Annotated in this window: 58 protein-coding genes (2 of these 58 running past the window's edge); 32 read left to right on the forward strand and 26 right to left on the reverse strand. The window is 61.4% G+C overall.

The genetic code is table 11. The features are described 5' to 3' along the window. Positions 1 to 780: the 3' portion of an aminoglycoside phosphotransferase family protein gene (locus NE851_RS26670; protein ID WP_047611136.1), read on the forward strand. The gene continues 21 nt to the left of window position 1, outside the view; only the last 780 of its 801 coding nucleotides appear in the window; its start codon lies beyond the left edge, outside the window; the stop codon is at positions 778 to 780. Here the strand turns inward: NE851_RS26670 and NE851_RS26675 are convergent. Next, positions 777 to 1799 carry an NAD(P)H-binding protein gene (locus NE851_RS26675; RefSeq protein ID WP_127430187.1) on the reverse strand — a complete coding sequence of 341 codons (1023 nt, stop codon included), beginning with the start codon at positions 1797 to 1799 and terminating at the stop codon, positions 777 to 779. The genes NE851_RS26670 and NE851_RS26675 overlap by 4 nt on opposite strands. Before the next feature lie 93 nt (positions 1800 to 1892). Between NE851_RS26675 and NE851_RS26680 the strand changes: the two genes are divergently transcribed. Both NE851_RS26680 and NE851_RS26685 read left to right on the forward strand, forming a co-directional pair. Continuing rightward, entirely contained in the window at positions 1893 to 2792 is a 900-nt protein-coding gene (locus tag NE851_RS26680; RefSeq protein ID WP_063474547.1) for a LysR family transcriptional regulator, read from the forward strand. Positions 2793 to 2896: 104 nt separating this feature from the next. Next, complete coding sequence (locus NE851_RS26685) at positions 2897 to 3412, forward strand: GrpB family protein (RefSeq protein ID WP_028758404.1); 516 nt, start codon at positions 2897 to 2899, stop codon at positions 3410 to 3412. Positions 3413 to 3414: 2 nt separating this feature from the next. Here NE851_RS26685 and NE851_RS26690 read toward each other — a convergent pair whose 3' ends face one another. Next, a complete protein-coding gene (locus NE851_RS26690; protein WP_028758403.1) occupies positions 3415 to 3696 on the reverse strand; it encodes a DUF2188 domain-containing protein in 282 nt (93 codons plus the stop codon). 231 nt (positions 3697 to 3927) lie between these two features. Here NE851_RS26690 and NE851_RS26695 point away from each other — a divergent pair, with 231 nt between their 5' ends. Continuing rightward, positions 3928 to 5025, forward strand: a complete 1098-nt coding sequence (locus NE851_RS26695; protein WP_127430186.1) for a calcium:cation antiporter — start codon at positions 3928 to 3930, stop codon at positions 5023 to 5025. A gap of 60 nt (positions 5026 to 5085) precedes the next feature. On the opposite strand, the gene NE851_RS26700 is transcribed toward NE851_RS26695, so the two are convergent. The 3 genes from NE851_RS26700 to NE851_RS26710 all read right to left on the reverse strand — a co-directional run bounded on the left by NE851_RS26700 (position 5086) and on the right by NE851_RS26710 (position 8376). Next, a complete protein-coding gene (locus NE851_RS26700; RefSeq protein ID WP_127430185.1) occupies positions 5086 to 5952 on the reverse strand; it encodes a 3-deoxy-manno-octulosonate cytidylyltransferase in 867 nt (288 codons plus the stop codon). A 47-nt stretch (positions 5953 to 5999) separates the two neighbouring features. Next, entirely contained in the window at positions 6000 to 6905 is a 906-nt protein-coding gene (locus tag NE851_RS26705; RefSeq protein ID WP_127430184.1) for a glycosyltransferase family 8 protein, read from the reverse strand. 268 nt (positions 6906 to 7173) lie between these two features. Next, positions 7174 to 8376: a pyridoxal phosphate-dependent aminotransferase gene (locus tag NE851_RS26710; RefSeq protein ID WP_028758400.1), complete on the reverse strand. Its 1203-nt coding sequence runs from the start codon at positions 8374 to 8376 to the stop codon at positions 7174 to 7176. A gap of 384 nt (positions 8377 to 8760) precedes the next feature. On the opposite strand from NE851_RS26710, the gene NE851_RS26715 reads away from it, so the two are divergent. From NE851_RS26715 to NE851_RS26725, 3 genes are all read left to right on the forward strand, one after another. After that, a complete protein-coding gene (locus NE851_RS26715) occupies positions 8761 to 11148 on the forward strand; it encodes a marine proteobacterial sortase target protein (RefSeq protein ID WP_254958907.1) in 2388 nt (795 codons plus the stop codon). Then, positions 11138 to 11911 (forward strand): class GN sortase, encoded by a 774-nt coding sequence (locus NE851_RS26720; RefSeq protein ID WP_047611154.1) that lies wholly within the window; start codon positions 11138 to 11140, stop codon positions 11909 to 11911. The genes NE851_RS26715 and NE851_RS26720 overlap by 11 nt, the downstream gene beginning before the upstream one ends. Before the next feature lie 61 nt (positions 11912 to 11972). Next, positions 11973 to 13115, forward strand: a complete 1143-nt coding sequence (locus tag NE851_RS26725) for a PQQ-dependent sugar dehydrogenase (protein WP_063474543.1) — start codon at positions 11973 to 11975, stop codon at positions 13113 to 13115. A 4-nt stretch (positions 13116 to 13119) separates the two neighbouring features. Here the strand turns inward: NE851_RS26725 and NE851_RS26730 are convergent, their stop codons facing one another. Then, on the reverse strand, positions 13120 to 13587 hold the full coding sequence (locus tag NE851_RS26730) for a hypothetical protein (protein WP_047614475.1): 468 nt from the start codon (positions 13585 to 13587) through the stop codon (positions 13120 to 13122). Between the two features lie 101 nt (positions 13588 to 13688). On the opposite strand from NE851_RS26730, the gene NE851_RS26735 reads away from it, so the two are divergent. From NE851_RS26735 to NE851_RS26760, 6 genes are all read left to right on the forward strand, one after another. Further along, positions 13689 to 14579, forward strand: a complete 891-nt coding sequence (locus tag NE851_RS26735) for a DMT family transporter (RefSeq protein ID WP_254958911.1) — start codon at positions 13689 to 13691, stop codon at positions 14577 to 14579. A gap of 487 nt (positions 14580 to 15066) precedes the next feature. Then, a complete protein-coding gene (locus NE851_RS26740; protein ID WP_003561293.1) occupies positions 15067 to 15282 on the forward strand; it encodes a cold-shock protein in 216 nt (71 codons plus the stop codon). A gap of 139 nt (positions 15283 to 15421) precedes the next feature. After that, the gene (locus NE851_RS26745) at positions 15422 to 15871 is read left to right on the forward strand and encodes a BA14K family protein (RefSeq protein ID WP_174824439.1); all 450 of its coding nucleotides are present in this window, start codon (positions 15422 to 15424) and stop codon (positions 15869 to 15871) included. 244 nt (positions 15872 to 16115) lie between these two features. Continuing rightward, positions 16116 to 17084 (forward strand): aliphatic sulfonate ABC transporter substrate-binding protein, encoded by a 969-nt coding sequence (locus NE851_RS26750; RefSeq protein WP_097542095.1) that lies wholly within the window; start codon positions 16116 to 16118, stop codon positions 17082 to 17084. 19 nt (positions 17085 to 17103) lie between these two features. After that, positions 17104 to 17946 carry an ABC transporter permease gene (locus tag NE851_RS26755; protein ID WP_254959000.1) on the forward strand — a complete coding sequence of 281 codons (843 nt, stop codon included), beginning with the start codon at positions 17104 to 17106 and terminating at the stop codon, positions 17944 to 17946. 4 nt (positions 17947 to 17950) lie between these two features. Next, complete coding sequence (locus NE851_RS26760; RefSeq protein ID WP_183904854.1) at positions 17951 to 18688, forward strand: ABC transporter ATP-binding protein; 738 nt, start codon at positions 17951 to 17953, stop codon at positions 18686 to 18688. A 26-nt stretch (positions 18689 to 18714) separates the two neighbouring features. Here the strand turns inward: NE851_RS26760 and NE851_RS26765 are convergent, their stop codons facing one another. The 5 genes from NE851_RS26765 to NE851_RS26785 form a co-directional block, all read right to left on the reverse strand. Continuing rightward, the gene (locus NE851_RS26765) at positions 18715 to 20091 is read right to left on the reverse strand and encodes an ATP-binding protein (RefSeq protein ID WP_183904853.1); all 1377 of its coding nucleotides are present in this window, start codon (positions 20089 to 20091) and stop codon (positions 18715 to 18717) included. A 24-nt stretch (positions 20092 to 20115) separates the two neighbouring features. Beyond that, positions 20116 to 20817 (reverse strand): response regulator, encoded by a 702-nt coding sequence (locus tag NE851_RS26770; RefSeq protein WP_018073989.1) that lies wholly within the window; start codon positions 20815 to 20817, stop codon positions 20116 to 20118. Continuing rightward, positions 20818 to 21309 carry a MarR family winged helix-turn-helix transcriptional regulator gene (locus NE851_RS26775; RefSeq protein WP_047611199.1) on the reverse strand — a complete coding sequence of 164 codons (492 nt, stop codon included), beginning with the start codon at positions 21307 to 21309 and terminating at the stop codon, positions 20818 to 20820. Between the two features lie 612 nt (positions 21310 to 21921). After that, positions 21922 to 22191, reverse strand: coding sequence for a hypothetical protein (locus NE851_RS26780; RefSeq protein WP_047611201.1), 270 nt, complete (start codon positions 22189 to 22191; stop codon positions 21922 to 21924). A 184-nt stretch (positions 22192 to 22375) separates the two neighbouring features. Continuing rightward, positions 22376 to 22993, reverse strand: coding sequence for a DUF1236 domain-containing protein (locus NE851_RS26785; protein ID WP_047611204.1), 618 nt, complete (start codon positions 22991 to 22993; stop codon positions 22376 to 22378). 288 nt (positions 22994 to 23281) lie between these two features. Here NE851_RS26785 and NE851_RS26790 point away from each other — a divergent pair, with 288 nt between their 5' ends. Next, a complete protein-coding gene (locus NE851_RS26790) occupies positions 23282 to 23926 on the forward strand; it encodes an MBL fold metallo-hydrolase (RefSeq protein ID WP_047611207.1) in 645 nt (214 codons plus the stop codon). Between the two features lie 39 nt (positions 23927 to 23965). Here NE851_RS26790 and NE851_RS26795 read toward each other — a convergent pair whose 3' ends face one another. The 5 genes from NE851_RS26795 to NE851_RS26815 form a co-directional block, all read right to left on the reverse strand. Then, entirely contained in the window at positions 23966 to 24307 is a 342-nt protein-coding gene (locus tag NE851_RS26795; RefSeq protein ID WP_063474537.1) for a tRNA-binding protein, read from the reverse strand. 10 nt (positions 24308 to 24317) lie between these two features. Further along, positions 24318 to 25145, reverse strand: coding sequence for a pyrroline-5-carboxylate reductase (proC, locus tag NE851_RS26800; RefSeq protein ID WP_183904852.1), 828 nt, complete (start codon positions 25143 to 25145; stop codon positions 24318 to 24320). A gap of 1 nt (position 25146) precedes the next feature. After that, positions 25147 to 25647, reverse strand: a complete 501-nt coding sequence (locus tag NE851_RS26805; protein ID WP_003541709.1) for a type III secretion system chaperone family protein — start codon at positions 25645 to 25647, stop codon at positions 25147 to 25149. A 113-nt stretch (positions 25648 to 25760) separates the two neighbouring features. Next, complete coding sequence (locus NE851_RS26810) at positions 25761 to 26027, reverse strand: hypothetical protein (protein WP_183907430.1); 267 nt, start codon at positions 26025 to 26027, stop codon at positions 25761 to 25763. A gap of 9 nt (positions 26028 to 26036) precedes the next feature. Further along, positions 26037 to 26297: an accessory factor UbiK family protein gene (locus NE851_RS26815; protein WP_097542091.1), complete on the reverse strand. Its 261-nt coding sequence runs from the start codon at positions 26295 to 26297 to the stop codon at positions 26037 to 26039. 201 nt (positions 26298 to 26498) lie between these two features. Here NE851_RS26815 and lgt point away from each other — a divergent pair, with 201 nt between their 5' ends. From lgt to NE851_RS26845, 6 genes are all read left to right on the forward strand, one after another. Next, positions 26499 to 27347, forward strand: a complete 849-nt coding sequence (gene lgt, locus NE851_RS26820; protein WP_254959012.1) for a prolipoprotein diacylglyceryl transferase — start codon at positions 26499 to 26501, stop codon at positions 27345 to 27347. 19 nt (positions 27348 to 27366) lie between these two features. After that, the gene (locus NE851_RS26825) at positions 27367 to 28467 is read left to right on the forward strand and encodes a class I SAM-dependent methyltransferase (RefSeq protein WP_097542089.1); all 1101 of its coding nucleotides are present in this window, start codon (positions 27367 to 27369) and stop codon (positions 28465 to 28467) included. 111 nt (positions 28468 to 28578) lie between these two features. Continuing rightward, positions 28579 to 29373, forward strand: coding sequence for a peptidoglycan editing factor PgeF (pgeF, locus tag NE851_RS26830; protein WP_097542088.1), 795 nt, complete (start codon positions 28579 to 28581; stop codon positions 29371 to 29373). Positions 29374 to 29378: 5 nt separating this feature from the next. After that, complete coding sequence (locus tag NE851_RS26835) at positions 29379 to 30530, forward strand: M24 family metallopeptidase (protein WP_047611230.1); 1152 nt, start codon at positions 29379 to 29381, stop codon at positions 30528 to 30530. A gap of 91 nt (positions 30531 to 30621) precedes the next feature. Beyond that, positions 30622 to 31443, forward strand: a complete 822-nt coding sequence (locus NE851_RS26840) for a hypothetical protein (protein ID WP_254959017.1) — start codon at positions 30622 to 30624, stop codon at positions 31441 to 31443. A 105-nt stretch (positions 31444 to 31548) separates the two neighbouring features. Then, complete coding sequence (locus tag NE851_RS26845; RefSeq protein WP_047611235.1) at positions 31549 to 32481, forward strand: ribose-phosphate pyrophosphokinase; 933 nt, start codon at positions 31549 to 31551, stop codon at positions 32479 to 32481. Positions 32482 to 32756: 275 nt separating this feature from the next. On the opposite strand, the gene NE851_RS26850 is transcribed toward NE851_RS26845, so the two are convergent. Further along, complete coding sequence (locus NE851_RS26850; protein WP_047614279.1) at positions 32757 to 34307, reverse strand: hypothetical protein; 1551 nt, start codon at positions 34305 to 34307, stop codon at positions 32757 to 32759. A 348-nt stretch (positions 34308 to 34655) separates the two neighbouring features. Here NE851_RS26850 and NE851_RS26855 point away from each other — a divergent pair, with 348 nt between their 5' ends. The 5 genes from NE851_RS26855 (at position 34656) to NE851_RS26875 (ending at position 39829) form a co-directional block, all read left to right on the forward strand. Beyond that, entirely contained in the window at positions 34656 to 35264 is a 609-nt protein-coding gene (locus tag NE851_RS26855) for a 50S ribosomal protein L25/general stress protein Ctc (RefSeq protein ID WP_047611239.1), read from the forward strand. Positions 35265 to 35450: 186 nt separating this feature from the next. Next, positions 35451 to 37802 (forward strand): EAL domain-containing protein, encoded by a 2352-nt coding sequence (locus NE851_RS26860; RefSeq protein ID WP_047614282.1) that lies wholly within the window; start codon positions 35451 to 35453, stop codon positions 37800 to 37802. Positions 37803 to 37826: 24 nt separating this feature from the next. Continuing rightward, entirely contained in the window at positions 37827 to 38540 is a 714-nt protein-coding gene (locus tag NE851_RS26865; protein WP_047611786.1) for a substrate-binding periplasmic protein, read from the forward strand. 87 nt (positions 38541 to 38627) lie between these two features. Beyond that, entirely contained in the window at positions 38628 to 39359 is a 732-nt protein-coding gene (gene pth, locus NE851_RS26870; protein WP_047611245.1) for an aminoacyl-tRNA hydrolase, read from the forward strand. Further along, positions 39356 to 39829 carry a GNAT family N-acetyltransferase gene (locus NE851_RS26875; protein ID WP_047611249.1) on the forward strand — a complete coding sequence of 158 codons (474 nt, stop codon included), beginning with the start codon at positions 39356 to 39358 and terminating at the stop codon, positions 39827 to 39829. The genes pth and NE851_RS26875 overlap by 4 nt, the downstream gene beginning before the upstream one ends. 11 nt (positions 39830 to 39840) lie before the next feature. Here the strand turns inward: NE851_RS26875 and clpS are convergent, their stop codons facing one another. Then, the gene (gene clpS / locus NE851_RS26880; protein WP_047611252.1) at positions 39841 to 40152 is read right to left on the reverse strand and encodes an ATP-dependent Clp protease adapter ClpS; all 312 of its coding nucleotides are present in this window, start codon (positions 40150 to 40152) and stop codon (positions 39841 to 39843) included. A 342-nt stretch (positions 40153 to 40494) separates the two neighbouring features. Here clpS and ychF point away from each other — a divergent pair, with 342 nt between their 5' ends. Beyond that, a complete protein-coding gene (gene ychF, locus NE851_RS26885; protein WP_183904848.1) occupies positions 40495 to 41598 on the forward strand; it encodes a redox-regulated ATPase YchF in 1104 nt (367 codons plus the stop codon). Positions 41599 to 41616: 18 nt separating this feature from the next. Here ychF and NE851_RS26890 read toward each other — a convergent pair whose 3' ends face one another. After that, positions 41617 to 42690 carry a hypothetical protein gene (locus NE851_RS26890; RefSeq protein WP_183904847.1) on the reverse strand — a complete coding sequence of 358 codons (1074 nt, stop codon included), beginning with the start codon at positions 42688 to 42690 and terminating at the stop codon, positions 41617 to 41619. Positions 42691 to 42771: 81 nt separating this feature from the next. On the opposite strand from NE851_RS26890, the gene NE851_RS26895 reads away from it, so the two are divergent. Then, complete coding sequence (locus NE851_RS26895) at positions 42772 to 43242, forward strand: MaoC family dehydratase (protein ID WP_063474526.1); 471 nt, start codon at positions 42772 to 42774, stop codon at positions 43240 to 43242. Further along, on the forward strand, positions 43239 to 43706 hold the full coding sequence (locus NE851_RS26900) for a MaoC family dehydratase (protein WP_063474525.1): 468 nt from the start codon (positions 43239 to 43241) through the stop codon (positions 43704 to 43706). The genes NE851_RS26895 and NE851_RS26900 overlap by 4 nt, the downstream gene beginning before the upstream one ends. Before the next feature lie 24 nt (positions 43707 to 43730). On the opposite strand, the gene NE851_RS26905 is transcribed toward NE851_RS26900, so the two are convergent. The 4 genes from NE851_RS26905 to petA all read right to left on the reverse strand — a co-directional run bounded on the left by NE851_RS26905 (position 43731) and on the right by petA (position 47171). Continuing rightward, positions 43731 to 44273 carry an adenine phosphoribosyltransferase gene (locus tag NE851_RS26905; RefSeq protein WP_254959027.1) on the reverse strand — a complete coding sequence of 181 codons (543 nt, stop codon included), beginning with the start codon at positions 44271 to 44273 and terminating at the stop codon, positions 43731 to 43733. Positions 44274 to 44387: 114 nt separating this feature from the next. Beyond that, positions 44388 to 45272, reverse strand: coding sequence for a cytochrome c1 (locus NE851_RS26910; protein ID WP_047611264.1), 885 nt, complete (start codon positions 45270 to 45272; stop codon positions 44388 to 44390). A gap of 25 nt (positions 45273 to 45297) precedes the next feature. Further along, positions 45298 to 46578 carry a cytochrome b gene (locus tag NE851_RS26915; RefSeq protein WP_047611266.1) on the reverse strand — a complete coding sequence of 427 codons (1281 nt, stop codon included), beginning with the start codon at positions 46576 to 46578 and terminating at the stop codon, positions 45298 to 45300. 14 nt (positions 46579 to 46592) lie between these two features. Next, positions 46593 to 47171 carry a ubiquinol-cytochrome c reductase iron-sulfur subunit gene (gene petA, locus NE851_RS26920; RefSeq protein WP_063474524.1) on the reverse strand — a complete coding sequence of 193 codons (579 nt, stop codon included), beginning with the start codon at positions 47169 to 47171 and terminating at the stop codon, positions 46593 to 46595. A gap of 284 nt (positions 47172 to 47455) precedes the next feature. Here petA and NE851_RS26925 point away from each other — a divergent pair, with 284 nt between their 5' ends. Continuing rightward, positions 47456 to 48388 (forward strand): endonuclease/exonuclease/phosphatase family protein, encoded by a 933-nt coding sequence (locus NE851_RS26925; protein WP_254959031.1) that lies wholly within the window; start codon positions 47456 to 47458, stop codon positions 48386 to 48388. On the opposite strand, the gene NE851_RS26930 is transcribed toward NE851_RS26925, so the two are convergent. Then, positions 48344 to 50257 (reverse strand): ABC transporter ATP-binding protein, encoded by a 1914-nt coding sequence (locus NE851_RS26930; RefSeq protein ID WP_097542077.1) that lies wholly within the window; start codon positions 50255 to 50257, stop codon positions 48344 to 48346. The two genes, NE851_RS26925 and NE851_RS26930, sit on opposite strands and share 45 nt — an antisense overlap. A gap of 162 nt (positions 50258 to 50419) precedes the next feature. On the opposite strand from NE851_RS26930, the gene NE851_RS26935 reads away from it, so the two are divergent. Beyond that, positions 50420 to 50650 (forward strand): CopG family ribbon-helix-helix protein, encoded by a 231-nt coding sequence (locus tag NE851_RS26935; RefSeq protein ID WP_028757016.1) that lies wholly within the window; start codon positions 50420 to 50422, stop codon positions 50648 to 50650. Between the two features lie 87 nt (positions 50651 to 50737). Here NE851_RS26935 and NE851_RS26940 read toward each other — a convergent pair whose 3' ends face one another. Next, positions 50738 to 52594: an ABC transporter ATP-binding protein gene (locus NE851_RS26940; protein ID WP_097542370.1), complete on the reverse strand. Its 1857-nt coding sequence runs from the start codon at positions 52592 to 52594 to the stop codon at positions 50738 to 50740. A 385-nt stretch (positions 52595 to 52979) separates the two neighbouring features. On the opposite strand from NE851_RS26940, the gene NE851_RS26945 reads away from it, so the two are divergent. Together NE851_RS26945 and NE851_RS26950 are read left to right on the forward strand one after the other, a co-directional pair. Further along, positions 52980 to 53441, forward strand: a complete 462-nt coding sequence (locus NE851_RS26945; protein WP_028757014.1) for a tRNA (cytidine(34)-2'-O)-methyltransferase — start codon at positions 52980 to 52982, stop codon at positions 53439 to 53441. A gap of 215 nt (positions 53442 to 53656) precedes the next feature. Further along, a complete protein-coding gene (locus NE851_RS26950) occupies positions 53657 to 55303 on the forward strand; it encodes a Na/Pi cotransporter family protein (protein WP_028757013.1) in 1647 nt (548 codons plus the stop codon). 3 nt (positions 55304 to 55306) lie between these two features. On the opposite strand, the gene NE851_RS26955 is transcribed toward NE851_RS26950, so the two are convergent. Then, positions 55307 to 55511: the 3' portion of a hypothetical protein gene (locus tag NE851_RS26955; protein ID WP_017965345.1), read on the reverse strand. 56 nt of this gene lie beyond the right edge of the window; the window shows 205 of its 261 coding nt (coding positions 57-261); its start codon lies off the right edge, out of view; it ends in the stop codon at positions 55307 to 55309.

The following is a 55511-nucleotide window of genomic DNA, read 5'->3' on the forward strand; positions in this document are numbered from 1 at the left end:
CGCTGGTCGCTCATACAAGACGGCGAGCCGATCATCACCCATTCGAGCCTGTTGCTGCCGGTCCTCTGGCAGGATGGGCCCGCCATGTTGAAAGTGGCTGCCGATATCGACGAGCGATATGGCGCACTGCTGATGCAATGGTGGGATGGTGACGGCGCAGCCTATGTCTTCGCCCGTGAGGACGACGCCGTGCTGCTGGAAAGGGCGATGGGGAAACGCTCGCTGCTTGCCATGGCGATGAATGGTGAGGACGACGAGGCAAGCCGCATTCTCTGTCAGACAGCGGCACGGCTGCATGCGCCGCGCGAAAAACTGCTTCCCGATCCCGTGCCCCTCACCCGCTGGTTCCGCGATCTGGAGCCGGCAGCAGCCAAGCATGGCGGCACGCTTGCCGATTGTTCGGCGATCGCCAACGCCCTCCTTGCCGATCCGCGTGACGTCGCCATCCTTCACGGCGACATCCACCACGGCAATATCCTCGATTTCGAGTCGCGCGGCTGGCTGGCGATCGATCCGAAGCGGCTCCACGGCGAACGCGGCTTCGATTTCGCCAACATCTTCGCCAATGAGGAATTGCCAACGATCACCGATCCGGCTCGCTTCCGCCGCCAGCTCGCAGTCGTCTCAGCAGCGGCTGGGCTCGAGCCGAAACGGCTGCTGCAATGGATATCTGCCTATTCCGGCCTTTCCGCCGCCTGGTTCCTCGGCGATCCGAACATCGAGCAGGCAGAAAAAGCCCTGACGGTCGCCCGGATTGCGCTGGCCGAACTTCGGACCTAACGCATCTTTTCAGGCGAATGCCCGATAAAGGCGGTCGTCATGTCGCGATGCGGTTCAGGCAGGCAGCCAAGCGCCGCGAGCGAAGCCCTGACGGCCTCGTCGATCGGCGTCTGCGGCTCCCTTCCGAGCTCGGCCGTGAGCCTGGTGTTCCGCATCCGCGCCGGCACCTTCCAGAGATAACGCATCTCCTTGATCTCCCGCATCACAGGAACGAAGGGTGCTGCCAGCGGCACGATCCACCAGGGAAAGCCGGCGATCTTCGCCTTGCCGCCGGCGACGCGCTTGATCGCTTCGGCCATCTGCATGCCGTCCGCATCCCAGAAGCCCTCCATATGATAGACGGCGAAAGGCGGCAGCCGATCGGCCCGCTCGACGAGCTGGGCGATGGTTTCCGCCATGTCGGGCAGATAGGCCCATTGATGGCCGATGCCGCGCCGTGCGGGATTCCTGATCGTGCCGACCGGCTTACCGGGGGTTACGAGGCCAGACGAAAACCAGCTGTTACCAGTCGTGCCCGGACCGAAGAAATCCCCCGCCCTGACGATGATGACGCCGGCACCGGACTGCGAGGCGGCCTTCAGCCGCTTCTCCATGTCGACGCGGATCGCCCCTTTCTTCGTCACCGGATGCTGCGGGCTTTCCTCCGTCGGCGCCGGCAAGGCATCGGGGCCGAAATTATAGACGTTGCCCGGCAGCACAATGCGCGCGCCGACGGCGCGGGCGGCGGCGATTGTATTGTCGAGCATCGGCAGCACCAGCTTTTCCCAGTCGCGGTAGCCGGGCGGATTGACGGCGTGGACGATCAGGCCGACGCCTTCAGCCGCCCTCAGCACGTCACCGGCATTCATCGCATCGCCCTGCAGCCATTCGAAAGCCGGCTCGCGCCTCGACGCCTTGGCTGCATCACGGTTGAGCGCCCGGATGCGCCAGCCGCGCCCAAGCAGCTTGCGGGCAACCGCGCCGCCGATACCGCCGGTCGCGCCGAGGACGAGGGCCGTCATCTGCATTTCGCTGTTCATGACACTCATCTCCTTCGGTTGGATGAGAGGATCATGCCATCAGCAAGACATAAACAAAATTGACGAAATAGTGCATCTGCTATACAAAAATATATGAGCGTTGAACCAAGCTGGGATTTCTACCGCAGTTTCCTGACCGTGCTCCAGCAGGGATCGCTTTCAGCCGCCGCCCGAGAACTGGGGCTGACCCAGCCGACCATAGGCCGCCATGTCGATGCACTGGAACTGGCGATCGGCGCCGAACTCTTCACCCGCTCGCCGAATGGATTGCTGCCGACCGACGCCGCACTGGCGCTCAAGCCCTATGCCGAAACACTGGCGGCAACCGCTGCCGCCCTGTTGCGCACCGCATCCGGTGAGCGCGAACGCGTGGCTGGAACGGTCAGGGTCAGCGCCAGCGAAGTCATCGCGGTCGAGGTGCTGCCTGGGATTCTCGGACCGCTGCAGGAGACCTATCCCGACCTCCAGATCGAGCTCTCGGCTTCCGATATCATCGAGGACCTGGTGAACCGCGAGGCCGACATCGCCGTGCGCATGGCCGAGCCGCAGCAGGATGCGCTCCTCGTGCGCCGCATCGGCGATATCCCGCTCGGCTTTCACGCCCATCGCCGCTATCTCAGCCGATACGGCATTCCGCAAACCTTGGCTGACCTCGCAAACCACCGGCTGATCGGCTTCGACCGGCAGACGGCCTATGTACGCATGGTGATGAAACGCTATGCGGTGCCCGGCATCGAATTCTCCTACAGGACCGACAGCAACCTTGCCCAGCTTTCCGCAATCCGCGCCGGCGTCGGCATTGGCATCTGCCAGACCGGGCTTGCGCGGGAAAATCCTGACCTGGTGCACATCCTGCCCGATGCCTTCAAAATCCCGCTCGGTACGTGGGTGGCGATGCATGCGAGCCTGAAGACCTCGCCGCGCTGCCGCGCCACGTTCGACGCCCTGGTCAACGGTCTGCAGGACTATTACCGATATTCGACCAGCGCATAAGTGCGAAAATCGGAATCGATTTTCGGAAAGAATCATGCGCAAATTTCAAAGCAATAGGCTCCTTGGCACGTCCTGTCGGACGGGCGCTCCGGCGGGAAGGGAAAATGACGACGCACAACCCGGTTGAACTCGTGCCCCACGATCCGCAATGGCCCCAAGCCTTCCGGCGCATCCGCGACAGGTTGCTGGGCTTGCTGCCGCAGGCGCTCTCCATCGATCACATCGGCAGCACGTCCATACCCGGCATGACCGCCAAGCCGCTTATCGATATCGACATCATCCTTCCCGGCCTCGGGCATATCGAAGGCGCCACCCGCGTGCTTCTGGCAGAAGGCTACGAGCCGCGCGGCAACCGCTATGACGACGATGTCTGGGCGTTTTTGTCGAGAGGTTCAGTGCCGGCGGAGCGCGTCTATCTTTGCCCGCCCGGCAACAGCACCCATCGAAACAGGCTGGCTTTCCGGGATTATCTCATCGCGCATCCGCAAGCGGCGGCGGAGTATGCCGCGCTCAAACGCAGGCTGGCAGCCGAATTCAGGATGGACGGCGATCGCTATACCGCGCATAAGCGTGAATTCGTCGACGCGATCGTCGCGCGGGCATTGACGGGCAATCGGTAACTTCAAATGCCTGGCGAGGCCCCGGCCGCGTGACCTTTCCAGAGACCATCCACCACCTCGGTTTCCGGCCGGTCGCCGCCTTCGGCATATTCCTCATGCCACTTGCCGTTCTCGTCCTGCCAGCTGATCTCGGCGGAATCGCCGCCGACCTGCTGTTCGGCCGCGACGATGCGCGCAGCTTCGAGTGCCTCGGCATGGGTCGGAAATGCCTCGGAATAGACACCTCCCAGCCTGTAGGCCCAGCCGCCGTCATGCGGCACGACTTCGTAGACCACCTTGATCATGCATCCGTCTCCTCATCTTCTTGTTGCGCATTCGCACGCTTCCGGACAGGATCCGGATCATCGCGGCCGCTTGACGAGAATTCGAGGACGCCGCGATCTGCTTTCCGGCCCCGATGACGTTCAGTATTCCATTAAACGCCGAAGACTGCAAACGGGACTGGCCCCGGGCCTGCTTGATAGGCGAAATCAGTGACTTAGATAAAACGCATGAATCGGGACAGGAGCTCAGGCTTGGGGATCGCGTCACGCTTTAAAGAAGAAAAGTTTCTGGTCGTCGCACTTGTCGTTGCAGTGATCGCCTATCTCATGGAACACGCGGTGATCGAGATGGGGCGCGGCGTCGCGCTGATCGCAGCCGTCGCCCTGGTCGGCACCATTGTGCTCGCCTCTATCCGCGTCGCCCATCATGCCGAACTGCTCGCCGTCAAAGTCGGCGATCCCTACGGCACGATGATCCTGACCCTTTCGGCCGTCGCCGTCGAAGTCATCATCCTCGCCATCATGATGAGTGGCGAGAGTTCGCCGACGCTGGTGCGCGACACGATCTATTCCGCCCTAATGCTCGATATCAACGGCATTCTTGGCCTCGCCGCGCTGCTCGGCGGCCTCAAGCACGGCGAACAGCCCTATAACGATAACTCCGGCAAGACCTACGGCGTGATGATCCTCACCGCCATGGGCATCTCGATGATCGTGCCGGAATTCGTGCCCCGCGACAAATGGCACTATTATTCGGCCTTCACCATCGTCGCGATGATCGCGCTCTACGGCCTCTTCCTGCGCATGCAGGTCGGCCAGCACAGCTATTTCTTCAGCTATAGCTATCCGCGCTCCGAGCGGAAGAAAGAAAGTCCGGACGAGCACGCCCCCGACGAGTCGGCCGCGATCTCGATCGCCACCCTTCTCGTCGGCGTGGTCATCATCGGCCTGCTGGCGGAGTTCATGTCGGCCTTCATGGCCGAGGGGCTGCGCGACAGCGGCGCGCCGATCGCGGTGACCGCCGTCGTCGTCGCGGCGATTTCGGCCGCCCCCGAGATCCTGACGGCATTGAGGGCAGCCCTCAGGAACCGCATGCAGGCGACGGTCAACATCGCCATGGGCGCTTCACTGTCGACGGTGATCCTGACGGTACCCGTCATGGAGGCGATCGCGCTCTACACCGGCCAGCCCTTCATCATGGCCATGACCCCGGTGCAGACGGTAATGGTGACGATCACGCTGATTGCCGCGGCGATCAACCTCAACGACGGCGAGACCAACGCCATCGAGGGCATGACGCATTTCATCCTCTTTGCCACCTTCATCATGCTGACGGCGCTGGGACTTTGACGGTGGCGGCTGACATCGCCTTCTTGGCAGTTCACCCTTGTTGGCAGGTCCCTGCGGCAGTCATTCCTTCGACTTTTCGAGGAAACGCTGCTTGCGGGTTTTCGGCTTGAAGCGCCGGAAGAAACCCTCAATGGCGCGGATCGATTTGGTGACGGACATCAGCCGGTCGATCTGGCCGTTCGCATTGTGGAGCCGTTCCGACAGAACTTCGGCCGCCGTCATCGCAATCTCGATCGGCGGCACCTGCGGAAACCGTTTGGCCAGCGCCGAATAGGGGCTGGCATCGACGCCGCCCATCATCGAGATCGCGCCCATCCTGGCAAAGAGACGCAGGAAGATCTGCTCGAACGTCCAGTCGTGCACGTCGAAGACCTTCCACTTCTCGCTTCTCTTTGCCGAAAAACCGGCAAGCAGGATCTTGCCCGGCAGTTGCAGGTCGGCCAGCCAAAGCGCCATCGCAAAGCCGCTCGTCGCGATCTTGCCTGTCGGATAGAGATCGCCGAGCATTTGCGTCAGATCGAGATGGCGGGTTCTGGCGCCTTTGAAGCCGCTCTCCTCACTGAAGTTTTCCTCCGGGGAGGCGCGAATATTGACGACACCCAAAAAATCGTTGCCGGCAAAGAAACGCAGAACATCCGCCGCCTCGCGCCGGTGGACGATATTGGCGCCCATCACGCCGCTGCGGGCAATCAGCACCGCATGGCCGGTGAAGGCTTCGTCGAGCACCTTATAGACATTGTTGAAGAAGACGTAGAGCGTCGTCTCCGGCAATTCGCTTCGCAGCCGCTCGAAATCGACTGCTTCGCTGTTTGCCACCAGCACGACGTGGGAATAAGGTGACAACAGTGCCTTCCACGCCTCCGGCGTCAGGAAGTTGAAGCCGCCATCCGCGGCGGCCCTCTGCGTGTCACTGGGGATTGCTTCCATATCGGCTCACATGCACTTTCCAAGGACGATGCGCACTGCCCGCCTTACTAGCTGTTGCTGAAATAGGCGCGCGTCCGTGCCAGCCGCGTCAGCCCGCCGATACGCTTTCCCACATGCGAAATGAAACCCGCGACCCGGCCCATCATCGACGGCTGCCTGCAGAACGAGGCCCACGGCGTATTGCTGAGATCCTCGATATAACGCTTGGCCATCCGGCGGTGCACCCAGGGTACGGTGGCCTGCCACGGTTTTTTCCGGCCGGTAAAATGAATGATCGCCGGCCGGCCGACAAAGGGCAGAAGGCCGGTCTGCGTATTCCAGCGCGGATCGAGCACCAGCCAGTCGCCGTCGAAGGTGACGTTCAGCGCATCCTGATCGTTATTCTCGAAAAGATGCGACCGCTCCTCGAAGATCTCCCGTGTCCTGGCAAAAAGCTCCCTCTCCCGGCAGGCCACCCAGTCGAACAGCAGCACACCGGCATTGAAATAGCGGCCACCCTCATGCATGCCGATCTTCCGCTGCCGTGCGCCGGCCTTCTCGGGAAAGGCCATGACATAGTCGTCGACGGCGGCAAGCGCCTTGCCTTGAAAATCCCTGCTGAAGAGTTCGTCAACTGGCGCAACTGCCAGCACATCGGCGTCGAGGTAAAGCAGACGCTCGATATGAGCGGGTATGTGGAGATCCATGTAGAGCCGCGCCAGCGTCGCACCCGACCAGCGGCCCCGCGCCTGCTTTGCCGTATCCGGCGTATTGTAGGGCAGCACAGTGATCGCCATGCCGTGCATCCGCGCGAAATTTCCGACCTCGGCGCTTTCATTCGGCGTAAGGTCGATGCCGAGAAGCAGGAACTCCACGGCAGAACCGCCGAGATTGCGCTTGACGGAAAGCAGGGTGCAGCAGGCGGCCGGCAGCATGTTGACATCCGAACAGACGATCACCGCACTCTGCTGCAAAATCCCGGCCTCCCGAAGCGGCAACGTAAACTTGATGCCGGATATCTAGTTGGTTTGATGCCAACCCGCAACCGCCGATCACCCGCCGAGCCGTCACCCTGCGTCACGTTTTGAATCGGAATTCAACGACTTGCGAGGCAAAGTTGAATCAACTCTGCAGCATGTTGAATCGGAACGTGAACGACAATCACAGCGCCAGCCCAACCTCGCCACAAAGAAAAAGGCCCGCCGTCCCGGCGGGCCTTTGATCGATGCTATGCCGATCGGCTTACTTGCAGGCGCCGCAGAAGCGCTGGATACGGCGGCAGGCTTCCTCGAGCTGTGCTTCCGAAGTTGCATAGGAGATGCGGAAGTTCGGGCCGAGACCGAAGGCCGAACCGTGAACGACGGCAACGCCTTCCGATTCCAGCAATTCGGAAACGAAATCCTCGTCCGTCTCGATGACCTTGCCCGACGGAGCCGTCTTGCCGATCAGGCCCTTGCAGGAGGGATAGACGTAGAAGGCGCCTTCCGGCACCGGGCAGACAATGCCCTTGGCCTGGTTCAGCATGGACACGACGAGATCGCGACGGCCTTCGAAGATCTTCTTGTTTTCCGGGATAAAGTCCTGCGTGCCGTTCAACGCTTCGACAGCAGCCCACTGGGCGATCGATGTCGCACCCGAGGTCTGCTGGCCCTGGATCATGTCCATGGCCTTGATGAGCTGCAGCGGGCCTGCCGCGTAGCCGATACGCCAGCCGGTCATTGCATAGGCCTTGGAGACGCCGTTCATCGTCAGCGTCCGGTCGTAGAGCTTCGGCTCGACTTCGACAGGCGTGACGAACTTGAAGTCGCCATAGGTCAGGTGCTCGTACATGTCGTCGGTCAGCACCCAGACATGCGGATGTTTCATCAGCACATCCGTCAACGCCTTCAACTCGTCATGCGTATAGGCCGCACCCGTCGGGTTGGACGGCGAGTTGAAGATGAACCACTTTGTCTTCTCGGTGATCGCCTTTTCGAGATCGGCCGGCTGGAGCTTGAAATTATGCTCCTGGGTGGCCGAAACGAAAACCGGCGTGCCGCCGCACAGTGCCACCATCTCGGGATAGGAAACCCAGTAAGGCGCCGGGATGACGACTTCGTCGCCGGGGTTCATCGTTGCCATGAAAGCGTTGAAAAGGATCTGCTTGCCGCCGGTGCCGACGATCGTCTGCTCCGCTGTATAGTCCAGGCCGTTCTCGCGCTTGAACTTGGCGGCAATTGCCTTGCGCAGCTCTGGAATGCCGGAAACCGGCGTGTACTTCGTCTCGCCGCGGTTGATCGCGTCGATGGCGGCCTTCTTGATATTGTCGGGCGTATCGAAATCCGGTTCACCCGCACCGAGGCCAATGACGTCACGTCCTTTTGCTTTCAGCTCGCGCGCTTTCTGGGAGACGGCGATGGTGGCTGAAGGCTTCACACGGGAAAGAGCATCGGCAAGGAAGGCCATGATAACGGTCCTATTGGTTGAAACGGGCAGAAAGCCGGGACCGGAGTTCTGCGGTTAGCTCTATGTCCAATGTATGACGGCATTTCAAGCGGAAAGGCGTCATGGCGGCATGATTCTTATTGATCATTTCGCCGCGCCGCCCGCCCGGCCTGTCCACGCCTTCGGACAGGCCGGCGTCACGAGGTTGAATCGTGCTGCGCGGATCTTGAATCAAACTCTGAAGTCATCCGGATTTATACCCTGAAATCAGTGGCATCGCCGGATGCGCCCATCGCCACGAATAAGCCGCAACAAATGCCGCGCCACGCCGCAATTCGGTCGTGAGCGCGCCGAGATCGAAGCCGCATCATCCGGCATCCGAAATTGGTTATTGAGGGTATGCCAATGTTTCTGGAAGATGAGTTTGCCATAGGGCGCATTCGCGCCCGCCGAATTTCCGTTTCAGTCCTTGTTGCCGTCACCGCTCTTGCCGCCTGCATAGCGGCGATGCTGGGGCTTGCCTCCACAGTCCGCGCCGAGCAGGCGCCGCAGGCATCCAACCAACTGGCGGCGCTTGTCCGGCCGAATGACGTCAACAGCGGCTCGCTGCTCTTTCCGTCGAAGGAGCCGGGCTTTTATGTCGAAGCGCCGCGGCTGAAGACCGATGTCGCCATCGACGTCTCCGGCCCGATCGCCAGGGTGAAGGTGACGCAGCGCTTTCAGAATCCAAGCCAGGGTTGGGTAGAAGGCACCTACGTCTTCCCGCTGCCGGACAATTCCGCCGTTGACGCCCTGAAAATGCAGATCGGCGAACGCTTCATCGAAGGCCAGATCAAGCCTCGCCAGGAAGCCCGTGAAATCTACGAGCAGGCCAAGGCCGAGGGCAAGAAGACGGCGCTGCTCGAACAACAGCGGCCGAACATTTTCACCAACCAGGTCGCCAATATCGGTCCCGGCGAAACCGTCGTCGTCCAGATCGAATATCAGCAGACGGTCCACCAGTCGGGCGGCGAGTTCTCGCTGCGTTTTCCGATGGTCGTCGCCCCGCGCTACAATCCGGCGCCAATCGTCCAGACCGTCGAGTTCAATAACGGCGCCGGTTTCGCCACACCACGCGACCCGGTGGAAAACCGCGACAAGATCGAAGCCCCCGTACTTGATCCGCGCGAGAACGCCAGGATCAATCCGGTTTCGCTGACCGTCGACCTCAAGGCAGGCTTCCCGCTTGGCGACGTCAAATCGTCCTTCCACGCGGTCGATATCAGGCAGGATGGCGACCAGGCGAGGACGATCGGCCTGAAGGCGGACACCGTTCCCGCCGACAAGGATTTCGAGCTCACCTGGAAGGCCGCCCCCGGCAAGATGCCGAGTGCCGGCCTCTTCCGGGAAGTCATGAACGGCAAGACCTATCTGCTCGCCTTCGTCACCCCGCCCACGGCTCCGGATGCGGCAGCGCCGCCGGCAAAACGCGAGGTGGTCTTCGTCATCGACAATTCCGGTTCCATGTCCGGTCCGTCGATCGAGCAGGCAAGGCAGAGCCTGGCGCTTGCCATTTCCAAGCTGAACCCCGACGACCGTTTCAACGTCATCCGTTTCGACGATACGATGACGGATTACTTCAAGGGTCTCGTCGCTGCCACCCCGGACAATCGCGAAAAGGCCATTGCCTATGTCAGAGGCCTGACAGCCGACGGCGGCACGGAAATGCTGCCCGCCTTGGAGACTGCATTGCGCAACCAGGGACCGGTCGCAAGCGGAGCGTTGCGCCAGGTCGTGTTCCTGACGGATGGCGCGATCGGCAACGAGCAACAGCTCTTCCAGGAAATCACTGCAAACCGCGGCGATGCCCGCGTCTTCACCGTCGGTATCGGCTCGGCGCCGAATACCTATTTCATGACCAAGGCCGCCGAAGTCGGCCGTGGCACCTTCACGGCGATCGGCTCGACCGATCAGGTGGCAAGCCGCATGGCCGAGCTTTTCGCCAAGCTGCAGAACCCAGCCATGACCGATATCGCCGCGACCTTTGAAGGCATAAAAGCCGAGGATATCACGCCGAACCCGATGCCGGACCTCTACAGTGGCGAACCCGTCGTGCTGACCGCCGAACTGCCTGAGGACAAACCCGCCGGCAAGCTGCAGATCTTCGGCAAGACAGGCGAGCAGCCCTGGCGCGTCGACATGGATATCGCCAATGCCGCCGACGGCAAAGGCATTTCCAAGCTCTGGGCCCGCCGCAAGATCGACGATTTCGAAGCCCGTGCCTATGAGCGTCAGGATCGGGCCGCGCTCGACAAGGATATCGAGACTGTCGCTCTCGCCCACCATCTCGTCTCCCGCCTCACCAGCCTCGTTGCCGTCGACGTTACCCCGTCACGCCCGGCCGATCAGCCGCTCGGCTCAACCAAGCTGCCGCTCGATCTGCCTGAAGGTTGGGACTTCGATAAGGTCTTCGGCGAAAACCCTGTCCATCCTGCCGGCGGAGAACGCCATGGCTCGGCGACGCCGGCAGGAAACGCCGGACCGGAACAGGCGGCAGCCGAAACACAGGATCTCGCCGCATCGCCCGGGATCGCAAACATGATGGCAGCAGCCCCGACCGCCAAGGCCGCCACTATGATCGCGCAGAAGAGCTCGACCGTGAACCTGCCGCAGACGGCAACGCGCGCCGACGAGCAGATCATCCGCGGGCTTACCATGCTGCTCCTGGCGCTGACGGCGGCAAGCGGGCTGGCCATCTGGCGCCGGCGCATCAAACGGGTGATCGCGGTCGGGGCCAAGCGTTATGGTCTCTAGGCTCTCCGCAAGCCACAACGAGGAAGCGGCCGAATTCGAGCCGCTTCCGACCTATCTGGAACTCGCCATGGCGGCCGCCACGGCCTATGACAGGCCGAAGGCGCGCCCGAGCAAGGGCTTTTTCCTCTGGCGTCTTTCCTCGATCGAAAAGGCAATCGCCTTCGCCATTGCCGGTCTTGCCCTCTATGGCCTGGCGCTGATCGGCGACGGCTTCCTGCTGAAAGCGAAGGCGGAGCTCTCCCAGATCCTGCTGAAACGCGCTTTCGCCGCGGAGCTGCGGGGGAACGAGACAAAGCCCTGGCCCTGGGCGGATTTCACCACCGAGGCCAAGGTGCGCGCCCCGCGCCTCGGCAAGGAGGCGATCGTGCTTTCCGGCGCCTCCGGCGAGGCTCTCGCCTTCGGTCCGGCCTGGCTCGTCAACACCCCACAGCCGGGCGAGGAAGGCACCTCCGTGATCGCAGCCCATCGCGACACGCACTTCCGCTGGCTGCAATATATAAAGCCCGGCGATACGATCGAAGTCACGCGCCGCGACGGCAAACTATTGACCTTCAAGGCGGGCGAAGGCCGCATCGCTCCGTGGGATGCAAGCGGCATCGATCCCTCCTCCGACGGCCGCCGTCTCGTGCTGACCACCTGCTGGCCCTTCGACGCGACGGAGCGCGGGCCCTTGCGCTACATCCTCGAGGCGGAACTGGTCGACCCTCAGGCGACCGGCTCGGTTCAACCGCCAAACACAAAGCCGTTATATCAGGTCGAATGAGGGTTGAAGCTGTTTCCTGTCCGCTCCACGTTCAGCCTGGAGAGACGACAGGGAAAACACGATGAAGAGAATATCCGCCCTCCATTTGGCCGCAGCGCTGGTCCTGTTCGGGGCTATATCCGCGGATGCGGCTGATACCATCAAAGCGCAGGATCTTACAGTGCGAGTCGACAAGCTCGCCGACGGTCTCGAACATCCCTGGGCGGTCGAGGTGTTGCCCGACGGCGCCTATCTCGTCACCGAGCGGCCGGGCCGCATGCGCATCATCCGAGAGGGCAAGGTCTCCGACCCGATCGGCGGCGTGCCGAAAGTCAGCGCCCGTGGCCAGGGCGGCCTGATGGACGTGGCGCTCGCCCCGGACTTTGCGACGAGCCGAAAACTCTATTTCACCGCCGCCATCGCCAACAGGCAGGGCTCCGGCACCGAAGCCTTCAGCGCCACACTTTCGGCCGATGAAAAGACCCTGGACGCAGTAAAGCCGGTTTTCACCATGCGGCGCTTCACATCAGGCAATATCCAGTACGGCTCGCGTATCGCGATATCCGGCGACGGCTCGCTGTTCATCAGCGTCGGCGACCGCGGCGACCGCGACCGCTCGCAGGACTGGCAGGACGACGCCGGCTCGATCATCCATATCAATGCCGACGGCAGCATCCCCGCCGACAATCCGTTCAAGGACGGCGGCAAGGCGCTGCCGGAAATCTGGTCGAAAGGCCACCGCAACCCGCAGGGCATCACCTTCGACGCCAGGGATGGCAAGCTCTATACCGTCGAACACGGCGCCCGCGGCGGCGACGAGATCAACCAGCCCCAGGCCGGCAAGAATTACGGCTGGCCGATCATCACCTATGGACGCGACTATTCCGGCGCCGAGATCGGCGAAGGCACAGCCAAGGAAGGGCTGGAACAGCCGCTACATTATTGGGATCCTTCGATCGCACCCGGCGCGCTCGTCGTCTATCGCGGCGCCATGTTTCCGGAATGGGACGGCAATTTCATCGTCGCAGCGCTGAAGTTCCAGTTGCTGTCGCGCATGCAACGTGATGACAACGGCGCCTTCGTCGCCGAAGAGCGCCTGTTCGAGGGCGAATACGGCCGCATCCGCGACGTCGTCGTCGCACCCGACGGAGCGCTGCTGATGGTGACGGACGAGGACGACGGCGCGCTGCTCAGGGTCTCCAGGGCGCAAGCCCGCAACGGCTGAAAGATCACAACGGGCCGCGCAGTTCCTTGCGGATGACGAATTTCAGCCCGGACCAGATCTCGTCGACGGCGCAGACCTTGACGTCGACGAGGCCCGTCGGGAGCAGAACCTCCCGCAACACGTCCTCGGTGATGTCGGTCGGCACGCGTGAACTCTTCTTCGGCCAGGAGATCCAGACCATGCCGCTCGGCATCAGGACAGAAAAAAGCGTGGGCGCAACAGCCTCCAGCGCCGCCCGTTCTGTTGTAAACAAATGCACATAGTCGAAGGCGCGCTGAGGCGTCTCGGGAAGCGCGCGGACGACCGAAGCAAAACCGTCGAAACCATTGATCTCGCCGATCGTCTCGGGAACGCCGAGAAGAGCCGCGGCCTGCCCATCAGCCAGGCCGAGCTTCCGGGCAAGCGGCGTGCCGGAATAGCCTGCCGTCTTGGACACTGCGGTGTCGCCGGCTGGCCGTTCTTCACGTCGCATGCCTTCACCTCCGTTCACGCCGCCCAAAGTCTTCACCCTTGCCGGAAGTAAACGCAACTGCTAACCGCTTGACCACACCTCCCTTCCCCATCGAGGACGACATGACGCGCGTTCAGGCGAACCTCCTCCTGTTGCTTGCAGCCGCCATCTGGGGCGGCGGCTTCGTCGCGCAGTCGACGGCGATGAAGGCGATCGGTCCCTTCTGGTTCATCTGCCTGCGTTTTGCCGTCGCCACGCTGGCGGTGCTGCCTTTCGTCCTTTTTGAGGCGCGCAAGGCCAAAGAGAAGACCAGCACGCGCCATGCGAAGCTCTACATCCTGACCGGCCTTGCCCTTTTCGGCGGTGCAGCCACGCAGCAGGTCGGACTGCAGACGACGACGGTGACGAATTCCAGCTTCATCACCGGCCTCTATGTCGTCTTTGTGCCGCTGATTGCCGTGTGCTTCCTGCGCCGCGCCCCGCATTGGATCATCTGGCCCGGCGCGCTGCTGGCGATCACCGGCATCTACCTCCTGTCCGGTGGCCATCTTTCGGCGCTGACGCCGGGCGATCTGCTGACCGTCGTCTGCGCCGTCTTCTGGGCGATCCAGATCACCCTCGCCGGTACGACCGTTTCGGCGACCGGAAGGCCGCTCGCGCTCTCCGCCGTGCAATTCGCCGTAACCGCGACCTGTGCGCTGGCCGTTGCCGCAGCCGTCGAACCTGTCAGCCTTGCGGCGATTTGGGCGGCGGCGCCGGAGATCCTCTATGTCGGTATTTTCTCCTCTGGCCTGGCTTTCGTCCTGCAGGTAATAGCCCAGCGCTATACGACGCCCTCGCAGGCCGCGATCTTCCTTTCTTCCGAAGCGATCTTCGGCGCATCGCTCGGAGCCCTGCTGCTCGGCGAAACGATGCCGGCGACAGGTTATGCAGGTTGCGCACTCATGTTGATCGCTATGCTTGTAGTCGAACTCGTCCCCGGATTCGCCCGACGGCGGCTGCCAGCCACGTGAACACGCGTCCAAATATGGGTGAGTCCCACAGCGGAAAAAAAATTTACCGGGGGCGGAAAGACGCGTTCACGTTGCATTTTTGGGAAAATCTGCTCGGAACTTATATTGCAGACGATATAAAACGTTAATCATTCCCTATCAGCGAAGGAAATTTTGCGTTTTTGCGCAAATTGTTTATCGGCAGGGGTGTGCCAGGAACGACACGCTAAAAAACTTTTGCTTGCCAAAATCCTTTAAACGCAGCACTCTCAGCGCGTTCGGGCATTTTGCGAGCATGGGAAGTCCTTAAGTATTTGCGCGCCGGGAACGCTAATATTCCGGTCAGCCGGTTCCAAAAATGGCGGGCGAAAGTCCTGCCTGGAACAGGCCGAGGTAGAGGGGACCTTTTTCTCACATTTCAAGAATTGCCTGCCAACACCTCCCGCAAGGAGGCAATGCTATGATGCTGCCCGTGTGGATGGCGGGCAGAGAGAAAAGGACCTGACGCATGGCAGAGACTGGCACTGTAAAATTCTTCAATACCGACAAAGGCTTCGGCTTCATCAAGCCGGACCGGGGCGGCGCCGATATCTTCGTTCACATTTCTGCCGTTCAGGCCTCCGGGCTGGCCGGTCTGACGGAAAACCAGAAGGTAAGCTTCGACACGGAGCCGGATCGCCGCGGCAAGGGCCCGAAGGCCGTCAATCTGCAGATTGCGGGCTGAACCCTTAACGGCTGTCAAATTCGAGTTGAAGCCCGGCAGCAATGCCGGGTTTTGTCGTTCAGCCTTCGTTCAGCTACAAATCGATAGGACTGTCACCATCGAGAAAGGAACCGGCGTTCGGTTCCCTGGATTGGGATTTATGCTTATGAACAGGCTCGCCAAGACTCTTCTGCTGACGGCAACGGCTGCCGCGCTCACTCTCTCCGCCATTGGCGAAGCATCGGCACGCGACCGCCACTGGCGCCATCATGACGGCAACGACGCGCTCGTCGGCGGTGCCGTCGGCCTCGCAACCGGCCTGATCGTCGGTTCGGCCATCGCCAACGCCAATAACGGCCCGGTCTACGAAGAGCGCCGCTACATCGACCCGGCCTACGAGCCGGATTATTATGAGCCCGCTCCGGTCTATCGCGCCCCGCGCCGAGTCTATGCCGAGCAGCCGCAATATTACGAGCCGGTCCGCACGGCGGTGGAACCCTGGTCGCCGCAATGGGAGCGTTACTGCTCTTACCGCTACCGCTCTTTCGATCCGCGCAGCGGCACCTATATCGGCAATGACGGCCGCAGCCATTTCTGCACTGCCGGCTGATTTCGCCATCATCCCTGATGCCAAGCGCCGCTCTTCAGCGGCGCTTTCTTTTTGTCGATCCCTCAACTGGTCCTCTACCGCGTCCGCTTTCTCGACATTGCCCACCCCGCACCATATCCACGTGGCCGGGGAAAAATATTTCTACAAATTCCATAGAAATAGAAGCTATAGGTTTCTCGCCCGTCACCAGTGCTCGTAGGCTATCTCGACCTAACGATGGCAATGGTAAGGAGAGGAATAAGTTATGGGCGTGTTTCGTTCGGCGATGATCGGTGTCGCGGTTGCTTTGGGGCTGGGCCTGTCATCGGCTGGCGCGGCCGATCTTTCAGATATCAGGATCGACTGGGCGACCTATAATCCCGTCAGTGTTCTTCTGAAGAAGGAAGGCCTGCTGGAAAAGGAATTCGCCAAGGACAATATCAGCATTCGCTGGGTACAATCCGCCGGCTCGAACAAGGCGCTGGAATTCCTGAACGCCGGATCGATCGATTTCGGCTCGACAGCGGGTGCGGCAGCACTGATCGCGCGGGTCAACGGCAATCCGATCAAATCCATTTATGTTTATTCGCGCCCCGAATGGACGGCTCTGGTCACCCGCGCCGATAGTCCGATATCCACCGTCGAGGATCTGAAGGGCAAGACGATCGCGGTGACGCGCGGCACCGATCCGCATGTCTTTCTCGTCCGTGCCTTGGCGGATGCCGGCCTGAAACAATCGGACGTGAAGCTGGTGCTGCTACAGCATGCCGACGGCAAGCTTGCGCTTCTGCGTGGCGATGTCGATGCATGGGCAGGCCTCGATCCGCTGATGGCGGCCGCCGAAGTGGACGACAAGGCGAAGCTCTTCTATCGCAAGCCGGAAAACAACAGCTGGGGCGTGCTCAATACGACCGAGACATTTGCCGCCGAACATCCCGACATCATCAAGCGCGTCGTCGCCGTCTATGAGCAGGCACGGGCCGAGGCGCTGGCCGATCCTGCAGCGCTCAAGGCAGCGCTGGTGGAGGCGGCAAAACTGCCGGACAATGTCATCGCCAAGCAGCTGGAGCGGACGGACCTCTCGCAACCGACGATCGGCGACCTGCAGCGCGACACGATCTCGAAAGCGGGTATCGCCTTGCAAAGCGCCGGCGTCCTGCCCGCCGACGTCGACATTGCCAAAGTCACGAACGAACTGATCGACGACCGTTTTGCCGTCGGGAAAACCCAGTGACAGAGCATCGATCATCGCTATGACGGACTTGGCCGAAACCGGTATCAAGACGGAAACAAGGACGCCGCGCCCGGTCGCGGCTTCGATCGTTTATGGCGTGAGCAACCGGATGGCGGTGGCCGTTCTGCTGCCTGCGCTCGGCCTCTTGTTCTGGGAGATTGCGGTCGCGGCCGGCTGGTTCTCAGGCCGTCTCATGCCGCCACCATCCAGGGTCGCAGCGACGCTATGGGCGCTCTTGAGGTCCGGCGAATTGCTCGACCATATCGGCATTACCACCGTCCGGGTGTTCTTCGGATTTGCGATCGGCGCCGCCACGGCCACGATCGCCGGCGCCATAACGGGATATTTCGGTCTTGCTCGCCGACTGATCGATCCGTCGCTTCAGGCGCTCCGCTCCATCCCATCGATCGCCTGGGTGCCGCTCTTCATTCTCTGGTTCGGGATCTTCGAGACATCGAAAGTGGCGCTGATCGCCGTCGGGGTGTTTTTTCCGGTCTATCTCGGCATCTCCGGCGCGACCCTGTCGGTTGATCGCAAGATTGTCGAGGTCGGCCGCATCTTCCGGCTTTCCGGTTTCGCACTGGTGCGGCGGGTCATGCTGCCTGCGGTCTTTCCGGCCTATGTGACTGCCTTGCGATCCGGCCTCGGCCTCGGTTGGATGTTCGTCGTCGCAGCGGAATTCATGGGCGCTTCGGAGGGCCTCGGCTATCTCCTCGTTGATGGCCAGCAAATGGGCAAGCCGGACCAGATCATGGCTGCCATCATCACCTTCGCGGTCGTCGGCAAGTTGACGGACAGCCTGTTGCTTGCGGCGACGGCACCCTTCCTGACCTGGCAGGATAGTTACAGGCGGGAGGGATGAGCCGATGCTGACGCTGCGAAACTTGGAAAAAACCTATGCGAATGGGGTGCGCGCCCTGGAGGGATTCTCGCTCGGGCTGGCTCCGGGAGAAATCGTCGCCGTCATCGGCGGATCCGGCTGCGGCAAGAGCACGTTGCTGCGATTGATCAGCGGTCTCGACATTCCCACGCAGGGAACGGTCGAGCTGAATGGCGAACTGGTCACCAAGCCGCATCCGCTGATCAATCTCATCTTTCAGGAGCCGCGCCTCTTCCCTTGGCTCAGTGTTGCAAACAATGTCGGCTTCGGCCTCGCCGAGCTCGAAGGTGACGATCGCAGACAGCGAGTGGAGGCCGCATTGGAAAAGGTCGGCCTCGGGACATTGGGCGGGCGCTGGCCGAAGGAATTGTCTGGCGGCCAGGCCCAGAGGGTGGCAATCGCCCGCGCGCTGATCACCCGACCGGAAGTGCTGCTGCTGGATGAGCCTTTTTCCGCGCTCGATGCCTTCACGCGCGCCGATCTGCAGGATCACCTGCTCGACATATGGGCCGAAACGCGCCCAACGCTCGTGCTGGTGACGCATGATATCGACGAGGCGCTCGTCCTTGCCGACCGGATTATCGTGATGCGACCGTGGCCGGGGCGCATTCTCGAGGAGATCCGCATCGATCTGCCGAGGAAGCGCGATCGGGCATCGGCCTCGTTCGAAGCCGTAAAAAGACAGCTGCTCATGTCGCTCAACGTATCGCTGCAACCCAGTTGATATGCTGCCCACTTGGCACTGGTCTGTTAGGCCGGGATGCGGATCGTTGCCCTTAGTCCACCAAGCGGGCTGTCGCTCAGCGTGACGTTGCCACCATGGCTGCGGGCGATGTCGCGGGCAATCGCAAGACCGAGGCCGGTGCCCGATGCATCGAGGTTGCGCGCCGTATCCAGCCGGAAAAATGGCTTGAACACGTCCTCACGATTCTTTTCCGGAATGCCCGGCCCGTCATCGTCGAAGATGACGGTCAGCCATTTGGCATTGTGCTTGGCCTCGATGTCGAGGCGGTCGGCATAACGGCGCGCGTTCGAGGCAAGGTTGGTGACGAGACGCATGAAGGCGTTCGGCCGGACCGATATGTCGTCGTCGCCTTCGATCGAATAGCTGAATTTTTTGCCGTGCAGGGAGAAATCGGATTCCAGCTTCGCAAAGATCTCGCTGAGTTTCAGCTCGCCGACATCCTCTTCGACCTCGCCGCGGGCGAAAGCCATGTAGGCCTCCAGCATGGTCTGCATATCGTTGACGTCGTCATTCAGCCCGTGCAGGTCGGGATTGTCTCCGGCGAGGGCCAATTGAAGCTTGAAGCGGGTGAGGATGGTTCGCAGATCATGGCTGACGCCGGAGAGCATCGCGGTGCGCTGCTCGATCTGCCGCTCGATCCGCTCGCGCATCAGGATGAAGGCAAGGCCGGCGCGCCTGACCTCGTCCGCGCCGCGCGGATAGAAATTATCGGGTTTCTGCCCCTTGCCGAAGCTTTCGGCCGCTCGCGCCAGCATCAGGATCGGCCGGATCTGCCCGCGCAGGAAAAGGATCGAGATGCCGATCAGCACCAGCGACGTACCGACCATCCAGACGATGAAGATATGGGTGTTCGAGGCATAGGTCTGACTGCGCTTGGTCAGCACCCGCAGGATCCTGTTTTCCAGCTTGATGCGGATCTCGACGAGGTTCGAATTGCCGACCGTATCGATCCAGAAAGGCCGATGGATCTCGTCGGTGATCTCGTCGCTGAGGATGCCGTCGAGGATCGAGAAGAACGGCTTGACGCGCGGCGGCGGCAGGTCGCCATCCGGCTCGATCGAGATCTGCAGGCTGAGCTGGTCGCGGGCGATGCGGATGATCTCGCTATAGTCCGAATTCTGCGGGTAGGTCTCGATGATTTCGATGATCGCGGCAATGTCGCGGGTGACGGCAAGCGACAACCGCTCGGTCACCATCTGCCAGTGGCGCTCCATGAAGACGGCGGCGACGACGGATTGCAGGAGCACCATCGGAATGATGATGATCAGCAGCGAGCGCGCGTAAAGTCCGGTCGGCAGCCGGCGGCGCAGCCAGCGGACGATCCAGCGCCAACCCTGCGCAGGGGTGCGGTCTTCCCGCCGCAAGCTGTCGATCGTCACCATCAGCGCCGGTCCCGAACCTTGAGTTTAGTCGATGCTCAGCCTGTATCCGATGCCGCGCACCGTCTGCAGCCAGACCGGATTGGCGGGATCGTCCTCGATCTTGCGCCGCAGCCGGTTGATCTGCACATCGATCGTCCGCTCGCCGACTTCGGTGTCGTTGCCGATCAGTTCGTGGCGCGGGATCGTGTCGCCGGCGCGCCGTGCAAAGAGCAGCATGATCTCCTGCTCGCGGTCGGTGAGCCGGATCACCTCGCTGGCCTTCTTCAGCTCCTTGCGGGTCAGCGAGAAGGTGTAGGGGCCGAACATCACCTGTTCGATCTTCGGTCCCTCGCCGCCGGCATTTCGGCGCAAGATGTTGTTGATGCGCAGCACCAGTTCGCGCGGGTCGAAGGGCTTGGAAAGATAATCGTCGGCGCCGGCCTCGAGGCCTTCGATGCGATTGCCCGATTCCGCCAGCGCCGTCAGCATGATGATCGGTACGTTCTTGATGGCACGAAGCCCCCGGGTGACGTCGATGCCGGATTCGCCGGGCATCATCACATCCATGATGATCAGGTCGAAATCGAGACCGGTGAGCTTGCGCTGCGCCTCGGCGCCATCGGCAGCGACGGTGACGCGGAAGCCGTTCTCGGCGAGATAACGATTGAGCAGCGCCCGGATGCGGGAGTCGTCATCGACCACCAGCAAATGCGCCGCATCGTCTGAAATACCTGTCTTGACCGCCATTCACTCCGCCCTCTGTCTGTCCCGCATCCCTCTGAGGAAAGCTTTTACGCCCTCCCGCACCTCCGCAGAAGCCCCTTCGAATGCCCGCTCAATGCGGCGCGATTGCGGCTCGGCAAGGGCAAGCGCCAGCTCTCGTCCCGATTTCGTCGGATAGAGCTTGCGCTGTCGCCGGTCTTCGGGGCCTGCGACCTGGCGAATATAGCCTGAATCGATCAGCTGTTTCAGCACCCTTGCGAGGCTCTGCTTGGTGATCTTCAGCGTATCGAGAAGATCGGCGACCGTCATGCCGGGATTGCGGTTGACGAAATGCACGACGCGGTGATGCGCCCGGCCGAAACCGCTCTTTTCTAGGATGGCGTCGGGATCGGAAACGAAGTCGCGATAGGCGAAGAAGAACAACTCGATGATCTCGAAATCTATAATATCGGTATCTTCCATCGGCGTGGCCAGCGGCTCTGGTTTGCCTGCTTTCGGGCCGGTCTGTCGTGACACTCGGCATTTCCTTTCTGTTTCCGCGCATAGGGAAACCTTCGCGAGGATATGTCAGCTTTATTGACATAAATTTGAATCGCGGCCAGCTTCCCCGAACTCTGCGGGAGCCCCGCACGGCCTCTCATGTCCCTGGCATTTCTGGAAACCAAGGCCGTCCGGCACACCGACGCAATACGCGAGTTCCCCTTCCGTCTGTGGATAAAACGTAATGGGGACAACAATCAACAGGCATGGCGCCCGCGGCGACCGTCGAGCTCCCGAAGCGCCAGGGGTTTAGGCATGCCTCGGTCCAATTGCCTGGCGCGAGACAGCAAGATGATGAACGTTTCGGCGCAGGCCAATCGCATCAACCGGAAGTAACCTCGGTTTCGGAAATCGGTCCGTATCGCTTGCCGTCGATGATCTTCGAAGCGCTGACGAACGACTATGAGGTCTATCCGGCCGCAGTCGCCGCCGGATAAGAGCCTCACGCGATCGGTCCGGCCACTGCATAATTCCTCAAATGGGAACCGATTTAAGGATAAAATTACGCAGCCATTCAACGTGCTCCAGCAGCCTTTCCGCGTCCCAAAACAGGCGCGGCGCTGTCGGTAAACGTCTGCCGGGCCTTCTTTACCTGTGCGCCCGTGCCATGACCAGTCCGGCGAGCGTCGAGAGAATACCGCCGCCGATCAGGCCGCCGATGCCGTCGGCGAGCAGGCCGGTCATAGCCGCTTCCCCGCCGACCATGCTGAGCAGCATGCCGCCGCCGACGCCGCCGATCGCGCCTGCGATCGTACGAGCGACGACATTGATCGCGTGCTGCTTCAAAGCGGCGCTCGCGGCATTGCCGCCGATTGCACCGGCTATCAATTGTGTGATGAGCGGAAGTAGCGCTTCCATGATTTCCTCCTCTGGCGATCTCCCCGATCGCCGATCCATGCCGAACCTTCGGCATATTAGGATTTTATCATATTTCGGAAGACAGCGTTAAGAAAATCAACCGATGCGGGATTAAGGCAGGGAGAACTGCCCTGGAACGAGGCGGCCCGACGTTCCGCCTCGCCTCAGTTCTTGCCGATTCACGTCATTGATAGACGTAGACGATCCGGCGCGTACCGGGATCGACCAGCACCGGCCGGTCGTTGATCCTCGTATAGCGGTACTCATAGTCGGGGATCGTCTGGAAGGTGACATCGGCAGGCACTTCCGCGCCGACGACGACATCGCCGCCAAGTCGCACCGTCTCACCCGGATTGGTGTCGATATAGGTGCGAACCGTCTCCGGCGGAGTGATGGTCTCGACCGACCCGACGGGGCCGAGCAGTTCGTCGCCCGGCGCCGGCTGCGGCTCGGCCGGAACGACGCTTGCGGTCGACTCGTAGGTGACGGCGGGAACGCCGATCTCGGCACGATGCTCCTCGACGATAACGCGGCTGCCGCCATGATCGACCTGCAGATAATCGGCATAGACCCAGCCGCGCATGCCGTTGACGTCGACACGGCACCATCGGCTGCCTTCGATGCAGCCGTCGAGGACTGCGGTGGAGCCGCGGGTGGCAAGACCGACCGAGGGATATTGCGGGCCGGGGCCAGCGCGGACGTTGAGATCATCGACCGTCGTCGCCATCATCTCCGCCTGCGCAAGACCGGCGCTCGCTATCAGCACCGCGCCTGCCAGCAGAATGTTTCTCTTTAAGGTCATGTGAGCGTCTCCTTGGTTTCGATGGGCTGACAACGTGCGGGGTTCCACGATGTTCCCATGCGCTCAGCCCGGCGGAACATCGCCTCTATGAGAATTCCTGCAAGTGCCTTGAAAAATTGAATAAAACCCGATTTCTTCGCCTGATGACGATGACAAAAGCAGGTATAAACTCTTGTTGCAGTCTGTCTTTTTGCCGTGAGGCCGACCGTAAATGGGAGAAGATTCCGGCTGTCCTCGCCGTGGTTTCGGACTATACCCTGGATATCCGAGACACCAAGCGAGGCACCTATGGGCATGCTCCAGGCCGGCATTATTCCGGTGACACCCTTCCAGCAGAACTGCACGATCTTCTTCGATCCAGATACCAAGGAAGGCGTCGTCATCGATCCGGGCGGCGACGTGCCGCTCATCCTGCAGGCGATCGCGGAAAACGGGTTGACCATCAAGGAAATCTGGCTGACGCATGGCCATCTCGACCATGCGGGCGGCGCCAGCGAACTGAAGGAGGCCCTCGGGGTCGATGTGGTCGGCCCGCATCAGGACGATCTGCCGCTGCTGCAGCGGGTCGAGAGCCAGGCTGCGAAATACGGCATATCAGGATTGCGTAACGTCGTGCCCGACCGCTGGCTGAAGGATGGCGACAAGATCTCCTTCGGCGCCCACGAATTCGAGGTCTATCACACGCCCGGCCATGCCCCCGGCCACGTCATCTATTTCAACCGCGCGCAGAATTTCGCCCATCTCGGCGACGTGCTCTTCAACGGCTCGATCGGCCGCACCGACCTGCCGGGCGGCGATCATCAGCAGCTTCTTGATTCGATCCGCGACAAGGTGCTGCCGCTCGGCGACGACGTCGGCTTCATCTGCGGCCACGGTCCCGGCAGCCGCATCGGCGATGAGCGGCGAAGCAATCCGTTTTTGCGGGAAATCTGACCTAGTGGAGAATGGGCGGCGAAGCTGCGCTCCGCCCGCTCACATCATCTTCCGGCCGTTCGGCACCGGCTGCTCGACGGCCGCAAGCACGATCGCGCCGTTCTCGTCCTCGAATCCCAGCGTCAGCACTTCCGAGCGGAACGGCCCGATCTGGCGCGGCGGGAAATTGACGACGCCGAGCACCTGCCGGCCGATCAGGCTTTCCGGCATATAATGCACGGTGATCTGCGCTGAGGATTTCTTCGTGCCGATCTCAGGGCCGAAATCGATCACCAGCTTGATCGCCGGCTTGCGCGCTTCCGGAAAGGGGCTGGCCTCGATGATCGTGCCGACACGAATATCGACACGCTCGAAATCGGCATAGGTGATCTCTTCGGCCATGTCGTCTCCGTCAGCCGGCCAGTTCCTCGGCCCGCTTGCGCGCCGCCGCGAGTGCCGCGTCGAACAGAGGCTGCATGCCGTCCACTGCCATCAGCACGGCGAGCGCCGCCGCCGTCGTGCCGCCGGGAGAGGTCACATTCTCGCGCAGCCGCGAAGCGCCGTCGGGGGACTGGTGCAAAAGTTCACCAGCCCCCGCGACTGTTTCCCGCGCAAGACGCATGGCGAGGTCCGCCTGCAGACCGAGTTTACGGCCTGCCTCCGCCATACATTCGACGAGATAGAAGACGTAGGCCGGACCGCTGCCCGAAAGCGCCGTCACGGCATCGATATCGGCTTCCGCGGGCACCCATTCGACGGGCCCCGAGACACGCAGAAGGGAATGGACGCGCTCACGCTGCTGATCGCTGACCGCTGAATTGGCAACGGCGCCGGTGACGCCGCGCCCAACCATAGCAGGCGTGTTCGGCATGGCGCGCACCATGGCGGCTTTACCCAGATGCTTCTCGAGGAAACCGAGCGTCTTGCCGGCCGCGACCGAGACGACGACCGTGTCCGGCCCGATCGCACTCTTCACCGCCGGCAGCACCGTCTCCATCACCTGTGGCTTGACCGCGAGGAACAGCACGCTTGCCTTCAAATCCGCCGGGAGCGCGGTCACATGGGTGGCGCCAGCTTCGTTGATCGTCGCCAGCATCGCCGGCGACGGACCGGGATCGACGATAATGACGGCCGAGCCCGGGACGCCGCTTTTCAGCCAGCCGGAGAGCATCGCCCCGCCCATGTTTCCGGCGCCGATCAAAAGGACGGGATTTGTCGAGGAGAAACGCTTCGTCGGCATCTTATGCCTCGCCGACCGTTTCGAACAGCACGGCTTCCATCGCCTTCGTCGCTTCCATGCCGGACCAGACGACGAACTGGAATGCCTGGAAATAGGCTTCGCAGGTATCGAGCGCGCTGGAAAGCAGCACCTCCACCTGGCGGTTGGTGGGCTCTGCACCGCCGGCGAGCAGCAGCGACTGGCGGAAAATGACGACATCTTCCTGGCGCCAGAGATCGAAATGACCCATCAGCACCTGCCCGTTGATCGCCGAGAGCAGCTTGACCACCTCGTTGACCCTGATGTCGGGAACTTTGATATCGAAGGCGCAGCCAAGGTGCAGCGCCTCGAACTCCTCCATCCAGGAGAAGGAGACGTGATAGTCGGTCCAGCGACCCTCGACCGTCATCGCGATCTCGTCCTCGCCGGACCGCTCGAACGACCAGTCGTTGTTGGAGGCAACGTACTCGATCATATCGACCGGGTTCGACTGACGCTCGACTTCCAATTCCATCAGGTTCATGCAGCACCTTCTTGACCGGAACGAATGCGACTTAACTTGGTGTACGAACACAAGAAAGACACACGCAAATACCGGAAACCACCACTCGGATGATCGTTGAACCGCTGCCAGACTTAACGCAGATAACCTGCCCGGAGCTTACCAAGTCGCTTCGAATCATCATTTAAAATCAGTGTATAGCGCCCCTTGCCCCCTGCCAGCCCCCCGAACGGAAAATAGGACCGGCCACTGTGGAAAGGCTCTTCGAAATTCAATTCAGAAGGGAGAATAAGCGACTCTGCGAATTGGCTTTTTTGGCAGTGTCCACAGGTGGAAAACTCACCTGAATTTTTTGTGACAGATGCGGCATCTGCCAGGAAGACGTGCCGCACCTGCGTCATATCGGGACTTCAGTGCCCTTCGCCGGCAAGCTTCGCCTCGAGTGCCGCGATGCGGGCGGCGAGCCCCTCGTTCTCGTCGCGTGCCTTGATCGCCATCTCGCGCACGGCCTCGAACTCCTCGCGCTTGACGACGTCCATACTGTTCAGCCAACGCTCGGCCTGGGCGTTGAACGCGGTTTCGATCTCCTTGCGGACGCCCTGGGCGGCACCGGCCGCATCGGTCATCAGCTTGGCGAATTCGTCCATGATGCGGTTCGTTCCGGTCGTCATGGCGTTTTTCTCCCTTCGCATGAGGTGAATTCAGCCCTTCGGGGCCTCGAGGATTGAGGTAGGGCTTCACCATCGACGATGCAAGCGCTTTGCACGGGATAGGCCTCGGGAAGCGGCCGCAAACGGGCCATCACGAACAATGGACTTGACCGTCCGGGATCGCAGCGGCATGTTCCGCGCAACCAAACAGGTGGGAAAACCTTGCCGACAGCAGCCAATCTCCTTGCCATCATGCCTTTCCCGGATATCGATCCGATCGCCTTTTCGATCGGTCCGGTGGCGATTCACTGGTATGGTCTTGCCTATGTCGCCGGCATCCTGCTCGGCTGGGCCTATGCGCGCCGCATCGCCGCCAATGACAGTCTCTGGCCCGGCAACGTCTCGCCGATATCAAGGACGCAGCTCGACGATTTCATCGTCTGGGCAGCGCTTGGCGTCGTGCTTGGCGGTCGTCTCGGCTATATTTTCTTCTATGATCTCCCCGCCGTCATGCGCAGTCCCGTCCGTGCGCTCGAGATCTGGAACGGCGGCATGTCCTTCCATGGCGGCCTGACCGGCACGACGATTGCCATGATCCTCTTTGCCCGCCGCAACGCCATCCCTATCTGGAGCCTGTTCGACATCGTCGCTGCTGTCGTTCCCTTCGGCCTGTTTTTCGGCCGCATCGCCAATTTCATCAATGGCGAGCTCTGGGGTCGATTGACCGACGTGCCCTGGGCCGTGGTCTTCCCGACCGGCGGCCCGTTCGCCCGCCATCCGAGCCAGCTTTACGAAGCCGGCCTCGAAGGCATCGTTCTGCTGCTGGTGCTGGCCGCCCTCGTCTATATCGTGCGTGCGCTGAAAAGCCCCGGCTTCATCACAGGTGTCTTTGTCTGCGGTTATGCGCTGTCGCGCATCTTCGTCGAATTCTTCCGCGAGCCTGACGCCCAGCTCGGTTACCTCCTCGGCACGAACTGGCTGACCATGGGCATGGTGCTCTCATCCCCGATGATCCTGCTAGGCCTCTGGGCGATGCTGCGGGCCCGCCGCCAGGCTGCGCTGCAGCTCTGAAAACGGCAGGACGCGCGACATGACCACCGCTCTAGGCGAAAAGATCAAGGCGATCATCCAGGCGAACGGCCCGATCAGCGTCACCGATTATTTCTCGCTCTGCCTCGCCGATCCCGAACACGGTTATTACCGCACCCGCGAGCCCTTCGGCCGTTCCGGTGACTTCGTCACCGCGCCCGAGGTCAGCCAGATTTTCGGCGAGATGATCGGCGTCTTCATCGTCCATGCGTGGCAGCGTCACGGCACGCCGGCTGACGTCCGCCTCGTCGAGATCGGCCCTGGCCGTGGCACGATGATGGCAGACATGCTGCGTGTCATCTCCCGCATCGCTCCACCGCTTTTCCAAACCATGACCGTGCATCTCGTCGAAACCAGCGAGCGCCTGCGCGACGTCCAGAGTCAGACGCTCGAAGCCCACGGCGAGAAGATTGCCTGGCACGATGGCTTCGACGAAGTGCCATCAGGCTTTACCTTGATTGCCGCCAACGAACTCTTCGACGCCATCCCTATCCGCCAGTTCGTCCGCATGCCGACGGGTTTCCGCGAGCGCATGATCGGCATCGACGCCGATGGCGAGCTGACCTTCGCCGCCGGCGTCGCTGGCCTCGATCCCGCGCTTCTTCCCGAGCCGGTGCAGAACGTGCCGGTCGGCACGCTCTTCGAGATCTCGCCCGCCCGCCAGGCGGTGATGATGGCGATCTGCGAGCGGCTGCGCGCCTTCGGTGGCACGGCGCTCGCGATCGACTACGGTCATCTCGTCACCGGCTTCGGCGATACGCTGCAAGCCGTGCGCATGCATGAATTCGATCCGCCGCTCGCCCATCCCGGTGAAGCCGATCTGACGAGTCATGTCGACTTCCAGCAGCTCGCCGAAACGGCGCTTGCATCCGGCGTCCATTTGAACGGCGCCCTGCATCAGGGTGATTTTCTGACCGGCCTCGGCATCCTCGAGCGCGCGGCCGCCCTCGGCCGCGACCGCGAGCCGCAAACCCAGCAAGTCATCCAGACGGCGGTCGAAAGGCTCGCCGGCGCCGGTGAAGGCCGGATGGGCGAACTCTTCAAGGTGATGGCGGTCTCCCATCCCGCCGTCGATCTCATGCCCTTTCGTCCGGTGGATTGACAGGGCGCACGCGGCTGGTTCAACATCCCAGCGAAACAAGAACTTGAAGCGCGCCGCATATGCGATGCGCTTGGGATAATAACAAACCCCTTAAAAACCCCGGAATCACAGATGCAGGACGCGGCCTCTCCCGCACCGATCGAAAGCACGCTGCTGAACGAAGCGGCGGGCAGCACCATCCGCCACGGTTATTTCACTCGGGCCGGCGGCGTTTCCGAAGGGCTGTATCGCGGCCTCAATGTCGGCCTCAGCTCCAGCGACGAACGCGACAAGGTCCTGGAGAACCGCCGCCGTGTCGCCGCCTGGTTCGACCTGCCGGTCGAGCGGCTGGCAACCGTGCATCAGGTTCATTCCCCCGATGTCGTGACGATCCGCGCCGACTATGACGGCGCCCGTCCCGACGCCGATGCGATGGTGACGGCAGCCCCTGGCATTGCGCTTGGCGTCCTCGCTGCCGATTGCGGGCCGATCCTCTTCGCCGACCCCGACAACCGCGTCATCGGCGCCGCCCATGCCGGCTGGAAGGGCACGCTGACGGGCGTGCTCGAAAATACCATCGCCGCCATGGAGGCGCTGGGGGCGGACCGCGGCAGCATCGTCGCCTGCCTTGGCCCCTCGATCAGCCAGTCAAGTTATGAAGTCGGTCCCGAGTTCGTCGAGCGTTTCGTCGCCGAAAACCCGGACGACGAGCGCTTTTTCGTGCCTTCCGCAACATCAGGCCACGCCATGTTCGACCTGCCGGGGCTGACCGTCGATCGACTGACGAAAGCCGGCGTGCGCGCTGAAAGCCTTGGCCTGTGCACCTATCCGGACAGCGAGCGCTTCTTTTCCTATCGCAGAACGACACATCGCAAGGAGCCGGATTACGGCCGCCAGATTTCCGCGATATCAATCAGGGAGACTTGAGCAGAATGGCACTGCATTTCGAAAAGGCCGAATTCGCAAGCCGGCTTGCGCGCCTCACCGAGAAGATGAAGGAAGAAAAGCTCGACGCCCTGCTGCTCTTCGCCCAGGAAAGCATGTACTGGCTGACCGGCTACGACACCTTCGGCTACTGCTTCTTCCAGACGCTGGTCGTCAAGAGTGACGGCACCATGGCGCTGATCACCCGCTCGGCCGATCTTCGCCAGGCCAGGCACACCTCGATCCTCGAGGACATCCATATCTGGGTCGACCGGGTCAATGCCGATCCGACGCTCGACCTGAAGAACCTGCTGGTCGAGATGGATCTGCTCGGCACCCGCATCGGCGTCGAATATGATACGCACGGCATGACCGGCCGCGTCGCCCGCCTGCTTGACGCGCAACTGACCACCTTCGGCCAGATCGTCGACGCCTCCTACCTCGTCAGCCGCCTGCGCCTGATCAAGAGCCCGACCGAGGTCGCCTATGTCGAGCGCGCCGCCGTTCTGGCCGACGATGCGCTCGATGCCGCAATCCGGTTGACGAAGCCCGGCGCCGACGAGGCCGATATCCTCGCCGCCATGCAGGGCGCGATCTTTTCCGGCGGCGGCGACTATCCCGCCAACGAGTTCATCATCGGTTCCGGCGCCGACGCCCTGCTCTGCCGCTACAAGGCCGGCCGCCGCAAGCTCGACGCCAACGACCAGCTGACGCTCGAATGGGCCGGCGCCTATGCGCATTACCACGCCGCCATGATGCGCACGATCGTCGTCGGCGAGCCGACACACCGCCATCGCGAGCTTTACAACGCCTGCCGCGAGACCATCGAGGCGATTGAGACCGTGCTGAAGCCCGGCCATACCTTCGGCGATGTCTTCGACATGCATGCCAGGATCATCGATGAGCGCGGCCTGGCTCGCCACCGGCTGAATGCCTGTGGTTATTCGCTCGGCGCCCGCTTCTCGCCGTCCTGGATGGAGCACCAGATGTTCCATGTCGGCAATCCGCAGCCGATCGAGCCGAACATGTCGCTCTTCGTGCATATGATCATCGCCGATTCCGACACGGGCACGGCGATGACGCTCGGCCAGACCTATCTGACGACAGCGGATGCACCGCGCCCGCTGTCCCGCCATCCGCTCGACTTCATCGGCCTCTGACCGGTGAGAATCCGGAATTGACAGACGACCATCCCCGCCCGCATAAATTCGGGTGGGGCTGATTGCAATTGTGGGAAGGACGGATCAAGGGATGACGCGAGCTGCGATTGTGCCCACGCTCCTGTTCGTCACAGCTCTGCTGACCGCTTGCAATACCACCGATGCACTGACGCCGCAGGTCGATATCGGCGATTCCTCCGGGGCGACATCGTCGAGCCCGGTGTCGCAGAGCGAAGCCGAGCGTTTGGCGGGTACCCGCCAGCCGGGTTTCGCGGCAAGTGCGCAGCAGGGCGGCTACCATCCAGCCTATAATCAGTCGCAGCAGGCCTATCGGCCCGGCAGCGGCGCGCCGCCGACGACGATGCAGCAGCAGGCAGACGCCCTGTCGCGGAGCGGCTCCTCGCCGGCCGCCTCTACTCCGATCGAGGGGCAATCGCTGCCACCGGCGGCGGCCAATGGCGGGCTTCCCGCAGAGCCGGCTCAGCCGGCCGAGGCGCAACAGCCACAGCAGACCGCGGCCCTGCCGCCCAGTTCTTCCTCCGGCCGCGGCAATACCGTACGCTTCCTGCCGATCATCGGCGCGCCGGTGCAGGCCGTGACGCCGCTCTCACGTCAGCTCGGCGCCGAGGCGCGCGCGCACGGCCTTTCCATCAAGAGCTCGACCGATGCGAGCAGTGATTACATCCTCAAGGGCTATCTCTCAGCCTTCAGCAACGACGGCAAGGTCACAGTGGTCTATGTCTGGGACATTCTCGACAGCGCCGGCGGTCGCCTGCACCGCATCCAGGGGCAGGAAAGCGTGCCGGCGGCCGCGGCCGATCCCTGGGCAGGGGTTCCGGCCTCGGTCATGCAGCAGATCGCCTCGAAAACCATCGCGGAATTCTCCTCCTGGCGGCAGACTCAGGGCGGTTAGTCACAAACTTTTTGCAAATATGAAAGCCTGTGGCACCTTTGCCCTTGCATTCATCGGGAAGCTGACTAAAAAGCGCGGCTATCAGCGCATAACAGGCGGACCAAAATGAAGGTTTTCGCAGGCAATTCGAACCGGCAACTCGCCGAAGCGATCTGCACCTATCTCAATGTTCCCTTGGGGAGAGCCAGCGTCCGAAGGTTTGCCGATCAGGAAATCTTTGTGGAAATCCAGGAAAATGTCCGCGGTGAGGACGTTTTCCTCGTGCAGCCGACTGCCTTCCCGGCCAACGACCACCTGATGGAACTGCTGATCATGATCGATGCGATGCGTCGTTCGTCAGCCCGTCGCATCACTGCCGTGCTTCCCTATTTCGGTTATGCGCGTCAGGACCGCCGCGCTTCCGGCCGTACGCCGATCTCCGCCAAGCTGGTGGCAAACCTGATCACCGAAGCCGGCGCCGACCGCGTCATGACGCTCGATCTCCACGCAGGTCAGATCCAGGGCTTCTTCGATATACCCACAGACAACCTCTTTGCGCTGCCGGTGCTGACCCGCGACATCAAGAGCCACTATGATCTCAGCAACGTCGTGGTCGTCTCGCCTGACGTCGGCGGCGTGGTTCGCGCCCGCGCGCTCGCCAAACGGCTGGACTGTCTTCTGGCCATCGTCGACAAGCGTCGCGATCGGCCGGGTGAATCCGAAGTCATGAACATCATCGGCGACATTGCCGGCAAGGACTGCCTGCTGATCGACGACATCGTCGATTCCGGCGGAACGCTCTGCAACGCGGCCGACGCGATGCTGGCCAAGGGCGCATCCAGCGTCACCGCCTATATCACCCACGGCGTTCTCTCGGGCGGCGCAGTCACCCGCGTGACCTCCTCGAAGCTGCGCGAACTCGTCATCACGGATTCGATCCAGCCGACCACCGCCGTGCTCTCGGCCCACAATATCCGCATCGTGACGACGGCGCCGCTGATCGGCGAAGCCATCAGCCGAACGGCCCAGGAAGAGTCCGTCTCCAGCCTCTTCGATTGACCGGCCGCTTCGATTAACCAGCCTCTTCAATAAAAAAGAGCCGGCATCGACCGGCTCTTTTTAATTTCTGCATCAGATGGACCAAGCTATTGCCGGGCAGGCCCTCCGAGCCGCGTCAACTGCTGGCCGTTGATCGTCGCGGAGCCGCCTTCGTTGACAGCGAAAGCCCAGAATAAATCGTCGTCCCGATCGTTGGCCTCGGTGAAGCGTGTGACTTAAAACAAAGAGGCCGGCACAAGGCCGGCCTCTTCATGTCTGATCCCAATTGATAACGCTCAAGGCTGCTGCGGCGGCGCAGGTACCGCATCCTGACCCTGATCCGGTTCCTGCTCCTGATCTGGCTCCAGCCCTTGATCTTGATCCTGATCCGGACCATCCGGCCCCTTGATCTGCTGGCCGTTGACGGCGACCGCACCATCGCGGCTGACACTGATGTCCCACCGCGAGCGTCCATCCGCATCGGTCTTGGCGAAGCCCTTCACCATCATGATGCCGAAGGAGACCTGGTTGAGATCGGGATCGGTCTTGGCAAGCTCCTGAACTGCGGCGATCGTCTTGTCGAGATCGCGGGCGAGGATCGTCGCCTCCATCGAATAGTCCTTCTGGGTATCGACGCGCCCCTCGATCTTGCCCGTCATGTCGATGTCATAGACATCCGACTTGGCGCTGATCTTCGGAAACTCGACGGTGAGCCGACCATCGCGGAAGAGCTTCTTGCCCATCTCCTCACCGCTCGTCTCCGGCGCCTTCTCATTGAAATCCATCGCCATCAAGGCGTCGCCGAAACTTGCGAAGTCTAGATTCGGCATGGCGAGCTGCAGATCGAAGCTGGTCGGCAGGAAAGGCGAATAGCTTGCCGGCATCAGCGGGCTGTCGAAGCTGATCTCCTGCGCATTCATGCCGAAGCCGAAGCGCATCGCGTTGGTCGGCCCATCGATGGCGACGTTATAACCGAAGGCCTTGACGCCGCCGCTGCCCACCTGGGTGCTGACGGTCAAATTGTTGACCCCGATCGTCTCGCTGAACGAGGCCAGAAGCGGGAAGGCTTCCTTGAGGATTCCCTTGATCCTGTCGCTGTTTTCGGGGCTCAACTCCTTCTCCTCGACATGATCGAGAATGAAGAAGACCATCTCGCGGATCTGCTTCGCCGGCAGGCCGTTCACCTTGGCCTCGACATCGACCGAGTCGGCACGGATTTCAACGGGCGGCATTTGCGCGCCGGAAATCTGCTCGACGAAAGCCGACATCGAACCGCTGCCCGTAAGATCGATACGCCCGTTGCCGCCTGCGCTGTCCGTCGAACTCAGCTTTTGATCCATGCTGGCGATGCTGGCGCTGACTTCCTCAGTCTCGGACTTGCTGGTGAGCTTGATGTCCTTGGCCGTAGAAGTGGCGGAGCGCAGATAGCTAATCGCAGGATCGAAGACGCCGCTGTAAACAAGCGATGCGATAGAATAGGAGAAATCCGTCGGCTTCTCGTCCTTGCCTTTGAAATGGCCGGAGACGTTGAACTTGTTGTCGCCTTCGATATTCCAAAGCCCGCTATCGAGCGGTGTAGCGAACGTCGAGAACGGCGCCAGCCCGTTGATCGCGAATGTCGCGGGATCGGCCTTGGCAAGCAGCTTCGCCAGATCGTAGATGATCTCGTAGCGCGTGCCTGCCGGATTGACGGTGATCAGGCCGCTCTTTGCCAGATCCTCCGGAAGCAGCTTCGTCAGGGTACCTTTGAGCGCGTCGGCGCCGCCCTGATTGATCTCGACACCCTGGGCCGTAGTGACAAGGCAAAGTGCCAGCAAGCTCGTTGCCGTGACAAGTTTAAGACGCATAGTCCGATTTCTCCTCAGCCGCTTTTTGAATGCGGCATCCAAAGAGGTGAAGCGTGCCGATGTCAACCTCGGCCGCAGCGGGAATGCTGAATTTTGCCGCTTGCTGGACCGGGAATACGATCGCTGCGAAGTCGGCTGCGGTTTCGGCTTGCCGAAGCGCGTATTTCGCCGGAAAACAGCCTGAAACCGCAACTTGCGTTTCCGATCGACTTATAATATAGGCCACCGGTCCGCGTAGACACCCTTGGAGGCAACGCGGATGAGGTTGGGTTATACCCGCCTCCGGTTCGACGGAGCAAGGCATTGCCCGCCCGCCGAACTCTCCAAATAACCTCGAAAGGAATAGCCATGAGCCAGGAAACTTACGAGCTCAAGGCCGAGGCGCGCGAACGGGTTGGTAAGGGGTCCGCCCGTGAACTTCGCCGCAACGGTTTGATTCCCGCTGTCATCTATGGTGACAAGCAGGCCCCCATTGCCATCGCTCTCAACACCAATGAGGTGACGAAGCGCATTCATGCCGGTGGTTTCATGACCACCGTGGCGACGATCGAAGTCGGCGGCAAGAAGTACAAGGTTCTGCCGAAGGACTATCAGCTCGATCCGGTCCGCGACTTCACGATGCATGTCGATTTCCTGCGCGTCTCCGGTAACACCCAGGTGAGCGTCGAAATCCCGGTTCACTTCGTCAACGAAGCGAAATCCCCGGGCATCAAGGTCGGCGGCGTTCTGAACATCGTTCGCCATGAAGTCGAAGTTCATTGCCCGGCCGATGCGATCCCGGAATTCTTCAATGTCGACCTCAGCGGCAAGAAGATCGGCGACAGCATCCATATTTCGGAAGTCACCCTGCCGAAGGGCGTCACCCCGGTCATCGACCGCGACTTCACGATCGCGACCATCATTGCCCCGGCTGCCGGCATCGACGAGACTGCTGCCGAAGGCGAAGCCGAAGCCTGATCGCTTCGACCAATTTGTAAAGCATATGGCCCGCTTTCCCCTGGAAAGCGGGCTTTTCATTGCCCGGCAACTGCCCCGTTTCAGCAACATTTAACAAATTCGTGAAAGCATGCTTCGTCAGCTGCGAAGAAGCCCGCCTTGACGCGCGACAGGAAATATGGCCGGCCTGGGGGAGTAAACGGAACCATGAACAATTCCGTTGAGAACAGATTTTTTGCGATAGTTTGCGGTGCGCTGCTTGTTTTTGTCGCTCCGCTTTTTGTTCTCTTCCTTTTTCTTTCCTCGGAACGGGCCGATAAGGAAATACGCGACCATATCTCCGTTCTTCTTGTCGCCAATGCCCAGGCGCTGGCCAAACCCCTGTGGGACCTCGATGAGGACAGCGTCACCCAGATCAGCGCGACGGTCGTTTCCCAGGGTGCCATCGTCAAGGTCGAGGTGCGGGATCAGTCAGGCCAGCTCGACGTCAGCCAGTCCACCATTCCGCGCTCCTTCGACGGCCAGCTCGTGCAGGTGTCACGCGCCATCATCTACAACACCGTTGACGGTCCGAAGAACCTCGGCAGCATCAGCGTCTATTATCCGGCACTCGGCCTGTTTTCCGGCCTGAAGCAGGAAGAAGTCGTCTTCATCTCGATCTTCATTTTCGCGGTACTGACCGTTTTCGGCACGGCACTGATCGGCAACCGTTTCTTCGTCATCCAGCCGCTGATGCGGCTGACGGCGGCGATCGAGGCCACCCGCCAGCTGGGCTCCCGCCATCATGTCGACTGGCAGTCGAACGACGAAATGGGACGGTTGGCCCGCAGCTTCAACGAGATGCAGACCAAGCTTGAAAGCGAGGAAAAGGAGCTGAAGCTTGCCCACCGCCGCGCCACCGACATCTACAATCTGACGCCCGCCATGCTCTTCTCGCTCGACGAGGAGGACCGCATCACCGCCGTCAGCGATTACTGGCTGCTTGCGACAGGGTATAACCGCGCCGCCGTCATCGGCCGCAATTTCGGCGATCTCGTCACATCAAACACCCGCGACAAATTCGTCAAGCGCCGCCTCGCCGAAAGCGGCATGACCGTCACCGTCAAGTTCGTCTGCCTGGACGGCCGCACCATGGACGTCCTCATCATGGAATCGGAAGCGGGAGCCGGCGCTCATGACCGCCTGTCGCTCTCGGTCATGACCGATGTGACCGAACTCAAGGCCTCCGAGGACCGCAACCACCGCCAGGCAATCACCGATCACCTGACCGGCCTTCTCAATCGCCAGGGCTTCGAAGCCGTCCTCGACAACAAGATCGCCGCCGCCGACGCCGCCGGCCAGGAACTCGCCTGTCTCTTCGTCGATCTCGATCGCTTCAAGTGGATCAACGACAATATGGGCCATGCCGCCGGCGACATGGCGCTGATCGAACTCGTCGAGCGTCTGAAGACCCATCTTGCCCCCTCCGACGAAGCGGCCCGTCTCGGCGGCGACGAATTTGCCATCCTGCTGCCGGCCAAGGACGCCGCAAAACGCGCCAAGGTGATGTGCGAACAGATCGCCTCGATCTTCGAAACGCCCTTCACCCCGGACATGCATCTGAGCGCTTCCGTCGGCATCGCCATCTATCCGCACCATGCGGCGACCGCGGCCGAACTGCTGCAGAAATCCGACATGGCGATGTATGCCAAGAAACGCGACGGCAAGAACGGCGCGCAGCTCTTCGACAACGCCATGCTCGACCGCGCCCGCAGCCGCGCCGAGATCGAGGCCAATATCGAAGCCGGCCTCGTCGACAACTGGTTCGAGGCCTTCCTGCAACCGATCGTCAACCTGAACGGCCGCGGCATTGCCGGTTTCGAGGCGCTGATGCGCCTCAACCATCCGCAGAAGGGCTTGATGCCGCCGGCCGAGATCATCAGCGTCGCCGAGGAGACGGCAAAGATCGTCCGGGTCGGCAACGTCATCATGGAAAAGGCGATCGCCAACCTCGCGAAGATTTCCCGCATATCGGGCATGCAGGATACCTATCTCGCCATCAACTTCTCGCCGCTGCAGTTCGAGCCGGCGCTGCCGGCCCGTCTTGCCGCCATTGTGGGTCGCCACGGCATCCGTCCTGAGCGCATTGTCGTCGAAATCACCGAAGCCGTGCTGATGCACGACAACCCGCAGATCCGCATGATCGTCACGGAACTCCGTCGCTTCGGCTGCCGCATCGCGCTCGACGACTTCGGCACCGGCTATTCGTCGCTGAGCTACCTCAACCGCTTCCCCGTCGACATCATCAAGATCGACCAGTCCTTCACCCGTGCGATCAACGACGGTGACGACGACGTACGCCAGAAGAGCCGCATGCTGATCGAAGGCATCACCACGCTTTCGCACAAAATGAACTGCACCGTCATTGCCGAGGGCATCGAGACCGAAGAGGAATGCCGCACGCTCCATCAGATGGGGCTTGACTACGGCCAGGGCTACCTCTTCCATCGTCCGCAGCATGCAACCGCGCTCATCGAGCAACTGGTAGGCTCACAATCGGCCGTGGCACGCGCCTCGTGAATGAAGAACGAAGGAGATGATATGATGAAAAAGCTCCTGCTTCTCGCATGCCTGGCGCTGCCCTGCGCCGCCCATGCGCAAACCGTGACCTTCACGACTGAGGACTATGCCCCCTTCAATTATCGCGAAGGCAAGGAGATCAAGGGCGCCACCGTCGAGCAGGTCGAAAAGGTGATGGCCGCGATCGGCGTCGACTACACGATCGAGATCATGCCCTGGGCGCGCGCTTTCGGCCTTGCCCGCACAGCGCCGATGACCTGTGTCTTCGCAACCGCCCACAACGGCGCACGCGACCCGCTGTTCAAATGGGTCGAGCCGCTGCTCATCGACCGCAACATCCTGATCACCCGCAAGGGCTCGGGCGTCATCGCCAACAATCTGGAAGAGGCAAAGAAATATACGGTCGGCACTCAGCGTGAGGATTACACCGAGACGATCCTGAAAGAGAAAGGCTTCACCAAGCTCGATGTCGCCAGCGACTTCAACGCGACGCTGCGCAAGCTGCTCGGCGGACGCATCGACATGATGCCGATCTCCGAACTCTATTTCGAAAAGCTGAAGGCCGACCAGCCGGTGGAGATGGTGACCGTGCTCTCCGCCCAGCCGATGAGCATCGCCTGCGAGAAGAGCTTTCCGGACGATCTGCTCGTCAAGATGCAAGCTGCCCTCGACAAGCTGATCGCCGATGGCGACCAGAAGCAGATCTTCCTGAAATACGGCATGAATCTGTCGCAGTGACTGCGACAGATACTGCCCTTTCCGCTTGACTTTGCGGTCATTTACAGGTGGTGAACGGCGGGAAATTCTAGCAAGGAAAAACAGACCATGCTGATCATCGCGGGTCTCGGCAATCCTGGCGGCAAATACGCCGGCAACCGCCACAATATCGGCTTCATGGCCGTCGACGCCATTCATCGGCGCCACAGCTTCTCGCCCTGGTCGAAGAAATTCAGGGCCGAGATCGCCGAGGGCGAGATCGGCGGCGAGAAGGTGCTGCTGATCAAGCCGCAGACCTTCATGAATCTCTCCGGCGAATCCGTCGGCGAGGCGATGCGTTTCTACAAGCTCCAGCCCGCCGACCTCGTCGCGATCTACGACGAACTCGATCTTGCCCCGGGCAAGGCGCGGCTTAAGACCGGCGGCGGCCATGGCGGCCATAACGGCATCAGGTCGCTGGACGCCCATTGCGGCCGGGAGTACCGGCGGCTGCGCCTCGGCATCGGCCATCCGGGCGTCAAGGAAATGGTGCAGAACCACGTGCTCGGCGATTTCGCCAAGGCCGACAAGGTCTGGCTGGAGCCGCTTCTCGACACCCTCGCCGACAATGCCGACATGCTGGTGCGAAACGAGGATTCGCAGCTGATGAACAAGATCGCGCTGGCGCTCGGCGGCAAGGCCGAGGAAGAGAAGCCGCGGAAGGAAAACAAGAATACCGAAAAGAAGCCGGCCGGCCAGTCGCATATCCATCAGGCCCGCAACCACAATCAGCCGAAGCTGCCGGCCAGCGGCCCGATGGCCGACATGTTGAAGAAGATGTTCGGCAACAAGGGGGAATGAGGTCGGTGCCGGTTCACGACCAGGACCAGGATTTCGCCATCCGCCCGGCCGCCGTCGGCGATCTTCCCGGGCTGATCACCCTCTACCAGCATTTGAATTCGACCGATCCGGTTCTCGACAAGGCCATGGCCGAAGAGCGCTTCTCCGCCATCCTCGCCCAACCCGGCATGACCCTCTTCATCGGCTTTGCCGGCGATCTCGCTGCGGCCACCGTCACGCTGATCGTCGTGCCGAACCTGACGCGGAACGGCGCCTCCTATGCCCTGATTGAAAACGTCGTCACCCACGCCGATCACCGTCGGCGCGGTTATGCCGGCGCCGTCATCGGCCATGCCGTGACGGAGGCCTGGAAAGCTGGCTGCTACAAGGTGATGCTGCTCACCGGCTCGAAAAACCCGGCGACCCTGCGCTTCTACGAGAATTGCGGCTTCGTGCAGGACAAGACCGGCTATCAGATCCGCAGCACCTGAATCCGCAGCATCTATTCTTCCGGCTCCGTTGTGAACATCAGCGGAAAGCCCATGCCCTTGGCAAGGTCGATGCCCTCCTTGGCCTTGGTCTCGGCGATATCCCTGGCGCAGACCACGACCACGCAGGAACCGAGCTTGTGCGCTGTTATCATCACCCGGTAGCCCGTCTCCTCGCTCATGCGGAACACGGCCTTCAAGATCACGATGACGAATTCGCGCGGCGTATAATCGTCATTAACGAGAATGACCTTGTAGAGCTTCGGCTTATCCAGCTTCGGCCTCACCTTGGTCTTCGGTTTCAGGGCAATGTCATTGTCACTCATCGGAAAAATCCAGCCGTTGATGACATGGGGTCAGGAATGTTCAAACCAGCTAATCAGTGTCGATGACGAATTTTCGACGGTCAGCCGCCACAGCTCCCGGCCTCAAACAGGCAGGATCTAGTCCCCGGCTTCGGCGCAGAGAGAAGCAATTGCATCTGCGTGGGAGTGACCTGGCATTCTGGTGAAATCCGCAATGCGTCGAAAATCTCAGTCGCATTCAAAAATAGGCCAGCACCGATCCATCGGCAAGTGAGCAGCGGTAAAAGCTCTCTAAGACTTGACCATATTGCTCCTTTATCCCATAGGCACCAGCAAGGAATTCAAGAACAGCAGGTTTTAGCCATGGGCTTCAAATGCGGCATCGTCGGTCTGCCGAACGTCGGCAAATCGACCCTCTTCAACGCGCTCACCAAGACGGCGGCTGCGCAAGCGGCAAACTATCCCTTCTGCACCATCGAGCCGAACACCGGCGAAGTCGCCGTGCCCGATCCGCGCATGCGCAAGCTTGCCGACATCGCCAAGTCGAAGGAACTGATCCCGACCCGCATCTCCTTCGTCGACATTGCCGGCCTTGTGCGCGGCGCCTCGAAGGGTGAAGGTCTCGGCAACCAGTTCCTCGCCAATATCCGCGAGGTCGATGCCATCGTCCACGTGCTGCGCTGCTTCGAAGACAGCGACATCACCCATGTCGAAGGCCGCATCAATCCCGTCGCCGATGCCGAGACGATCGAGACGGAACTGATGCTCGCCGATCTCGAAAGCCTGGAGCGCCGCACCGAGCAGACGCGCAAGCGCGCCACCAGCAAGGACAAGGATTCGACGGCGATGCTGCCGATCATGGAAGCCTCGCTGAAACTGCTCAACGAGGGCAAGCCGGTACGCACGCTGCTGTCGACGCTCGATGCCGAGGAAATCGCCATCCTCAAGGGCCTCAACCTTCTGACCTCGCATCCGGTCCTCTATGTCTGCAACGTCGCTGAGGCCGAGGCTTCGACAGGCAATGAATTCACCGAGGCTGTCGCCGTTATGGCTCGGGAACAGGGTGCCGAAACCGTCGTCATCTCGGCGGCGATCGAGGCCGAGGTCGCCCAGCTTCCCGAGGATGAAGCCAAGGAATTCCTCTCCGCCCTCGACCTTGACGAGGCGGGCCTCGACCGGCTGATCCGCGCCGGCTACAAGCTGCTCCACCTCATCACCTATTTCACCGTCGGCCCGAAGGAAACGCGGGCCTGGACGATCGAGCGCGGCACCAAGGCGCCGCAGGCCGCCGGCGTTATCCATTCGGATTTCGAACGCGGCTTCATCCGCGCCAACACCATCGCCTATGACGATTACATCAAATACAACGGCGAAGTCGGCGCCAAGGATGCCGGCAAGGCGCGTGACGAAGGCAAGGAATACGTCGTCCAGGACGGCGACGTCATCCATTTCCGCTTCAACACCTAAATAAGAAATGCTGCCGCCTTAACCAGGCGGCAGCCTGTTTGCGATTGCCGGGGGCAGTGCCCGCAGCACCAGCCGTCGCAGTGGCATCCAGCCTGTTCCGATAATGAGAACGATCGCGCCCACGACGATCAGCGTCGTGAAGATGTAGGTGTCGACAGTCGCGCTTCCGTGCCGGAAGACGCTGAAGATCGCAACACCGAGTGATAGCAGCCCCGAGGTGACGAAAGCGCGGCGATCGATGATCAGACCGATCAGCATCAGCGCCGCCACGGTCGCGACGACCACGGGGGTCTGGGCCGACATGTTCGCCAGGTCGAAGATACGGCCGCCTTCTCCTAGAGACAGCAGAGAAACGGTGCTGTAGAGCAGCGCCGGCGCCGCACCGAGATGCAGCCAGAAAGCAATATCCGAGCGCGTCGTCCGGCGCAGCCGGTCGCCGAGATCGAAATAGAGCGCCATCGCGAAGAGGCCGAGCGCGCAGACGAGGGACACCGCAGCCAGCAGGGCAAGATGGTCGACGAAAAATGCGGGATTGCCGCTTAGCCATTGCGCTAAACGTAAAAGCAGGGTGAGCACCAGGGCAAGTATCGACATGATGGCGAGCGCCAGCGTCAAGGGCACGCGATAGCGGGCATAGTAGATGCCGAGAAGGATCGGGAAGCCGGCAATGAACTGCGTGAGGTCCGCCCCTATCTCGAAGGTCCACGGCGTAAAGACACGGGACATCAGCAAAAATGTCCAGCAGAACAGCGCGATCGTCAAGCCGACGGCCGGCAGGGCGAGCCGCTGACGCCGCACGAGAATTTCCGAAAGCACGAGGATAGCGGGCGGCACCGCGTAAAGCGGCGCAAGCCCCCAGAGGCCGCCGAGCGCCACGACGACGCCGATGGTGATCAGCACGTCGTGGAAGCCGCGCACGAAACGCGGCGTCTCCGTATCCGACCAGGCCTGTCCTTCAGCCGCCATTACCGGCTGCGCCTCGGCGACGGCCACACCGTGCGCGATCAGAAACGGCAGAAGCCGCTCTCCGGCCTCCGGCGAAATCAGTCCCTGGCGCCCCGCCTCGTCGAGTATCGACCTCAGTTCCGTCATGCCGGTTTATCTCCCCGGAATCATTGAGCCCGCGCGGATGCTATTGTAAGCATTGTGCGCTGCATATGGCGGGAGGAGCGAATGTCGGCAGAAAAGCTTTCCTTCGAGGATTTCCAGCCCGGCCGCCGCTTCGCGCTCGGCCCGAAGCTGGTGATCGCTGAGGAAATCATTGAGTTCGCAAGCGAATTCGACCCGCAGCCGATGCATCTCGATGAGGCGGCCGGCCGCGCCAGCATTCTCGGGGGGCTCGCCGCGTCCGGATGGCACACCTCTTCGATGTTCATGCGCATGATGGCCGACAGCTATGTGCTGCATTCGCTCTGCGAGGGTGCACCGGGCGTCGATCTGATGGAATGGCGCAAGCCGGTGCTTGCCGGCGACACGCTGTCTGGCCATTCGACCGTCCTCGAAGCCCGGCCGATGCGCTCGCGCGCCGGAATGGGCATCGTCAAGTTTCGTCATGAGGTCGGAAACCAGCGCGGCGAACTCGTCTGCGTCTCGGAGAATTCGGTGATGATCCGTATGCGTCCCACCTCGGAGCTGTCAGCATGAGAATGTCGGAACTTTACGCCGTCGGCGAGAAGGTCGAGATCGGCAGCTACGCCTTTACCGAAGAAAACATCATCCGTTTCGCGACGCGCTACGATCCGCAGCGTTTCCACATCGACAAGGAAGCCGCCAAAGACACGCTCTTCGGCGGCCTCTGCGCTTCGGGCTGGCACACCACGGCCGCCTGGATGCGGACCTTCCTCGCCTTTTGGGAAAGGCAGAGCGCCGCACTCGCGCAGGAGGGCCTGACGTCGCCGAACCTCGGCCCCTCGCCCGGCTTCCAGAAGTTGCAATGGCTGCGGCCGGTCTTCGCAGGCGACGTCGTCACCTATTCCGTCGCCTTCCTCGCCAGCCGGCCGCTCGCGTCGCGGCCGGGCTGGCACCTCAACACCATCCTCTGCGAGGGCGTCGATCAAAACGGCGATGCCGTAATCCGCTTCGAAAGCAGCGTGCTCGAATTCGACTGACGCTGCCGCATAGTAGCCACAGACTCAGTGACCGGAGAATTCGACCAGCGTGTGCACGACGACGCCGAGCTCTTCCAGCTTCTTGCGGCCGCCGAGATCCGGCAGATCGATGACGAAGCAGGTGCCGACCACTTCGGCGCCGATTTGGCGCAGCAGCTTCGTGGCACCCACCGCCGTGCCGCCGGTAGCGATCAGGTCGTCGACCAGGATCACCTTCTCGCCGGGCTGCACCGCATCGCGATGCATCTCCATCTCGTCGACGCCATATTCCAGGCTGTAGGCGATGCGCACGGTCTCGTGCGGCAGCTTGCCCTTCTTGCGGATCGGCACAAAGCCCGAGGAAAGCTGGTGCGCCACCGCGCCGCCGAGGATGAAGCCGCGCGCCTCCATGCCGGCGATCTTGTCGATCTTCATGCCCGCATAGGGCTGCACGAGTTCGTCGACTGCTCGGCGGAAAGCGCGGGGGTTGCCGAGCAGCGTGGTGATGTCACGGAAGATGATGCCCGGCTTGGGATAGTCGGGAATGGAGCGGATGCTGGCTGCGAGCTCCGAAGTCGTATTGTCCATGGAAAATCCATATCTGCGAGCGCATGAAACTGGCCGCACCCTATCAATTGACAGGAATGGAACCAACAAAAAAGGCGGCCTGCAAGCCGCCTTTCGAATTCCGGTAGGGAACGCTCAGTGTTCCTTGTTGGCGTAAACCGAGCGCTTCGTCAGGTAGATCAGCACCGTGAAGATCGCCAGGAAGATCATGACCATGAAGCCGGTGCGCTTGCGCTCTTCGAGATGCGGCTCGGCGGCCCACATCAGGAAGGCGGAAACGTCCCTGGAATACTGCTCGACGGTCGCCGGCGCGCCGTCGTCATAGGTCACCTGGCCGTCGGAGAGCGGCTTCGGCATGGCGAGGACGGCGGCGGCATGGAAATAAGGGTTATAATGTCCACCCTGAGGCACCTGGAAACCGGCCGGCGGCTCTTCATAGCCGGTCAGCAGCGAGTGGATGTAGTCCGGTCCGCTTTCCTGATATTGGGTGAAGATATCGAAGACGAATTGCGGGAAACCGCGCTCGACCTCGCGGGCCTTTGCGATCAACGAAAAGTCGGGCGGAGCCGCGCCATTGTTGGAAGCAGCCGCCGCTTCCGCATTGGGGAAAGGCGACGGGAAGTGATCGGAAGGGACCGCCTTGCGGGTAAACATCTCGCCGGCGGCGTTCGGGCCATCCTGGACCTCGTAATTCGCGGCGAAAGCCTTCACCTGCGCCTCGGAATAACCGAGCTCGTCGAGCATGCGGAAAGGCACAAGGTTCATCGAATGGCAGGCGGAACAGACTTCGGTATAGACTTTGAGGCCGCGCTGAAGCTGAGCCTTGTCGTAATGACCGAACGGTCCGGCAAAGCTCCATTCCTCCTCTTTCGGCTCCTTCAGCGGATAGTGCGGCGTCGCGCCTTCCTCGTGATGGGCAGGTGCTGCTCCATTCGCGGGCGCCGCTTCCTCGGCGAAGGCTGCGCTGCCGAGAACGACAGCGACGGCGAGCGGCAGAATGCTTGCAACAAGCGTTTTCATATTTCTATTCCCTTCCGTCGCGCGCTTACGCATTGGCCGCTGCACTGGCGGCAGCTGTCTTGTTGCGCTTTTCGAGCACCGCTTCGGTGATCGAGTTCGGGATACGGCGCGGCGTTTCCACCAGGCCTAGAACTGGCATCGCGACCAGGAAGAAAGCGAAGTAGAGGAGTGTGCAGATCTGCGAGATCGTGGTGAACAGCCCTTCCGCCGGCTGCGAACCGAGCCAGCCGAGGATGATCGCATTGATCACGAACAGCCAGTAGAACAGCTTGTACCAGGGGCGGTAGACGGCCGAACGGACCTTCGAGGTATCGAGCCACGGCAGGAAGAACAGCACGATGATCGCGCCGAACATCACCAGCACGCCGCCGAGCTTGGAGTCGATCGGGCCGATATTGAAGGTGATCGAGCGCAGCATCGCGTAGAAGGGCAGGAAGTACCATTCCGGAACGATGTGGGCCGGCGTCTTCAACGGGTCAGCCGGGATGTAGTTGTCGGCATGGCCGAGGAAGTTCGGCAGGTAGAAGACGAAATAGGCATAGACCAGCAGGAAGACCGAAACGCCGAGCGCATCCTTCATCGTCGCATAGGGCGTGAAGCGAACCGTGTCGGTCTTCGTCTTGACCTCGACGCCCGTCGGGTTGGTCTGGCCGACGACATGCAGCGCCCAGATGTGCAGGACGACGACGCCGGCGATCATGAAGGGCAGCAGGTAGTGCAGCGAGAAGAAGCGGTTCAGCGTCGGCTGGTCGACGGCAAAGCCGCCGAGCAGGAACTGCTGGATCCATTCGCCGACCAGCGGGAAAGCCGAGAAGAAGCCGGTAATGACCGTCGCACCCCAGAAGGACATCTGGCCCCAGGGCAGGACGTAGCCCATGAAACCGGTCGCCATCATCAGGAGGTAGATGACCACGCCAAGGATCCAGAGGATTTCGCGCGGCGCCTTGTAGGAGCCGTAGTAAAGACCGCGGGCGATGTGCAGGTAGACGGCAACGAAGAAGAAGGATGCGCCGTTGGCATGCATGTAGCGCAGCAGCCAGCCGTGGTTGACGTCGCGCATGATCTTTTCAACGGAGTTGAAGGCGATCGTCGTGTCGGCGGCGTAGTGCATGGCGAGCGTGACACCCGTCAGGATCTGCACCACCAGCATGACGGCGAGCATGGCGCCGAAGGTGTAGGCATAGTTCAGGTTACGCGGAACCGGATAGGCGATGAAGCTGTCATAGACCATGCGCGGCAGCGGAAGGCGCGCATCGACCCATTTCTCGAGGCCGGTTGATGGCTCGTAGCTGGAATGGCCACTCATTAATCAGTCTCCCCTCAACCGATCTTGATTTTGGTATCGGACAAAAATGAAAAGGTCGGAATCGCCAGGTTCTGCGGCGCAGGACCCTTACGAATACGGCCGGCCGTGTCGTAGACCGAGCCATGGCAGGGACAGAACCAACCATTGTATTCGCCGGCCTGGCCGAGCGGCACGCAGCCGAGATGTGTGCAGGTGCCGATCATGACGATCCAGTTTTCCTTGCCCTTGCCGCCCGAACGGTCAACACCCGTTGCCTGAGCGTCGACAGGAAGGTTTGCATTGCGCGCGACCGGATCCTTGAGGTCCGACAGCGGAACATCGGCTGCGGCCGTCACTTCTTCCGGGGTACGGTTACGGATGAAGATCGGCTTGCCGCGCCATTTGACCGTCAGCGACATGCCGGGCTCGAGGCTGGCAACGTCGACTTCGATGGAGGCGAGAGCGAGCGTCGAAGCATCAGGACGCATCTGATCGATGAACGGCCAAGCGACCGAAACGGCGCCGACGGCGCCTGCCATACCAGTGGTGAGATAAAGGAAATCACGGCGAGTGGGTTCGCCCATGCCCTCGCTTGTCGTTTCGTGTTCGCTCACGGCTAACATCCTCTGCGCAATTTTCGCGGAATTCCGCCCTACCCCCTCTACCGGCGAATCTCTCTGGACACAATTCGGCCATAGATTCCCCGGCAATCCGGCGCGTTCTATGCTTGATCGCAAATTATGTCCAGCCTTGACAAGGGGATGAGGGCACAATGTCGCGGGAAATTTCGGATGAATTTTTTAAGGCAAACACGCGCTCGCCATTATGTTGCATTGCAACAAAAAAGCCGGCGTGATAGGCGCAGTCACAACCACGCCAGCGAGCCGGACCGGAGCGGATGAGAGACACGATTTTTTGCGTATTGAGCGTCCTCACCACCCTCGTCCTCGCCATCGTCTCTCTGCGCTATGTCAAAGATTTCTACCTGCTTTCCTTCTTTTACAGCTTCCAGCTCCATCTGGCGGCGGCCGCGGCGGCCGCCTCGATCGGGGCCCTTCTCGTCAAGCGGCACTGGTATGGGTTTCTGACGCTCGGCGTATCGCTGGTTCTTGCCGTCCACGGCGCCGTGATGATGCGCGAATTCGTCGAGCCCGCGGTCGATCAAAGCCGCCCGGTCCTCTTCAAGCTGATGTCCTTCAATATCGAGAACGATAATTTCGCGAACGGGGCAGCGATCGCCGACATGGCCATTGCCTCAGGCGCCGACGTCGTCAACATCCTGGAGGCCGAACCGCTGCTGTCGGAATTGCCGCGGCTGTTGAAGACCTACCCTTATTACATCGGCTGCGGTGTCGGCATGGAGCAATGCGATACGCTGGTCCTGTCGAAGCGCCCGCTTATCGAACCTCGTATCCGCAGCCTCGGGCTCCTATGGCGCAACCGGCTGACGATCTCGACGATCGATTTCGACGGCCAGAAGGTCAATTTCCTCGCCGCGCACCTGACCAAACCCTATTACGACGAATTCCACGGCCTTGAGATCGCAGACCTCGCGGAGATTATCCCTTCCCTGCCGGGACCGCTCGTTCTTGCCGGTGATTTCAATACGTCGATTCTGGCGCCCGACGTGCAGTATCTCATGCGCAGCCAGGGCCTGGGCACGGCATCGCTGGAGCCGGCGACATGGCCAATCCGCGCCGGTGCTTTCGGCATTCCGATCGATCATATCTTCAGCAGGGCGCCCCTGCGGCTGAAATCGGTCCGCCGCATCGAGGACAGTTTCGGATCAAACCATTTTGGCCTCATGGCGGAATTCGTCGTCGACCCTTGAGCCCACATCCTCGTCCGTCGCGAGGAAGCCGCCGGACTGGCGTGCCCAAAGTTCGGCATAGAGCCCGCCGCGGCGAAGCAGTTCGTCATGGCTGCCCTCCTCGATGATCCGGCCGAGATCGACGACGATCAGCCGGTCGAGTGCGGCGATCGTCGACAGCCGATGGGCGATCGCAAGCACCGTCTTGCCTTCCATGATCCGGTGGAGATTGGACTGGATCGCTTCCTCCACCTCCGAATCGAGCGCCGACGTCGCCTCGTCGAGAACAAGGATCGGGGCATCCTTCAGCATGACGCGGGCAATGGCGATGCGCTGGCGCTGCCCGCCAGACAGTTTGACACCGCGCTCTCCGACATGCGCATCGAAACCTCTGCGGCCCTGCTGATCCTGCAGGCGGGCGATGAAGTCGATGGCTTCGGCGCGCTTGGCCGCCTCGACCAGCCCCTCCTCGCCGGCATCCGGCCGTCCGAACAGGATATTGTCACGCACCGAACGGTGCAGCAGCGAAGTGTCCTGGCTGACGACGCCGATCTGCATCCTGAGCGATTCCTGCGTCACGGCTGCAATATCCTGGCCGTCGATGAGAATGCGGCCGTCCTGGATGTCGTAGAGTCTTAGAAGCAGGTTCATCAGGGTCGACTTCCCCGCGCCCGAACGGCCGACGATTCCGACCTTTTCGCCCGGTCGGATGGTCAGAGAGAAATTCTCGACGACCGGCTGATGACCCTTGCCGTAGCGGAAGGAAACATTGTCGAAGCGGATGCCGGGATGGCGGATCACCAGGTTTTTGGCATCGGCCCGGTCGACGAGCCCCAGCGGCTGCGAGATCAGTTCGGCGGCGTTCTGGATGGTGCCGAGATTGCGCATGATGCCGTTGAACTGCGTCATCAGCCGTCCGAGCAGGAAATTCAGCCGGAGCACCAGCGCCAACGAGAATGCCACAGCACCGGAACTGACCAGGCCGCGCAGCCACAAGTCGACGCTCAGCCCCGCCATCGTCACGATCATCAGGCCGGAGAGCAGCGCCATGGAGGCCCTGACACCAGTGATGAACCGCGTGAAACGCAGCACCGTATCCTGATAGATATCGAAGCCCTGCCGCATATAGCGGTCGCTCTCCTCATCGCGCGCAAACAGCTTCAGCGTCTGCATGTTGCTGTAGGAATCGACCATCCGGCCATTCAGCATCGATCCGGCTTCCGCCGTTTCGCGGGAATGATGGCGAATTCGCGGAACGAAGTGGCGGGCAAGCAGGCTGAAGGCGCCAAGCCAGAACAGCACGACGGCGGCAAGGGAGAAGTCCAGCCGGGCGACGAGCACGAGCGTCGTTACGGCATAGATGCCGACGAACCAGACGCTTTCCATCAGCGAGGTGACGAGATCGCCGGTTGCCTGCCCGGCCGACCAGACCTTGGTGACGATACGTCCGGAGAAATCGCTCTGAAAGAACGATAAAGACTGGCGGGAGACATGGAGATAGGACTGCCAGCGTGCTAGATTATAGAAACCAGGCGTGATCACCTGCTGATCGACGAGCGCGATCAGGAAGGCGACGACGAAGCGCACGACCCCGATGAGGGCGAGCATGCCGAACAGTTCGCCGCCATGGGCTGCGAGAAGTCCGCTCCAGCCGGCGCCGGGCTTGATACTGCCGAGGATATCGACCAGCCGGCCGACGAACCAGAAGAGCGCCGCCTCGATTGCCGCCGATGTCCCGCCGAGAACGAGCATGGCGATGAACGGCATCCTCGCCTGGCCGATATAGAACCAGACGAAGCCGAGCGTCGAGCGCGGCGGCTGGAGATTGGCGCGTGGACGGAACGGATCGATCCAGGTTTCGAACAGGCGGAGGATGGGGCGCAGGAACATAGAAGCGATATAGGCGGATTGAGGGGAGCGGCAAAGAGAATGAAAAGCGGACGCAATCTTATATTTTTGTAATAAACGATAACATCGGCGGCATCGCCATTGACTGCCCCCGAACCCGTCACAATCTGACGTTACGATCGCGTGTCACCGGAGAGAAGGTCCATGGAAACGAAAATGCTCGATGCGCATATTCCGCTTCCGCTTGCAGAGAGGCTGGATGCCCTGGCCATCGACCTGGCGCAGCCGCGCGACGAAATCGTCACCGAGGCCATCACCGCCTGGATCGACCAGGAGGAGCGCCGCCGCATCACGGCGCTGCGCACGATCGCCGCCGCCAACACCATCGTCCTGATCGAACACCACCGCGCGATCGACTGGGCCGACAGCCTTTGAACGGATAGCAAACGCGCCGGCAAATTCGAAGCGACCCTGAGAATTCAAGAGGCCCTCCCCGCTTTCGCAGGGAGGGCCTCTTTCATCTTATTCCGCAGCCTCTTCCGCTTCCTCGGCGTGATCGGAGAGGAAGCCGCCGGACTGGCGGTTCCAGAGGTCGGCATAGATACCGCCGCCCTCGATCAGTTCGCTGTGCGAGCCGGCCTCGATGATCCGGCCTTTGTCGAGCACGATCAGCCGGTCCATCTCCGTCAGCGTCGAAAGCCGGTGGGCGATCGCGATCACCGTCTTGCCCTCCATCAGGGCAAAGAGGTTCTCCTGGATTGCCGCTTCGACTTCCGAATCGAGCGCCGAAGTTGCCTCGTCGAGCACCAGGATCGGCGCGTCCTTCAGGAAAACGCGGGCGATCGCGATGCGCTGCCGCTGACCGCCAGACAGCTTGACGCCGCGTTCGCCGACCTGCGCGTCGAGCCCCTCGCGGCCCTGCATGTCGACGAGGCCTTCGATGAACTCCCAGGCATTCGCACGTTTGGCGGCCTCGATTATCTCGACGTCCGAGGCATCGGGACGGCCATAGGCGATGTTGTCGCGGATCGAGCGATGTAGCAGCGACGTATCCTGCGTCACCACGCCGATCAGCGAGCGCAGGCTTTCCTGCGAGACGCCGGCGATGTCCTGCCCGTCGATGGTGATGCGGCCGGCCTCCAGGTCGTAGAAGCGCAGCAGCAGGTTCATCAGCGTCGTCTTACCGGCGCCCGAGCGGCCGACCAGGCCGACCTTCTCGCCCGCCTTGATGTCGAGCGACAGATTGTCGACGACACCCTTGCTCTTGCCGTAGTGGAAGCGGATGCGGTCGTAGTGGATCGCGCCCTTCTTCGCCGTCAAGGTGGGCGCGCCCGGCTTGTCGACGATGTCGTGTTGCTTGCTCATCATCTCCATGCCGTCATAGACCGTGCCGATATTCTCGAACAGCGCCGAGACTTCCCACATGATCCATTGCGACATGCCGTTGACGCGCATGGCAAGACCAATGGCGATGGCGATGGCGCCGACGGAGATCGCTCCGTTCAGCCAGAACCAGATCGACAGGCCCGAAATGACGAAGAGCGCAACGCAGTTGTTCAGATAGACGCTGATGTGGAAGAGCGTCACCTTGCGCATCTGCTTGTGCACGGTCTGCAGGAACTCATCCATGCCCTCCTTGGCATAGACCTCCTCGCGGCCCGCATGCGAAAACAGCTTGACGGTGGCGATATTCGTATAGCTGTCGACCACGCGCCCCGTCATCATCGAGCGCGCATCCGCCTGGGCGGCCGCGATCTTGCGAAGCCGTGGCACGAAATAGGCGACGATGCTGATATAGACGGCGAGCCAGACGAGGATCGGGATCATCAGCCGCCAGTCGGCCGCTGCGATGACGATGATCATCGTCAGGAAGTACGTCACGACATAGACGAAGACGTCGAGGATCTTCATCACCGTCTCGCGCACGGCGAGCGACGTCTGCATCACCTTGGTGGCGACACGCCCGGCAAACTCGTTGGCGAAGAACGACATGCTGTGGCGCAGCAGGAAGCGGTGCATCTGCCAGCGTGCGATCATCGGATAATTGCCGAGCATCATCTGATGCATGATGAGAGAATCGAGCCCCGCCGTCAGCGGCAGACCGACCAGCACAAGCGCCGCCATCCAGAAAAGCTTGTGACCCTCCGTCTGCAGGAAGGTGGCGCGGTCGGCATTGGTCAGCCAGTCGACGATGTCGCCCAGGAACTGGAACAGCGCCACTTCGCCGACGGCGATCAGCGCTGTCAGCAGCGCCATCAGGCCGAGCCAGGGGGCTGCCGGCTTGCTGTAATGCCAGCAGAAGGCAAAGAGACCCTTCGGCGGGGCGACAGGCTCCTCGCTCGGAAAGGGATTGAGTCGCTGTTCGAACCAGCCAAACATGAAATTGCTCCGAAACGTCAGCGTTTCGGCTCCCGGCTTCGCGCCATCCCAGCGCCATGCAAGCACATATGGGAACCGAACGTTCAAGGGGCGAGGCCGAAACAGCCGCACAATGGATCAAAAGGGGGATTTCAGAAAGAAATGCGCACTAGCGGCGGCGTGTCGCCTTAATCGGCATCACGGCGGGAAGGCGCATATCGAGCAAAATATTCATTGTGACCCTCCCTGCTGGCGATTGAAGATAGGCATGGATAACGCGAAAACCGCGAAAATTCCAGCCCTGTATTGCCGTAAATTGAACGTTTCCTGGTCAAAACGCGCCCTGTTGCGCCGAAATCACAGTTGCATTAGGCCTTTGACGGCGAAAGCGGAAAGACGGCGCATCATGACTTTACTCAGACTGGCACTCTATCAGCCGGATATTCCTGGCAATACCGGCACGATCCTGCGCCTTGCCGCCTGCCTTGGCTTCGCGGTCGATTTGATCGAGCCCGCCGGCTTCGATGTGTCCGACCGCAACCTGAAACGGGCCGGCATGGATTATATCGCCGCCGCGGCCCTCACCCGCCATGTCAATTGGGACCGCTTCGAAGCGTGGCGCCTGACCACCGGCGGCCGCCTGATCCTCGCCTCGACCAAGGCGGCGGAGCGCTACACTGATTTTGCCTTCCGCCCGGACGATATCCTGCTCTTCGGCCGCGAAAGCGCCGGCGTGCCGGATCAGGTCCATGAAGCAGCCGATGCACGCATCCTGATCCCAATGGTCGACGGCCAGCGCTCGATCAACGTCGCTGTTTCGGCCGCCATGATCGTCGGTGAGGCAATGCGCCAAACCGTCTGGACCTGACGAACGCGGCGCCGGCGGAGCAAAGCCTGCGGAATTGCCGATCCGCTCCAGAATATGTCGCAAAATAGCGTTGTCTATCTGTGAAACCAGCGTATATTTATTAGCCGGGCAATCAAAAATTCAATATTGGCCTCCATGATTTCAATAAGTTGGAATAGCTATGCGAGGAAAGCAGCACTTCTCCAGATCTGTGAAAGAAGAATAAAAACAACAAAATGGACTCTACAATCATCATGATCAACCTGTTCGGCGCCGTGGCTCTGCTGCTGTTCGGCCTCGCGCAGGTAAAGGATGGCGTATCCAGAGCCTTCGGAGCCCGCCTCAGAACGGGTCTGGCGACCGGTACGCGCGGCAGTCTTCGTTCTTTCCTGTCGGGTCTCGTTGCAACGGTCGCGCTGCAGAGTTCGACGGCAACGGCGCTGATGACCGCCTCCTTCGTCGAACGTGACCTGATCAAGCCGCGCATGGCGCAGATCGTTCTGCTCGGCGCCAATGTCGGTACCGCGATCACAGCCTGGATCGTCGCCACCGGCATCGAATGGCTTTCCCCGCTTCTGATCCTCGCCGGCATCGTGCTTTACCGCGGCCGCTCCAGCACCAGCCAGGGCGGCGGCACGGCGCTGATCGGCATCGGGCTGATGCTGCTGTCGCTGCACCTTCTCGGCCTTGCGACGGAGCCCATGCGCGCCTCTCCCGCCCTTGCGGCCTTCATCGGCCTGCTGGACGGCGCCCTGCCCGTGGCAATGATCGTCTCGGCGGCACTCGCCTTTGCGTCCTCGTCGAGCCTTGCGGTGGTGGTGCTCATCCTGTCGCTTGCCTCGGCCGGCGTGGTCTCTGCCGAACTCGTCATCGTGCTCGTGCTCGGCGCCAATCTCGGCGGTGCGATACCGCCTGTGGTCGCGACATTGTCCGGCCCGGCTTCGGCGCGGCGCGTCACTCTCGGCAATCTCGCCATCCGCACGCTCGGCTGTCTCATCGCCCTGCCGCTGGCGGGCTACGGTGCGGAACTCATCCAGATGCTGCCCTTTGGCCCGGCCAAGCTGCCGGTCGATGCGCATCTTGCCTTCAACCTTCTGCTGGCAGCAGTTGCCTGGCCATTCTCCAGGCCGCTCGCCGCCCTGATGGCCAGGCTGGTGCCGGATCAGGCCGAGCCTGACAGTGCCCCGAAATATCTGGATGCGCAGGAGCTTTCGACGCCGGTCGTGGCCCTCGCCAGCGCCACCCGCGAAGTGCTCGGCGTCGGCGACCTGATCGAGCGCATGCTGATCCGGGTCTCCGAAGCCTTCGAGCGCAACGACGCATCCAAGCTTGCCGAGATCCCCGCCCTCGAAGAGCGCGTCGACCGACTGCAGCAGGCAGTGAAGGTCTATCTCTCCAGACTTGGCCGCGAGGGTCTCAGCGATGAGAACGCCCGCCGCTCGATCGTCGTCATCGACTATGCGATCAACCTCGAACATATGGGCGACATCATCGAGAAGGGCCTGTTGGAGCAGGTGACGAAGAAGATCTCGCTTGGCCTGAAATTCTCCGAGGACGGTCATCAGGAACTGCGCAAGTTGTTCGATCTGACGATCGACAATCTGCGCGTCGCCCAGACGATCTTCGTCACCCGCGATTTCAATCTCGCGCGTCAGATGATGGAGGTGAAGGTCGAGGTGCGCCGGATGGAAAAACAATCTGCCGAGCGCCACCTCGAACGTCTGCGCGATGGCCGCGCCGACAGCCTGCAGACGAGTTCGCTGCATCTCGACATGCTGCGCGACCTGAAGCGCATCAACGCCCACATCGTCTCCGTCGCGCATCCAATCATGGATGAAAGCGGCCTCTTGATCGAAAGCCGCGTACGCACCACTGCGAAGTGACGATCAGTCGGCCGAAGGCAGGCGGCGCATGGTGAATTCGATCTGGTCGCCGTCGAGCTGGCGCCAGCTTTCCACCTCGGTCCAGTAGGCGGCTTTCGGATATTCGTCGAACCATTCGCGCGCCTTGGCCCGCGCGTCCATGAGGCCGAGGCAATATGTCTCACGCACGAAATGGTCCTTCTTGCGCGGAGGATTTTCCGCCCGATGT

This window comes from Rhizobium anhuiense bv. trifolii (assembly GCF_024346605.1).
Lineage (GTDB): Bacteria > Pseudomonadota > Alphaproteobacteria > Rhizobiales > Rhizobiaceae > Rhizobium > Rhizobium anhuiense.

Coding starts and splice junctions, on each gene's coding strand:
- NE851_RS26755 (WP_254959000.1), top strand. CDS start 17,104: ATGACGGACTTGGCCGAAACCGGTATCAAGACGGAAACAAGGACGCCG.
- NE851_RS26905 (WP_254959027.1), bottom strand. CDS start 44,273: ATGGACAATACGACTTCGGAGCTCGCAGCCAGCATCCGCTCCATTCCC.
- NE851_RS26750 (WP_097542095.1), top strand. CDS start 16,116: ATGGGCGTGTTTCGTTCGGCGATGATCGGTGTCGCGGTTGCTTTGGGG.
- NE851_RS26835 (WP_047611230.1), top strand. CDS start 29,379: ATGGCACTGCATTTCGAAAAGGCCGAATTCGCAAGCCGGCTTGCGCGC.
- NE851_RS26930 (WP_097542077.1), bottom strand. CDS start 50,257: ATGTTCCTGCGCCCCATCCTCCGCCTGTTCGAAACCTGGATCGATCCG.
- NE851_RS26925 (WP_254959031.1), top strand. CDS start 47,456: ATGAGAGACACGATTTTTTGCGTATTGAGCGTCCTCACCACCCTCGTC.
- NE851_RS26855 (WP_047611239.1), top strand. CDS start 34,656: ATGAGCCAGGAAACTTACGAGCTCAAGGCCGAGGCGCGCGAACGGGTT.
- NE851_RS26765 (WP_183904853.1), bottom strand. CDS start 20,091: ATGGTGACGATCGACAGCTTGCGGCGGGAAGACCGCACCCCTGCGCAG.
- NE851_RS26940 (WP_097542370.1), bottom strand. CDS start 52,594: ATGTTTGGCTGGTTCGAACAGCGACTCAATCCCTTTCCGAGCGAGGAG.
- NE851_RS26675 (WP_127430187.1), bottom strand. CDS start 1,799: ATGAACAGCGAAATGCAGATGACGGCCCTCGTCCTCGGCGCGACCGGC.
- NE851_RS26795 (WP_063474537.1), bottom strand. CDS start 24,307: ATGGCCGAAGAGATCACCTATGCCGATTTCGAGCGTGTCGATATTCGT.
- ychF (WP_183904848.1), top strand. CDS start 40,495: ATGGGCTTCAAATGCGGCATCGTCGGTCTGCCGAACGTCGGCAAATCG.
- NE851_RS26825 (WP_097542089.1), top strand. CDS start 27,367: ATGACCACCGCTCTAGGCGAAAAGATCAAGGCGATCATCCAGGCGAAC.
- NE851_RS26890 (WP_183904847.1), bottom strand. CDS start 42,690: ATGACGGAACTGAGGTCGATACTCGACGAGGCGGGGCGCCAGGGACTG.
- NE851_RS26690 (WP_028758403.1), bottom strand. CDS start 3,696: ATGATCAAGGTGGTCTACGAAGTCGTGCCGCATGACGGCGGCTGGGCC.
- NE851_RS26745 (WP_174824439.1), top strand. CDS start 15,422: ATGCTTATGAACAGGCTCGCCAAGACTCTTCTGCTGACGGCAACGGCT.
- NE851_RS26850 (WP_047614279.1), bottom strand. CDS start 34,307: ATGCGTCTTAAACTTGTCACGGCAACGAGCTTGCTGGCACTTTGCCTT.
- NE851_RS26950 (WP_028757013.1), top strand. CDS start 53,657: ATGGACTCTACAATCATCATGATCAACCTGTTCGGCGCCGTGGCTCTG.
- NE851_RS26860 (WP_047614282.1), top strand. CDS start 35,451: ATGAACAATTCCGTTGAGAACAGATTTTTTGCGATAGTTTGCGGTGCG.
- NE851_RS26785 (WP_047611204.1), bottom strand. CDS start 22,993: ATGACCTTAAAGAGAAACATTCTGCTGGCAGGCGCGGTGCTGATAGCG.
- NE851_RS26900 (WP_063474525.1), top strand. CDS start 43,239: ATGAGAATGTCGGAACTTTACGCCGTCGGCGAGAAGGTCGAGATCGGC.
- NE851_RS26840 (WP_254959017.1), top strand. CDS start 30,622: ATGACGCGAGCTGCGATTGTGCCCACGCTCCTGTTCGTCACAGCTCTG.
- NE851_RS26770 (WP_018073989.1), bottom strand. CDS start 20,817: ATGGCGGTCAAGACAGGTATTTCAGACGATGCGGCGCATTTGCTGGTG.
- NE851_RS26810 (WP_183907430.1), bottom strand. CDS start 26,027: ATGACGCAGGTGCGGCACGTCTTCCTGGCAGATGCCGCATCTGTCACA.
- NE851_RS26720 (WP_047611154.1), top strand. CDS start 11,138: ATGGTCTCTAGGCTCTCCGCAAGCCACAACGAGGAAGCGGCCGAATTC.
- NE851_RS26845 (WP_047611235.1), top strand. CDS start 31,549: ATGAAGGTTTTCGCAGGCAATTCGAACCGGCAACTCGCCGAAGCGATC.
- NE851_RS26710 (WP_028758400.1), bottom strand. CDS start 8,376: ATGGCCTTCCTTGCCGATGCTCTTTCCCGTGTGAAGCCTTCAGCCACC.
- NE851_RS26685 (WP_028758404.1), top strand. CDS start 2,897: ATGACGACGCACAACCCGGTTGAACTCGTGCCCCACGATCCGCAATGG.
- NE851_RS26740 (WP_003561293.1), top strand. CDS start 15,067: ATGGCAGAGACTGGCACTGTAAAATTCTTCAATACCGACAAAGGCTTC.
- NE851_RS26865 (WP_047611786.1), top strand. CDS start 37,827: ATGAAAAAGCTCCTGCTTCTCGCATGCCTGGCGCTGCCCTGCGCCGCC.
- clpS (WP_047611252.1), bottom strand. CDS start 40,152: ATGAGTGACAATGACATTGCCCTGAAACCGAAGACCAAGGTGAGGCCG.
- NE851_RS26735 (WP_254958911.1), top strand. CDS start 13,689: ATGACGCGCGTTCAGGCGAACCTCCTCCTGTTGCTTGCAGCCGCCATC.
- pgeF (WP_097542088.1), top strand. CDS start 28,579: ATGCAGGACGCGGCCTCTCCCGCACCGATCGAAAGCACGCTGCTGAAC.
- NE851_RS26780 (WP_047611201.1), bottom strand. CDS start 22,191: ATGGAAGCGCTACTTCCGCTCATCACACAATTGATAGCCGGTGCAATC.
- NE851_RS26945 (WP_028757014.1), top strand. CDS start 52,980: ATGACTTTACTCAGACTGGCACTCTATCAGCCGGATATTCCTGGCAAT.
- NE851_RS26700 (WP_127430185.1), bottom strand. CDS start 5,952: ATGGAAGCAATCCCCAGTGACACGCAGAGGGCCGCCGCGGATGGCGGC.
- proC (WP_183904852.1), bottom strand. CDS start 25,145: ATGCCGACGAAGCGTTTCTCCTCGACAAATCCCGTCCTTTTGATCGGC.
- NE851_RS26715 (WP_254958907.1), top strand. CDS start 8,761: ATGTTTCTGGAAGATGAGTTTGCCATAGGGCGCATTCGCGCCCGCCGA.
- NE851_RS26760 (WP_183904854.1), top strand. CDS start 17,951: ATGCTGACGCTGCGAAACTTGGAAAAAACCTATGCGAATGGGGTGCGC.
- NE851_RS26915 (WP_047611266.1), bottom strand. CDS start 46,578: ATGAGTGGCCATTCCAGCTACGAGCCATCAACCGGCCTCGAGAAATGG.
- NE851_RS26895 (WP_063474526.1), top strand. CDS start 42,772: ATGTCGGCAGAAAAGCTTTCCTTCGAGGATTTCCAGCCCGGCCGCCGC.
- NE851_RS26680 (WP_063474547.1), top strand. CDS start 1,893: ATGAGCGTTGAACCAAGCTGGGATTTCTACCGCAGTTTCCTGACCGTG.
- NE851_RS26875 (WP_047611249.1), top strand. CDS start 39,356: ATGAGGTCGGTGCCGGTTCACGACCAGGACCAGGATTTCGCCATCCGC.
- NE851_RS26935 (WP_028757016.1), top strand. CDS start 50,420: ATGGAAACGAAAATGCTCGATGCGCATATTCCGCTTCCGCTTGCAGAG.
- NE851_RS26725 (WP_063474543.1), top strand. CDS start 11,973: ATGAAGAGAATATCCGCCCTCCATTTGGCCGCAGCGCTGGTCCTGTTC.
- NE851_RS26815 (WP_097542091.1), bottom strand. CDS start 26,297: ATGACGACCGGAACGAACCGCATCATGGACGAATTCGCCAAGCTGATG.
- NE851_RS26805 (WP_003541709.1), bottom strand. CDS start 25,647: ATGAACCTGATGGAATTGGAAGTCGAGCGTCAGTCGAACCCGGTCGAT.
- NE851_RS26790 (WP_047611207.1), top strand. CDS start 23,282: ATGGGCATGCTCCAGGCCGGCATTATTCCGGTGACACCCTTCCAGCAG.
- NE851_RS26910 (WP_047611264.1), bottom strand. CDS start 45,272: ATGAAAACGCTTGTTGCAAGCATTCTGCCGCTCGCCGTCGCTGTCGTT.
- NE851_RS26730 (WP_047614475.1), bottom strand. CDS start 13,587: ATGCGACGTGAAGAACGGCCAGCCGGCGACACCGCAGTGTCCAAGACG.
- pth (WP_047611245.1), top strand. CDS start 38,628: ATGCTGATCATCGCGGGTCTCGGCAATCCTGGCGGCAAATACGCCGGC.